Source organism: Terriglobales bacterium (assembly GCA_035937135.1).
Lineage (GTDB): Bacteria > Acidobacteriota > Terriglobia > Terriglobales > Acidobacteriaceae > DASYVL01.
The window spans coordinates 1-40482 of record DASYVL010000070.1 but is presented as its reverse complement, the minus strand read 5'-3'; the positions used below and the strand labels follow the sequence as shown (position 1 = coordinate 40482).

The 40482-nt window shown below is 65.4% G+C and carries 40 protein-coding genes and 1 tRNA gene; 20 read left to right on the top strand and 21 right to left on the bottom strand.

Annotation, left to right across the window (positions count from 1 at the left end; genetic code table 11):
* Positions 1-575 precede the first annotated feature (575 nt).
* Both VGQ94_04400 and VGQ94_04395 read right to left on the bottom strand, forming a co-directional pair.
* Positions 576-1265, bottom strand: a complete 690-nt coding sequence (locus VGQ94_04400; protein ID HEV2021746.1) for a hypothetical protein — start codon at positions 1263-1265, stop codon at positions 576-578.
* A gap of 192 nt (positions 1266-1457) precedes the next feature.
* A tRNA-Asn gene (locus tag VGQ94_04395) sits at positions 1458-1532 on the bottom strand.
* Between the two features lie 120 nt (positions 1533-1652).
* Between VGQ94_04395 and VGQ94_04390 the strand changes: the two genes are divergently transcribed.
* Both VGQ94_04390 and VGQ94_04385 read left to right on the top strand, forming a co-directional pair.
* Entirely contained in the window at positions 1653-3836 is a 2184-nt protein-coding gene (locus tag VGQ94_04390; GenBank protein ID HEV2021745.1) for a prolyl oligopeptidase family serine peptidase, read from the top strand.
* A 149-nt stretch (positions 3837-3985) separates the two neighbouring features.
* Entirely contained in the window at positions 3986-4813 is an 828-nt protein-coding gene (locus VGQ94_04385; GenBank protein ID HEV2021744.1) for an SAM-dependent chlorinase/fluorinase, read from the top strand.
* 35 nt (positions 4814-4848) lie between these two features.
* On the opposite strand, the gene VGQ94_04380 is transcribed toward VGQ94_04385, so the two are convergent.
* Complete coding sequence (locus VGQ94_04380; GenBank protein ID HEV2021743.1) at positions 4849-5082, bottom strand: hypothetical protein; 234 nt, start codon at positions 5080-5082, stop codon at positions 4849-4851.
* A 118-nt stretch (positions 5083-5200) separates the two neighbouring features.
* On the opposite strand from VGQ94_04380, the gene VGQ94_04375 reads away from it, so the two are divergent.
* On the top strand, positions 5201-5554 hold the full coding sequence (locus VGQ94_04375) for a tetratricopeptide repeat protein (protein ID HEV2021742.1): 354 nt from the start codon (positions 5201-5203) through the stop codon (positions 5552-5554).
* A gap of 43 nt (positions 5555-5597) precedes the next feature.
* Here VGQ94_04375 and VGQ94_04370 read toward each other — a convergent pair whose 3' ends face one another.
* From VGQ94_04370 to pilB, 5 genes are all read right to left on the bottom strand, one after another.
* Positions 5598-6962 (bottom strand): sigma-54 dependent transcriptional regulator, encoded by a 1365-nt coding sequence (locus VGQ94_04370; GenBank protein HEV2021741.1) that lies wholly within the window; start codon positions 6960-6962, stop codon positions 5598-5600.
* Complete coding sequence (locus VGQ94_04365; protein ID HEV2021740.1) at positions 6955-8616, bottom strand: ATP-binding protein; 1662 nt, start codon at positions 8614-8616, stop codon at positions 6955-6957. The genes VGQ94_04370 and VGQ94_04365 overlap by 8 nt, the downstream gene beginning before the upstream one ends.
* Before the next feature lie 78 nt (positions 8617-8694).
* Positions 8695-9915: a type II secretion system F family protein gene (locus VGQ94_04360; protein ID HEV2021739.1), complete on the bottom strand. Its 1221-nt coding sequence runs from the start codon at positions 9913-9915 to the stop codon at positions 8695-8697.
* Between the two features lie 39 nt (positions 9916-9954).
* Positions 9955-11061 (bottom strand): type IV pilus twitching motility protein PilT, encoded by a 1107-nt coding sequence (locus VGQ94_04355; protein ID HEV2021738.1) that lies wholly within the window; start codon positions 11059-11061, stop codon positions 9955-9957.
* Between the two features lie 33 nt (positions 11062-11094).
* Complete coding sequence (gene pilB / locus VGQ94_04350; GenBank protein ID HEV2021737.1) at positions 11095-12810, bottom strand: type IV-A pilus assembly ATPase PilB; 1716 nt, start codon at positions 12808-12810, stop codon at positions 11095-11097.
* A gap of 181 nt (positions 12811-12991) precedes the next feature.
* Between pilB and VGQ94_04345 the strand changes: the two genes are divergently transcribed.
* The 3 genes from VGQ94_04345 to VGQ94_04335 all read left to right on the top strand — a co-directional run bounded on the left by VGQ94_04345 (position 12992) and on the right by VGQ94_04335 (position 17438).
* Positions 12992-13723, top strand: a complete 732-nt coding sequence (locus tag VGQ94_04345; GenBank protein HEV2021736.1) for a base excision DNA repair protein — start codon at positions 12992-12994, stop codon at positions 13721-13723.
* A gap of 102 nt (positions 13724-13825) precedes the next feature.
* Complete coding sequence (locus VGQ94_04340) at positions 13826-16090, top strand: ATP-binding protein (protein HEV2021735.1); 2265 nt, start codon at positions 13826-13828, stop codon at positions 16088-16090.
* Positions 16083-17438: a sigma-54 dependent transcriptional regulator gene (locus VGQ94_04335; GenBank protein ID HEV2021734.1), complete on the top strand. Its 1356-nt coding sequence runs from the start codon at positions 16083-16085 to the stop codon at positions 17436-17438. Before VGQ94_04340 ends, VGQ94_04335 begins: the two co-directional genes overlap by 8 nt.
* An 11-nt stretch (positions 17439-17449) precedes the next feature.
* On the opposite strand, the gene era is transcribed toward VGQ94_04335, so the two are convergent.
* From era to VGQ94_04300, 7 genes are all read right to left on the bottom strand, one after another.
* Positions 17450-18358, bottom strand: a complete 909-nt coding sequence (gene era / locus VGQ94_04330) for a GTPase Era (protein ID HEV2021733.1) — start codon at positions 18356-18358, stop codon at positions 17450-17452.
* A gap of 129 nt (positions 18359-18487) precedes the next feature.
* The gene (locus VGQ94_04325) at positions 18488-19756 is read right to left on the bottom strand and encodes a hemolysin family protein (GenBank protein HEV2021732.1); all 1269 of its coding nucleotides are present in this window, start codon (positions 19754-19756) and stop codon (positions 18488-18490) included.
* Complete coding sequence (gene ybeY / locus VGQ94_04320) at positions 19753-20226, bottom strand: rRNA maturation RNase YbeY (protein ID HEV2021731.1); 474 nt, start codon at positions 20224-20226, stop codon at positions 19753-19755. Before ybeY ends, VGQ94_04325 begins: the two co-directional genes overlap by 4 nt.
* Before the next feature lie 34 nt (positions 20227-20260).
* The gene (locus tag VGQ94_04315) at positions 20261-21301 is read right to left on the bottom strand and encodes a PhoH family protein (GenBank protein HEV2021730.1); all 1041 of its coding nucleotides are present in this window, start codon (positions 21299-21301) and stop codon (positions 20261-20263) included.
* Positions 21302-21467: 166 nt separating this feature from the next.
* Entirely contained in the window at positions 21468-21824 is a 357-nt protein-coding gene (locus VGQ94_04310; GenBank protein HEV2021729.1) for a hypothetical protein, read from the bottom strand.
* A gap of 62 nt (positions 21825-21886) precedes the next feature.
* Entirely contained in the window at positions 21887-23101 is a 1215-nt protein-coding gene (locus tag VGQ94_04305) for an AAA family ATPase (GenBank protein ID HEV2021728.1), read from the bottom strand.
* Between the two features lie 216 nt (positions 23102-23317).
* Positions 23318-23497: a hypothetical protein gene (locus tag VGQ94_04300; GenBank protein HEV2021727.1), complete on the bottom strand. Its 180-nt coding sequence runs from the start codon at positions 23495-23497 to the stop codon at positions 23318-23320.
* Positions 23498-23634: 137 nt separating this feature from the next.
* On the opposite strand from VGQ94_04300, the gene rpsT reads away from it, so the two are divergent.
* Positions 23635-23904 carry a 30S ribosomal protein S20 gene (gene rpsT, locus VGQ94_04295; GenBank protein HEV2021726.1) on the top strand — a complete coding sequence of 90 codons (270 nt, stop codon included), beginning with the start codon at positions 23635-23637 and terminating at the stop codon, positions 23902-23904.
* Between the two features lie 96 nt (positions 23905-24000).
* On the opposite strand, the gene VGQ94_04290 is transcribed toward rpsT, so the two are convergent.
* The 3 genes from VGQ94_04290 to VGQ94_04280 all read right to left on the bottom strand — a co-directional run bounded on the left by VGQ94_04290 (position 24001) and on the right by VGQ94_04280 (position 25940).
* On the bottom strand, positions 24001-24510 hold the full coding sequence (locus tag VGQ94_04290; GenBank protein HEV2021725.1) for a DinB family protein: 510 nt from the start codon (positions 24508-24510) through the stop codon (positions 24001-24003).
* A 78-nt stretch (positions 24511-24588) separates the two neighbouring features.
* Positions 24589-25344, bottom strand: a complete 756-nt coding sequence (locus VGQ94_04285) for an ATP-binding cassette domain-containing protein (GenBank protein ID HEV2021724.1) — start codon at positions 25342-25344, stop codon at positions 24589-24591.
* Positions 25341-25940 carry a molybdenum cofactor guanylyltransferase gene (locus VGQ94_04280; protein ID HEV2021723.1) on the bottom strand — a complete coding sequence of 200 codons (600 nt, stop codon included), beginning with the start codon at positions 25938-25940 and terminating at the stop codon, positions 25341-25343. Before VGQ94_04280 ends, VGQ94_04285 begins: the two co-directional genes overlap by 4 nt.
* 180 nt (positions 25941-26120) lie before the next feature.
* Here VGQ94_04280 and VGQ94_04275 point away from each other — a divergent pair, with 180 nt between their 5' ends.
* Positions 26121-27185, top strand: coding sequence for a potassium channel protein (locus VGQ94_04275; GenBank protein ID HEV2021722.1), 1065 nt, complete (start codon positions 26121-26123; stop codon positions 27183-27185).
* A 21-nt stretch (positions 27186-27206) separates the two neighbouring features.
* On the opposite strand, the gene VGQ94_04270 is transcribed toward VGQ94_04275, so the two are convergent.
* Positions 27207-27563 (bottom strand): hypothetical protein, encoded by a 357-nt coding sequence (locus VGQ94_04270; GenBank protein ID HEV2021721.1) that lies wholly within the window; start codon positions 27561-27563, stop codon positions 27207-27209.
* Positions 27564-27710: 147 nt separating this feature from the next.
* On the opposite strand from VGQ94_04270, the gene VGQ94_04265 reads away from it, so the two are divergent.
* From VGQ94_04265 to VGQ94_04230, 8 genes are all read left to right on the top strand, one after another.
* Entirely contained in the window at positions 27711-28130 is a 420-nt protein-coding gene (locus tag VGQ94_04265) for a DUF393 domain-containing protein (protein ID HEV2021720.1), read from the top strand.
* Positions 28131-28229: 99 nt separating this feature from the next.
* Positions 28230-29285, top strand: a complete 1056-nt coding sequence (locus tag VGQ94_04260) for a BON domain-containing protein (GenBank protein HEV2021719.1) — start codon at positions 28230-28232, stop codon at positions 29283-29285.
* Positions 29286-29428: 143 nt separating this feature from the next.
* The gene (locus VGQ94_04255) at positions 29429-29872 is read left to right on the top strand and encodes a hypothetical protein (GenBank protein HEV2021718.1); all 444 of its coding nucleotides are present in this window, start codon (positions 29429-29431) and stop codon (positions 29870-29872) included.
* Positions 29873-30061: 189 nt separating this feature from the next.
* A complete protein-coding gene (locus VGQ94_04250; GenBank protein ID HEV2021717.1) occupies positions 30062-30994 on the top strand; it encodes a prepilin peptidase in 933 nt (310 codons plus the stop codon).
* Positions 30991-32331, top strand: a complete 1341-nt coding sequence (locus VGQ94_04245) for an ATP-binding protein (protein HEV2021716.1) — start codon at positions 30991-30993, stop codon at positions 32329-32331. The genes VGQ94_04250 and VGQ94_04245 overlap by 4 nt, the downstream gene beginning before the upstream one ends.
* Positions 32332-32377: 46 nt before the next feature.
* A complete protein-coding gene (locus VGQ94_04240) occupies positions 32378-32959 on the top strand; it encodes a hypothetical protein (protein HEV2021715.1) in 582 nt (193 codons plus the stop codon).
* Between the two features lie 57 nt (positions 32960-33016).
* Positions 33017-33535 carry a hypothetical protein gene (locus VGQ94_04235; protein ID HEV2021714.1) on the top strand — a complete coding sequence of 173 codons (519 nt, stop codon included), beginning with the start codon at positions 33017-33019 and terminating at the stop codon, positions 33533-33535.
* Between the two features lie 58 nt (positions 33536-33593).
* Positions 33594-34958, top strand: a complete 1365-nt coding sequence (locus tag VGQ94_04230) for a sigma-54 dependent transcriptional regulator (GenBank protein HEV2021713.1) — start codon at positions 33594-33596, stop codon at positions 34956-34958.
* Here the strand turns inward: VGQ94_04230 and VGQ94_04225 are convergent.
* Complete coding sequence (locus tag VGQ94_04225) at positions 34943-35464, bottom strand: DinB family protein (protein ID HEV2021712.1); 522 nt, start codon at positions 35462-35464, stop codon at positions 34943-34945. The genes VGQ94_04230 and VGQ94_04225 overlap by 16 nt on opposite strands.
* Before the next feature lie 93 nt (positions 35465-35557).
* Here VGQ94_04225 and VGQ94_04220 point away from each other — a divergent pair, with 93 nt between their 5' ends.
* Positions 35558-36187, top strand: coding sequence for a hypothetical protein (locus VGQ94_04220; GenBank protein ID HEV2021711.1), 630 nt, complete (start codon positions 35558-35560; stop codon positions 36185-36187).
* On the opposite strand, the gene VGQ94_04215 is transcribed toward VGQ94_04220, so the two are convergent.
* Positions 36156-36743, bottom strand: coding sequence for a tetratricopeptide repeat protein (locus VGQ94_04215; GenBank protein ID HEV2021710.1), 588 nt, complete (start codon positions 36741-36743; stop codon positions 36156-36158). The two genes, VGQ94_04220 and VGQ94_04215, sit on opposite strands and share 32 nt — an antisense overlap.
* A gap of 59 nt (positions 36744-36802) precedes the next feature.
* Between VGQ94_04215 and uvrC the strand changes: the two genes are divergently transcribed.
* From uvrC to VGQ94_04200, 3 genes are all read left to right on the top strand, one after another.
* Positions 36803-38752 (top strand): excinuclease ABC subunit UvrC, encoded by a 1950-nt coding sequence (gene uvrC / locus VGQ94_04210; protein HEV2021709.1) that lies wholly within the window; start codon positions 36803-36805, stop codon positions 38750-38752.
* Positions 38753-38768: 16 nt separating this feature from the next.
* Positions 38769-39647: a hypothetical protein gene (locus VGQ94_04205; GenBank protein HEV2021708.1), complete on the top strand. Its 879-nt coding sequence runs from the start codon at positions 38769-38771 to the stop codon at positions 39645-39647.
* Between the two features lie 73 nt (positions 39648-39720).
* On the top strand, positions 39721-40482 hold a 762-nt coding region (locus VGQ94_04200), incomplete at its 3' end, for a DUF3179 domain-containing (seleno)protein (protein HEV2021707.1).

Here is a 40482-nt window from a genome sequence, read left to right as displayed (position 1 = left end):
AAGCTCTCGTCGGTTCATGGCCGGAAACGATAGCGCAGATGAGGGGCCAGTGGCTAGTAGCACATGACAGTAAGCAGGCTCCACAGCGCAACCCTCATACTCGGGCTGCACATCTAATAGACTAAAATCCGCGAAGTGCGGGAAGGAGGATCCTGTGATAAGAGGACAGAATGCAGGAAGAGCTGTAAAGGTGTTGGCGACCGCGGTGGTGGCTGTGCTTCTGTTGTTTGTAGGAGTGCCGAGCGCGAGTGCGAAGAACGACTACAAAGGAGCATGCCGGCAACGCGTTGAGAGGGCGGAGTTCCAGCTCGATAAGGCCATTCGCCAGCACGGCGTCAACAGCCGACAGGTGGCGAGCAGGCGGAGCACGCTGCGCGCGGAGCGCGAGCGCTGCTGGAGCCGCGCTCATTCCTGGTGGGATGGCCGCTCACAGAGTTGGCATAACGACCGTGACTGGGAGAGCAACGATAACTCTCGCGATCACGACCATCACTAAACCCAGCCTCGTTGGCTGAGTTCTCCAACTCAAAGGTCCCCGTTCAAGCGCGGGGACCTTTTTAGTGCCGTGCGGCTGCTCAGGAGCCCGGAGGCGCAGGCTCGACGTCCACGACCTTGTCTTGCTCCAAGGTCACCACCAGCGGCTTGCCGCCGTTGGGAAAAGTCAGGACCCGGGTGGAACCCTGCCCGCCGCCGTGGAGATATCCGGTGCCCAGGGAGAACGTGACCTGCAGCTCGTTCATGCCCTTGTGAATCTGGTGCTGGTCGACAGCCTGCCAGACCTCCGCCGGCCAGTGCCGGTAGAGCTGGTGCGGGTCCTGGAGGTAGAGCATGTCGTCGATGAAGAGCGTGTAGTTCTCGCCGGTCATAGCGCCCACGGAGAAGGCGTAGGACTTCCCTTCCTTCTCGAAGACCACCATGATCTGGGGCTGGCCGGGAGCCAAGGGCGAGGACAAGCGGATGACGTCCTTCACCTCGAGGCGCTGGATGGGCCCCAGCAGCCCCGCCTCCTGCCGGAAGTCGCAGTGGAGGCGCGCCGGCTCGCAAGGAAAATAGGCGGAGCGGTAACCCGCCCGCACCCACACCGGGCGTCCCACCAGCTTCTGCGCCGACCTCAGGTCGTAGGCGTAGAGCTTATGGGGAACAACGTAGTAGTCCGGGTTCAGGGGCTGCTCGGGCGGTCTTTCCGCGGTCGCGCTCTTCTCGGTGTAGCGCTGGTAGAAAATGATGGCGACGCGGATGGCGGCGATGGCCAAGGCTATGGCCATCACGATCTGGATCCGTTGACGGGTCTCGGGCGTCAAGGGGTTCTACGAAACGGGAATCCAGCGAACCACGGAAAAAGAAATGGCTCCTCAGGTAGGACTCGAACTTGAGGCGTCTTGCGGGCGTCCGAGCCCGCAGCCGAAATCCTGAGCGGAGCGAAGGACCTCAGAAACCGACACCCCCCAGAAAAGAAATGGCTCCTCAGGTAGGACTCGAACCTACAACCCTCCGGTTAACAGCCGGATGCTCTGCCATTGAGCTACTGAGGAGTGTGGTCGCAGAAACGCACCCAAGCGGGCACGTCTCCTTCTTTTTATAACACGGTCCTGGGGCAGTTGTCAGGCGTCGGCCATTGCTATGGTACGCTTTTGGGTTCGCGAGGTGAGCTTATGCGAGGAGTGGCCCGGTTGCTCTGGATCCTGGGAGTGGTGGTGGGGATGGCGGCGGTTACGCTGGCACAGCAGAACAGCGGAAATGACGGTGGCGCGGGAACGTCCGCGACGTCGGCGGAGACGAACCCTGCCGGCCCACCGCCGGCCAAGGTCGGGGCGGTCGAGGACACGCTGAACGGGCACAAGATCGCCGACCCCTACCGCTGGCTGGAGAATCGGGACGATCCCGACGCCCAGGCCTGGGTGTCGAAAGAACTGGCGTACACGCGCAGCCTGCTCGACCCGCTGCCGGGACGCGACCAGATTCACGCGCGCCTGGAGCAGTTGCTGACCATCGGCACCATCAACACGCCGCAAATTGCCGGGCCGTACTACCTCTACACGCGGCGCGAGGGCCATCAGAACCAGCCGGTGCTGTACGTGCGCCGCGGCGTCCATGGAAAGGACCGGGCGCTGCTGGACGTGAACGCGATGGCGGCGGACGGCACGGTGGCGCTCGACTGGTGGTTTCCGTCGCGCGACGGCAAGTACGTGGCCTACGGGACGTCGCCCTCGGGCTCGGAGATCAGTACGCTGCACGTGCTGGAGACGGCGACCGGGAAGCTGCTGCCGGACGAGATCCCGCAGACGCGCGCCGCCAGCCTCGACTGGAAGCTGGACGGCTCCGGCTTCTACTACACCCGCTATCCCAAGAAGGGCGAGGTAGCGGCGGGCGAGGAAATGTACAACCGGCACGTCTTCTATCACGTGCTGGGGAGCAAGCCGGAGGGCGACCCGCTCATCTTCGGCAAGGGACGCGATCCGCAGGAGTGGCCGGGAGTCGGGCTTTCGAACGACGGCCGCTGGCTGATGGTCGCCGCCTACCAGGGCTGGACCAAGAGTGAGTTGTTCGTCCGCGAGGCGACGAGCGAGGGCGACTTCACGCCGCTGACCGAGGGCAAGAACTTCATCTACAACGCGGAGATCTATAACGGCGACATCTACATCATGACCAACGAGGACGCGCCGCGGTACCGCGTGTTCAAAGTGGCGGCGGCGAATCCCGCGCGCGCCAACTGGAAGGAGATCATTCCCCAGAGCGACGCGGTGCTGACCAGCACCAAGATCATCGGCGGGCAGCTGTTCGCGGAGTACGAAAAGAACGCCAGCTCGCAACTGAGACTCTTCACCACCGGCGGCAAGTTCCTGAAGGACGTCAACCTGCCCACCATCGGCACCATCATCGGCCTGGGCGGCGAGTGGAACAGCAAGGAAGCCTTCTACGGCTTCCAGTCCTACACCGTGCCTCCGACCATCTACCACTACCCGCTGGCCACGGGGGTGTCCTCGCAGTGGGCCAAGGTGGCGGCGCCCTCGGTGGACTCCGCCGCTTACCAGGTAAAGCAGATGTGGTTCCTCTCCAAGGACGGCACCAAGGTCCCGATGTTCGTGGTGGCCAAGCGCGGCCTGGTACTCAACGGTCAGAATCCGACGCTGCTGACCGGATACGGAGGATTCAACATCAGTTCTACTCCCGCCTTCCGCCGCGGCGTGTATCTGTGGCTGGAGCACGGCGGAGTGTTCGCGGAAGCCAACATGCGCGGAGGCAGCGAGTTCGGCGAGGACTGGCACCGCGCCGGCATGCTGGGCAACAAGCAGAACGTCTTCGACGACTTCATCGCCGCCGCCGAGTTCCTCATCTCGCAGAAGTACACGGACAAGGAGCACCTGGCCATCCAGGGAGGCTCGAATGGCGGGCTGCTGATGGGCGCGGCTTTCACCCAGCGGCCGGACCTGTTCCGCGCTGTGGTATGCCAGGTGCCGCTGCTCGACATGCTGCGCTACCAGAACTTCCAGATCGCCAAGCTGTGGATCCCGGAATACGGCTCGGCGGACGATGCCAAGCAGTTCGAGTGGCTCTACGCTTACTCGCCCTACCACCACGTGAAGGAGGGGCAGAGTTATCCCGCCATCCTGTTCATGACCGCGGACACGGACACGCGGGTGGATCCGATGCACGCCAAGAAGATGGCGGCGCTGATGCAGGCGCGGGCGGCGAACGGCAGCGATGCCAAGCGTCCCATCCTGCTGCGCATCGAGCCCAAGGCGGGACACGGCGCGGGCAAGCCCATCGCCAAGATCATAGGGGAGAACACCGACATCTATTCATTCCTGTTCTGGCAGTTGGGGGTGAAGCCGTAGGCGGCGCCGGAGCTCGGGCCTGCGCCGGGGTGGCTGGCAGGCGGCCCGCTTCGGCCATATCTGCTTGTTACGCTTGACTTTGCCGCACTACCGCGATATTTTTCCGATGCCTCCAGGAATGCGACCCGGCAGAGAGAAAGGCTTTCCCAATGCAGCGGCTGATCACCTTCACCACCGACTTCGGCGAGAGCGACCACTACGTGGGCGCGATGAAGGGGGTGATCCTGACCATCAACCCGGCGGCGCAGCTCGTGGACATCTGCAACTCAGTGCACTCCTACGACGTGCTGGACGGGGCCCTGACCATCGCCCAGGCCTATCGCTACTTCCCGACGGACACCGTCCACCTGGTGATTGTGGACCCGGGGGTAGGGAGTTCCAGGCGGCCGCTGCTGGTCACGGCTGAGAAACATGTCTTTCTGGCGCCGGACAACGGCGTGCTGTCGCTGGTGTATGAGCAGGAGGAGCGGCTCTCGGTGCGACACATCACCGCCGACCATTACTTCCTGCAGCCCACGAGCAACACCTTCCAGGGCCGCGACCTGTTCGCCGCGGTGGCGGGATGGCTGAGCAAGGGGGTCGAGGTCTCGAAGTTCGGCGAGGAGATCGACGACTTTGTGCGCTTTGCCGCGCCCAAGCCCAAACCCATCAATGACAATCTGATGAAGGGCGTGGTGCTCAAGGTAGACAAGTTCGGCAACCTCATCACCAACTTCACGCCCAGAGACCTTCCCCGGCTGTTCGACCCGCCGACGCCGCCGGCGTTCAAGGTGCTGATCGGCAAGAGCGAGGTCACGCGCCTGCGCACGGCCTACGCCGACGGCGCCGCCGGCGAGGTGTTCGCCATCCTGGGCAGCATGGGATTCTTGGAGATCGCCACGCACCGCGGCCAAGCGTCGCGTGTGCTGGGCGTCGACAAGGGCTCGGACGTGGGCGTGCTCTTCGAGGAAGCCGCGCCTGCGGAAGCGGCGGGATAACCTGCGCGGGCGTGTCGCCCGCATCCACACAACACTTATGGGTTCTTGGGCTTGGGGCGGGCGTAGCGGTCCATCTCCGAGGTCCACTTGAGGAAGCGCGCGAGTTGAGTCCGCTCGCGCCACATGAATCCCCAGAACTCCAGGAAGCCGATCTTGTTCATCTTGAGGCCGGCATAGGTCTCAATGCGCCATTTGAGGTAGGGGCTGCGCCACGGAGCCAGGCGGTGTCCGCGGGTCGAGTTCCACAGGAAGCGGAGGATGTAGTTCATCAGTATTTGTAATTGGTGATTGGTGATTGGTGATTTCTAAATGCCGAAGCGGCGCTGCCTTCGCCTGGCAAATCACAAATTACAAGTCCAACATCACAAATCCAATATACTCGAAGCCATGAGTGACGCGGGCAATCGTCAGGCGGCGGAAGACCACTACTACAGCGCGCTCGACCTCTACGCCGAAGGCCGCCACCAGGAGGCCATCGAGCAGTACAAGAAGGCCATCGAGCTCGACCCCTCCTTCACCGACGCCATGCACGGGCTGGCCCGCGCCTATCAGGACCTGAACCGCCTGGACGAAGCCATCGAGGTTGCCCAGAAGATCTCCACCCTCGACCCCAACGACACCCTGGCCCACACCAGCCTCTCCATCCTGTACCAGAAGAAAGGGATGGTCCCGGAGGCGGAGGAAGAGGCGAACAAGGCGCGCATCCTGGGGTGGAAGCAGCAGCTAAAGCAGAAGGAGTAACAGGTTTGCTGTTAATGGGTTACGGTCAACGGTTCACCCTTCTCTAGATTTCGTACTTCTTCACCAGATGCCGGAATGAGCGGTAGGAGAGCTTGAGCAGCTCGGCGGCGCGGGTCTGGACGCCCTCGGACTGGCGCAGCGCCGACTCGAGCAGCGAGCGCTCGATGGAGGCCACGTAGCCCTCCATATCGAGGCCGTCGGCGGGAATGGCGGCGGGCGCCGGCCCTCCAGCCGTCCGCGCCTTCGACCGCTCGACCGGCAGCTCCACGTGCAACTGGTCGGAGGTCTCGAGGGCCACGGCGCGCTCCACCGTGTTCTCCAGTTGGCGGACGTTTCCCGGCCAGTCGTAGTCGCGCAGCGCTTCGAGCGACTGCGGCGTGACGCGCACGATGCTCTTCCCCGCCGCGGGCGCGTACTTCTTGAGGAAGTGGAGGACCAGCAGGGGAATGTCCTCGCGGCGCTCGCGCAGCGGCGGGACCACGATGGGAATGACGCTCAGCCGGTAGTAGAGGTCCTCGCGAAAGCCGCCGGAGGCGACCAGTTCGTCCAGGTCCTTGTTGGTGGCGGAGATGACGCGCACGTCCACCGAAATCTCCTGGGTTCCTCCCACCGGGCGCAGGCTGCGCTCCTGGAGCACCCGCAGCAGCTTGACCTGCATGGCGGGCGTGGTCTCGCTGATCTCGTCGAGGAAGAGGGTGCCGCCGTTGGCCGCCTCGAACAGGCCGCTCTTGTTCTGGCCGGCGCCGGTGAAAGCGCCCTTCACGTAACCGAAGAGCTCGCTCTCCAGCAGGGTCTCGGGGAAGGCGCCGCAGTTGACGGAGACGAAGGGCTCGGCGGCGCGGGGCGAGCAGGCGTGAACGGCGCGGGCCACCAGCTCCTTGCCCGTCCCGCTCTCGCCCTTGATGACGATGGTCGAGCCGGTGGAGGCGACGGTGCGGATGGTCTCCTTCAGCTTCTGCATGGGCGGACTGGTGCCGATGAAGTTCTCCAGCGTGTTGCGGCTGGCGGCGTCGCGCCGGAAGGCGAAGTTCTGTTGCCGCAGGGTGATCTTCTCCGCGGCCAGGCCGATGGCGGCCTTCACGTCCTCGAGCAGGGCGGGGCCTTTGCGAATGAAGTGGAAGGCGCCGGCATTGAGCGCCTGGATGGGGGTTTCTGAATCGTCGAGGGCGGTGATGAGCAGCACCAGAGAGTCCGGGGAGATGAGCCGGGCGTGGCGCAGCACCTCCAAGCCGTCGACGGAGGGCATGCGGACGTCGGTGACGATGATGTCGTAGAGGGCGCCGTCGATCTTGCGCTTGGCAGCGGCGCCGGAATTGACCGTCTCCACCCGGTGCCCCCCCTTGCGCAGGGCCAGGTCGAGCATCTCGCAGATGGAGCGCTCGTCGTCGCAGAGCAGGATATTAGCCATGGCCCGCCTTGGCCACGGCGGCTGCGGCGGGCTCAGCCTCCGCCGGCGGTGCGGCTCGCTTCAGTTCCAGGGTGAACTCTGCGCCCTCGCCCGGCGCCGAGCGCGCCCAGATCCTGCCGTCGTGGGCCTGCACGATCTGGTACACGATGGCCAGCCCCAGCCCGGTCCCGCCGTCGAACTGGGTCTGGAAGGGCTCGAAGATCTTGTCCATCTGCTCCGAAGCCAGCCCGTGCCCGGTATCGGCGAAGCTGATCTGCCAGTTGTCGCCGTCGCCGCGCAGCGAGACGGTGAGCCGCCCGCCTTCGGGCATGGCTTGCAGCGCGTTCTCGCAGATGTTCCAGAACACTTGCTTCATCCGGTCGCCATCCACCAGCGAGAAGGCCGGGCCCGGCTCCAGCCGGCGCACCACCTCGACCGGCGCCTTGCGGGGCCGGTTCTCCAGCAGGGTGAGGGTGTCTTCGAGCAGCGGCAGCAGGTCCAGGCACGTGAACTCCAGCCTCTTCTCGCGCGAATAGGTGAGGAAGTCGGAGATGATGGTGTTGAGCCGCTGCGACTCGCGAGTGACGATCTCCACCATGGTGCGCTGCTCGTCGTTGAGGGTGGAGATCTCGGAGAGCAGCTTGACCGAGCCGGCGATGGAGGAGAGCGGGTTGCGGATCTCGTGGGCGATGCCCGCCGCCATGCGGCCGACCGCGGAAAGCCGGTCGCGCATGCGCACCTCGCGCTCCAGCCTCCGGATCTCGGTCAGGTCGGAGAAGGCGTAGACGTAGCCCAGGATGCCGCGCTCGGGGACGGTCAGCGGCGAGGCGGTGATGCTGAAGGTCTTCTCCTTGCCCGAGGGAGTGAGGGAGCGGACCTCGCCCTGGATGGAAGAGGAGGAGACGTCGGGCAGGCGATCGAGAAAGAGCTTGGAGACCGGCTGCCCCAGCGCCTGGCGGCCGCGACGCTCGAGCAGCGCCTGCCCGGGCGCGTTCAACAGCGTGACCCGTCCTTCCAGGTCGGTGGTAATGACGCCGCCGCGCATGGAGTTGATGATGTTCTCGTGCAGGGCCTCCAGCTTCTCCAGGGCGCCGCTCTTATCCTGGAGCTGCACATCCACCTGACGCAGCTTGGTGGTCAGACTGCTGGAAAGGTAGGCCACGGCCATGAAGGCGAAGAGGTTGATGAAGATGATGGCCTGCAACGACTTGGGGTCCGGCCGGGTGGTGGCGTAGGAGTGGATGACGTCGAAGTAGGCCAGCTCCAGGGTGGCGCCGAACAGGATGAAGGAGAGCGCCGCCACCAGGTAGGCCCAGGCGCGGGAGAGCACGATGCTGGCGATAATGATGACCAGCGGATAGAGGAAGTTGAAGGGAGTGTCGCTGCCGCCGGCAAGATAGACGATGGCGGTGACGAAAACCAGGTCGGCCAGGATCTGCAGCCGCGACTGAATGAGGTAGTCGTCCCAGATAGAGAGCAGCAGGGCGTAGAAGACCGAGATCGTGTACCAGAGCACGATCACGCTGACGAAGCCGAACTCGCTGATGTTGTTGGTCGTAAGCCGGATGATGGCCAGGCCGATGCCCAGGAGGAAGGTGATGACGATGATGCGCACCTTCACCAGCCAGGTGAGCCAGGTACGCTCGTTGAACTGAGATCCGATTCGTGCGTTCATGGGCTCGGCTCTGCGCGGCAGGATCCGGCGAGACACCCCGCCTGGGGACGCTGCGCTCCGGAGGTTGCGGCTCCGCGCCTACCCTGCCAGTTTGCCGATCATGGCGAACAGCGGCATATACAGGGAGATGACGATGCCACCGACGGCCACGCCCAGGAAGCCGATCATAATGGGCTCCAGCAGGGTCAGCATGTCCTTGGTGGCGGTGTCCACCTCTTCTTCGTAGAAGTCCGCGATCTTCGACAGCATGGCGTCCATGGCGCCGGTGGCCTCACCCACGCCGATCATCTGGGTCACCATGTTGGGGAACACGCCGCTTTCCTTCAGCGGGTCCACGATGGTGCGGCCTTCCTCGATGGCTTTGCGCACCTTCATCAGCGCCTCTTCCAGGACGGCGTTGCCCGAGGTGCGGGCGGTGATGGATAGGCCCTCCAGGATGGGCACGCCCGAGGTGATCAGGGTGCCCAGCGTCCGGGTGAAGCGCGCCACCGCGATCTTGCGCAGCAACATACCCATCACCGGGATGTTCAGCAGCATCTTGTCAAAGAGGTAGCGGCCCCTGCGCGTCTTGAGGACCTGTCTGAATCCCCAAACGAAGGCTATGGTGCCCGGGATCCACACAAACCAAAGCTTGAAGACGAAGAATCCCAGCGCATTACTGGTGCCCATGACGATGCGGGTGGGCAGCGGCAGGTCCACGCCCAAGCCGGCGAACAGGTTGGCGAAGATGGGAACCACGAAGATCATCAGCCCTCCCACCACGACGAGGGCGATGGAGATGACCGAGACCGGGTAGATGAGCGCCGACTTCACCGCGCCTCTCAGCCTCACGGCCTTTTCCACGTATCCGGCCAGGCGCTGCAGGATGACGTCCAAAATACCGCCGGTCTCGCCCGCCTCGATCATGTTGGTGGTGAGTTCGTCGAAGATCTTGGGATAGCCCTTCATGGCGTTGGCCAGAGTGGCGCCGCCTTCCACCGTGGTCCGCACGCCGGTCAGGCACTTCTGGAAGGTGGGGTTCTCCTGATTGGCGGCCATGATCTCCAGGCACTGTACCAGGGGAAGTCCGGCGTCGATCATCACCGAGAACTGGCGGAAGAAGATGGCGAGGTCCTTGGTGGCGACCTTGCCGGAGCCGAAGGTGGGCATCACGAACTCTTTGCCCTTCTCCTTGATGGCGCCGGGCTGGATGCGCTCCCGCCGCAAGGCAGCGGCCAGCACCTGCTTGTTCTCCGCCGTGCGCTCGCCGGCCACCTTCTTGCCCGCTGCGTCTGTTCCCTTGAATGTAAAGACTGGCATCTGGACCTCCTTGGCCGGCTTCCCGGCCGTTGATTCCCTTTACCTGCGTACCGGCGCAGGGACTCCCTTGTTCAGCCCCGCGCCGCGACTGATCATCTCGTTGAGTTCATCCGGCATGGACGAGCGCTGGACCGCTACCTCCAACGTGATCTGCTTCTGGAAGTACAGCGAGGCCAGCGACTGGTTGAACGTCTGCATGCCGAATTTGTCCTGGCCCGCCTGCATGGCGGAATACACCTGGTGGATCTTGTCCTCGCGGATGAGGTTGCGGACCGCGGCGTTGGGCACCAGGATCTCCATGGCCATGCACCGGCCCTGCCCTCCGGGCTTGGCCAGCAGCGCCTGGCAGCAAATCCCTTCCAGCACTAAGGAAAGCTGGGCGCGGATCTGCGATTGCTGGTGGGAGGGGAAGACGTCGATGACGCGGTTGATGGTAGAGGCCGCGGAGTTGGTGTGCAGCGTGCCGAAGGTCAAGTGGCCGGTCTCGGCGATGCGCAGGGCCGCCTCGATGGTCTCCAGGTCGCGCATCTCGCCGATGAGCACCACGTCGGGGTCTTCGCGCAACGCTGCGCGCAGCGCGTCCGTGAACGACTTGGTATCGGAATGCACCTCGCGCTGGTTCACCAGGCAGTTCTTGTTCTGGTGCACGAACTCGATGGGGTCTTCGATGGTGATGATGTGTTCGTGGCGCTCGGTGTTGATCTTGTCGATCATGGCCGCCAGCGTGGTCGATTTACCCGAGCCCGTCGGCCCGGTCACCAGGATGAGACCGCGCGGCTTCTCGCACAGCTTGGAAATCACCTGCGGCAGATTGAGCTGGTTGAAAGACTTGATCTCAAACGGGATGACGCGGAAGACGGCGCCGGTGGCGCCGCGCTGGTTGAAGCAGTTGCCGCGGAAGCGCGCCAGGCCCTTCAGGCCAAAGGAGAAGTCCAGTTCCAGGTTCTCCTCGAAGCGGTGCTTCTGGGCGTCGGTCAGGACGCTGTAGGCCAGTTGCTTGGTCTCTGCCGGGGTCAGCGGCGGCATGTCCAGCGGCGTGAGGTGGCCGTGCACCCGGACCTGTGGCGGCGAGTTGGTGGTGATGTGCAGGTCGCTGCCGTTCATCTCCAGCATCTTCTTCAGTAGGTCACTGAGCGTCGTCGCCATATCGGAATCCGCCTTCCCCTTCCAGGATAGAGATCAGTGCACGGTTTCGCGCGCCACTTCTTCCAGCGTGGTGGCGCCGTCCATCACCTTGATGAGGCCGCTGCGCCGCAGCGTGATCATGCCGCGCTCGATGGCCTTCTTCTTCAGCTCCAGCGACGAGGCGCCCACCAGGATCAGCTCGCGTATCTCGTCGTCCACTTCCATCACTTCGTAGAGTCCGCAGCGCCCCTTGTAGCCGCTGTTGTTGCACACGCCGCAGCCCTTGCCTTTGTGGATCTTGATGGTCTTGGCCTCTTCGGGCGAGAAGCCGTTCTCGATCAGGGTTTGCACCGGGACGTCCACTTCCTCGCTGCAATCCTTGCAGATCCGCCGGATGAGCCGCTGGGCCACGATCATGTGCACCGAGGTGGCCACCAGGAAAGGCTCAATGCCCATGTTCATCAGGCGGCTGATGGTCTCGGGCGCGCCGTTGGTGTGCAGGGTGGAGAGCACCAGGTGTCCGGTGAGCGCGGCTTTGATGGCGATCTCCGCCGTCTCGAAGTCGCGGATCTCTCCCACCAGGATGATGTTGGGGTCCTGCCGCAGGAAGGAGCGCAGCGCCGCCGCGAAGTTCAGCCCGATGGACTCCTTCATCTGCACCTGGTTCACCCCGGAGAGCTGGAACTCCACCGGATCCTCCGCGGTCATGATGTTGGTGTCGGGCTGGTTCAGGCGCGCGATGGAGGAATAGAGGGTGTTGGTCTTGCCCGAGCCCGTGGGCCCGGTGACCAGCACCATGCCGAAGGGCTTGAGGATGGCGCGCTCGAACTTGGTGAGCGACTCCTGTTCGAAGCCCAGCTTGGTCATGTCCAGGCGCAGGTTCTCCTTGTCCAGCAGCCGCAGCACGATCTTCTCGCCCCACAGTGTGGGCAGGACGCTGACCCGGTAGTCGAGTTGCTTCTTCTTGCCGCCGAGGTTCATCTTGAGCATGATGCGGCCGTCCTGCGGCAGGCGCTTCTCGCTGATGTCCAGCTTGGCCATGATCTTGATGCGCGAGGTGATGGCGTCCTTGAGCTTGTACGGCGGGTTCATGATGGACGAGAGCATGCCGTCAATGCGGAAGCGCACCCGGTACTCTTTTTCGTAGGGCTCGATGTGGATGTCGCTGGCCCCACGCTTCACCGCGTCGGTGAGAATCAGGTTCACCAGCTTGACGATGGGCGCTTCGTCGGCAGATTTTTCCAACTCGCTCAGCGCCATCTGCTCTTCTTCGGCCTGCAGCTCGACGTCGGCATCGCCCATCTCGGCCACCGACTGCATGACCTTCTCCATGTCCTCTTGCTGGGTGGAACCGTAGGCCTTGTCGATGCCTTCCATGATGGCGCTCTCCGAGGCCACCACGGGCTCGATGTTGAAGCCGGTCATGAACTTGATGTCGTCCATGGCGAAGACGTTGGTGGGATCCACCATGGCGATGGTCAGCGACGCGCCCACCCGGCTGAGCGGCAGGATCTGGTAGCGCTTGGCGGTCTCCTGCGGGATCAGCTTCACCACCGAGGGGTCCACTTCGAAGTAGGAGAGGTTGATGGCGGGCACGCCGTACTGGCGTGACAGGAAGTTGGTCACGTCGTCGTCGGACATGTAGCCCAGCTTGACCAGCACCGAGCCCAGCCGGGCGTTGGTCTCCTTCTGGGTTTTCAGCGCCGCTTCCAACTGTTCTTGCGTGATGACCTTCTCTTTGACCAGAAGGTCACCCAGCCGCTGAGACATACGTCCGACTCCCTGTCCGAGTAATGATTATGAATCTGAAACTATACTCCCCCGGAAGCGCTTAAACACACCCCCCGGGGGGCATAGGCTGCCGCTGGCAGTGGTTTTCGCGAATCGTATGACGTGTGACAGAAATTGTCAATCGGGAGGGACTAGAATCGTCAACGCCGGACTGCGAAAAATGAGCGCCAATCCCACTCTCCGCGGCTTCTACCGCGCCCTGCGGCGCGCCTGGGGACCGCAGAACTGGTGGCCCGCGCAGAGCCGATTCGAGGTCATCGTTGGCGCCCTTCTCACCCAGAACACGGCTTGGGGAAACGTGGAGCAGGCGCTTGCCAACCTGCGCCACGCCCGCCGGTTGAGCGTGGCGGGAATCCGCCGCATTCCATTAGCCCGCTTGCAGCGGCTGATCCGCCCCGCTGGCTACTTCCGCCAGAAGGCACGGCGGTTGAAGCTCTTCGTTGCCTGGCTGGACGCGAACTACGACGGCAGCCTGGAACGGATGTTCGCCCGCCCCACGGCCGAACTGCGCGCCGAGCTTCTGGCTCTCAATGGCATCGGCCCGGAGACCGCCGACTCCATCCTGCTCTACGCCGGCGGGCATCCGGTCTTCGTAGTGGACGCCTACACCCGCCGCATCCTCGATCGCCACCAGGTTCTTTCCTTCCACGCTCCCTACGACGAAGTCCGCCGGAGCTTCGAGCGCGCCCTGCGGCGAGTTCCCGAGCCGCACCAACTGGGCGAGCAGCCGCGGCACCCGGCCTCCCGCATGAGTTCTGCAACATTCTCCCCCGTAGCGCGCCGCTACAACCAGATGCACGCCCTGCTGGTCGCCGTCGGACACCAATATTGCCGCAAGGCGGAGGCCCGCTGCGAGCACTGCCCGCTCGCGCCCTTCCTGCCCGGCGGCTGAGCTGCGCTCCGAGAGCCACTGGCAGGGACTATAATGTGACTTCTCTCCCGGCGAATCCCTGCAATCGGCTCTATGCCTGGCGCGTCCGGGGGGAAGAGCCGCGTGTTGCCCGAACTCCCAAGCCGCGAACCCGGCGAGAAGCGCCACCGCAAGTGGCCGCTGGTGCTGCTGGCCATCGGCATCTTCCTGCTGTTCACCTTCCTCTTCTGGCAGCAGGCCTTCGACCCTATCTTCCGGCCAGACACGTCGCAGCAGACGCTGCTGCTGGCGGCGCTCTCCGCCCTGATCTTCCTGTTGCTGGTGGCGCTGAGCGTGGTGCTGCTGCGTCATCTGCTGAAGCTCTACGCCGAACGCCGCCTGGGTGTGCTGGGCTCGAAGTTCCGCACCCGCATGGTGGTGGGCGCGCTCATCCTCTCGTTCACTCCCGTGCTCTTCCTCTTCATGTTCGCCTACGGGCTGATGAACCGCTCCATCGACAAATGGTTCTCGGGCCCGGTGGAGGAGATGGGCCAGAACTCCGGCGAAGTGGCCGCCATGCTCTCCACCTACGCCCGGGAGAACGCGCGCGCGGAGGCAGTCGCCATCGCCGCGTCTCCCGAGATCCGGCGCGCCTTCGAAAGCAGCAACTTTTCTGCCGTGATGAGCGAATTCCGCCGCCACGAGCCCACGCTGCAGGGTGGCTTCGCCCTGGCGCTGGTGCGCGAGGGCAAGGAAGAGGACGCGGTGGCCGCCTTCCGCTCGCCCGAGCCCTGGGCGGTGCTGCACTCCCAGATCTTCTCCAGCATGGGAGTGAGCCGCGGCGGAGCGGAGCGCTTCCAGATCAATGGCAAGGAGTACATGCTGGCCAGCGCTCCGGTGGGAGCGGACGGGCGCATCGTGGTGGCGGTGCCGCTGCCCGCGACCTTTTCCGCCAAGCTCAAGGAACTCGAGGACAGCCAGCGCAAGTATCTGGAGTTGAGCCGCCAGCGCAAGCTGGTGCGGGCCACCTACATGGGCCTGCTGCTGCTTTTGACCGTGCTGGTGCTGTTCGCGTCCACCTGGCTGGCCATTTTCCTCTCCAAGCTGGTCACCCGCCCGGTGGCTGCGCTGGCCGAAGCCACCCACGAACTCTCCCGCGGGCGCCTGGACTACCGCGTGGCGCTGCCGGCGGCGGATGAGCTGGGCGACCTGATCCAGTCCTTCAATCGCATGGCCGCGGACCTGGAAGCCAGTGGGCTCCAGGTGGAGGCCTCCAGCCGTGAAGCGGCCGCCGCCAACGTCGAGCTGGAACAGCGTCGGCAGCACATGGAGACGATCCTGGAGAGCATCCCCACGGGCGTGCTCTCGCTCGACGCGGAGCGGCGGCTCACCCGCACCAATCCCGCCTTCCACCGCATTTTCGGCGCGCCGGAGATCCGCCGCGGCAGCGCCACCCGCGCCTTCGCCACCGGCTCCTCCCTGCGCGACCTGTTCGCCGACGAGGTGGCTCAGGACCTGGACTATCTGCTGCGCAAGGCCGACCGCATGGGCTCGGCCACCAGTCAGATGGAGATTGCGCTGCCGCGCGCTCGCCTCAACGTGGTGGTCACCGTGGCCTCGCTGGAGCACGACGGGCAGCGCCTGGGCTACGTGCTGGTGTTCGAGGACCTCTCCGACCTGCTGCGGGCGCAGAAGCAGGCGGCATGGCGCGAGGTGGCCCGCCGCGTGGCCCACGAGATCAAGAATCCGCTCACCCCCATCGCCATCTCCGCGGAGCGAATCCGCCGCCACCTGGAGCGCGGCACGCCGCCCGACGCGGCCTCGGTCGAGCTCTTGCTGAGCTGCGCGGAAACCATCGCCGGCGCGGTGGAAACCGTGCGCACCCTGGTGGACGAGTTCTCCACCATGGCGCGCTTCCCGGCCAGCCAGCCGCAGCCCGCCAACGTCAACACCATCGTCGAAGGAGCGCTGGCCATGTTCAACGGGCGCCTGGAGAACATACGGGTGGAGACGAACCTGGCCTCCGACCTGCCGGCGGTGATGGCCGACCCGGAGTCCATGAAGCGCGCGCTGGCTAATCTGGTGGACAACGCCGCCGAAGCCATGCAGGACTCGCTGGTCCGCGAGGTGCACATCTCCACCGCGTTGCTGGGACCGCGGGAGGCGGTCGAGATCGTGGTCGCCGATACCGGGCACGGCGTGACGCGCGAGCTGAAAGAAAAGCTCTTCCTGCCCTACTTCTCCACCAAGGAGCGCGGCACCGGACTGGGCCTGGCCATCGTCAGCCGCATCATCGAGGACCACCACGGCTCCATCCGTGTGGAGGAAAACTCGCCCATCGGCACGCGCTTCATCGTAGAGCTGCCGCTGGCGGCCGAGCCGGGAGGGGCGCCCAACCCGCATGCATAGCATCCTCATCGTGGACGACGAGCCGGGCATCCGCCAGTCGCTGAAAGGCGCGCTGGAGGACGAGGGCTACAAGGCTTCGACCGCCGAGAGCGGCGAGGCCTGCCTGGAGCTGCTCAAGAAGCGCGCCTTCGACGTAATCCTGCTCGACATCTGGCTTCCCGGAATGGATGGCCTGGAGGCGCTGGAGAAGATCAAGCAATCCGAAGACGCACCCGAGGTCATCATGATCTCCGGGCACGGCACCATCGAGACCGCGGTGCGCGCCACCAAGCTGGGCGCCTTCGACTTCCTGGAAAAACCGCTCTCGCTGGAGAAGATGCTCATCCTGGTGAAGAACGCGGTCGAAGCGCGAAAGCTGGAGAGCGAGAACCGCGACCTGAAGAAGCAGGTGCAATCGAAGAGCGTAATCGCCGGCGACAGCATCCCCATGAAGGCGCTGCGCCAGCAGATCGGGGTGATGGCGCCCACCAACGGCCGCGTGCTCATCTACGGCGAATCGGGCACGGGCAAGGAGCTGGTGGCCCTCGCCATCCACGCCCAGAGCTTGCGCAAGGATGCGCTGTTCGTCGAGGTGAACTGCGCCGCCATCCCCGAGGACCGCATCGAGAGCGAGCTCTTCGGGCACCGCAAGGGCGCCTTCCCCGGCGCCGACGAGGACAAGGAAGGCAGGTTCCACAAGGCGGACGGCGGCACGCTTTTTCTCGATGAAGTCGGCGACATGAGCCTGAAGACGCAGTCCAAAGTGCTGCGCACGCTCGAAGAGCAGCGCTTCACTCCCGTGGGCGGCGAGGAGCCCGTCACGGTGGACGCGCGTGTCATCGCCTCCACCAACAAAGACCTGGAAGAGGAGATCTCAAAGGGGAACTTCCGCGAGGACCTGTTCTATCGCCTCAACGTGATCCCCTTCTACGTGCCGCCGCTGCGCGAGCGCACCGAGGACATCCCGCAGCTGGCGCGCTACTTCCTGAAGGAGTTTGCCGCCACCTACAGCCGCCGCTCGCGTGAGATCACCGACGACGCCATCGAAACCCTGATGCGCTACGCCTGGCCGGGCAACGTGCGCGAGCTGCGCAACGTCATCGAGCGTATCGTCATTATGAATCCCACGGTCAGCAAGCTCGACCGCAAGCACCTGCCGCCGCTGGTCTATCGCGACGGCAGCCGCCGCACCCTGGGAGGCGACTTCTCCACCCTGCACCAGGCCCGCGCCGCCTACGAGCGCGATTTCATCCTGAAGAAGCTCGATGAGAACCACGGCAATGTCACCCGCACCGCCGAGGTGCTGGGCCTGGAACGCTCGCACTTGTACCGGAAGATGAAGACGCTGGGGATCGCGGTGAAAGAATAGCCGGCTGCCGGCTAGGTCTGGTGGCGCCAGTCCAGACCCTCCACAAACTCGCGCGACTCGCGCCAGTTGGGCTCGACCTTGACGAACATTTCCAGGAAGACCTTGGTGCCGAGCAGCTTCTCGATCTCGAGCCGGGCTGAGGTGCCGATCCTCTTCATCATCTCGCCGCCCTTGCCGATGAGGATCTTCTTCTGCCCGTCGCGCTCGCAGTAGAGAACGGCGGCGATCTTGGTCAACTTCGGCGACTCTTCCCAGCTCTCCACCTGCACCGTGCTGGCATACGGCACCTCCTGCCCGGTGGCGATGAGGATCTTTTCGCGGATGATCTCCGCCGCCAGAAAGCGCTCGGGCTGGTCGGTGATCTGGTCTTTGGGGAAATAGCGCGGACCCTCGGGCAGGGCGTGGATGACCTTGTCGACCAGCAGGTCGAGCCCGTCGCGCTTGAGCGCCGAGATGGGGATGATCTCCTGAAACTCATGCTTCCGGCTGTATCCCTCGATGAGCGGGAGCAGCCGGCCCTTGTCCACGCGGTCGATCTTGTTGAGCAGCAGGAAGGCGGGGCCGCCGGCCCGCTGGACCAGGTCGAGGACGAATTCATCGCCGCCGCCGAACCTTTCGGTGACGTCGGTGATGAGCAGCAGCAGGTCACGGCCTTCGAGAGCGTCGTGGACCTCGCGCATCATTTTCTTGTTGAGGGACGACTGCGGCTTATGCACGCCGGGCGTGTCCAGGAAGACCACCTGCCCCGCGGGCCGGCCCTTACGCGCCGGAACATTCACAATCCCCTGGATGCGGTTGCGGGTGGTCTGAGGTTTGTGGGTGACGATGGCGACCTTCTGGCCCACCAGCGCGTTCAGTAGGGTGGATTTGCCGGCGTTGGGCCGGCCGATGATGGAGACGAATCCGGAGCGGAAAGACACTCAACAGAGTGTCTAGCTTTCTCCGCTCCTTTTCAAGTTGCGGCCCCGAGCTCCTTCTCCTTCGCTGCGCTCAGGGTCAGGATTTCGGCAGCGGGCTCAGACGCCCGCTAAACGCCTCAACATCGCTGATCAGGCGCTCGCGGCCTTGGGAGGCGCGGAGCTCCGCCGGCTGATGCGCAGGCGTTCCACCCGCCGGGAACTGGCTTCCAGGACCTCGAAGCGCAAGCCGTCGTCTTCCACAACCTCGCCCGGGGCGGGGATGCGTCCCAGCAGCTCGCTCACCAGCCCGGCCACGGTCGCGGCGTCCCTGCCCTCGGGACGAACGCCAAAGAGTTCCGCGAGGCGGTCCACGTCCATGCGCCCGGGGACGACGTAGGAGCTTTCGGACTCGCGCACGATGTCAGCCTTGGCTTCGTGCTCGTCGCGAATCTCGCCCACAATCTCCTCCATCAGGTCTTCGAGGGTGACCACGCCGGCGACGTTCCCGTACTCATCCACCACGACGGCCATGTGCTGGTTCTCCTTCTGGAGTTCTCGCATGAGCGTGCGCACCCGCTGGCTCTCGGGGACGAAGTGCACGGGCTTCATCATCTTCCCCACGGTCTGGGCGCGGGCCTCGGTGTCCGCCACCTGCAGCACGTCGTGAGCGAAGACGATGCCCTTCACATGGTCGATAGAACCTTCGTACACGGGCATGCGGGAGTAGGGCTTGGCGCGCAGCAGCTCGGTGAACTGCTCGACGCTAGTATCGGCGGGGACGGCGACGATCTCCGGTCGCGGCGTCATCACCTCGTGCACCGTCTTCTCGCCGAACTCGACCACCGACTGGATGAGCTGCTTATCACCCTCCTGCAGGATGCCTTCGTCCTGGCCCGCCTCGATGAGAGCATCTACGGCATCGCCGGGCTGGGGCTCCTCCGGGGGATGCTCTTCGGCCAGCGCCGCCACCGAAAGACAGAAACTCAGCACCAGGGTCACGGGCAAGGATAGGTACACCAGCAAGCGCAGCAGCGGCGCCAGCGGGGCCAGCCAGTCGCCCCGGGTGCGCGTGAACAGGACGAAGGGCAACAAGCGGTTGAAGAGGATGATCACGAAGATGATGGCGACGCTCGCCTGCGCAATCTCGGGAAAGTCCCACAGGCCGTCGCGGAAGACGACGAAACCGAAGAGCAGCGCGATGGCCGCGGTGAAAAGCTGGGCCAGCACTGCCATGGAGAGCTGGATGCGCGAGCGGCTGGCGCCCACGCGGGGCTCAACCAGCTTCTCGAAGGCCTCGATGTTCTCCTGGAATTCGCGGGAGAGGAACTTTCCCATCTCCGTGTACACGCGGTCCACATAGGAGACCAGCGCGAGTAGCACGATGAGCCCCGATCCCACGAGGATGATCGCCCAAGTCATGATTCTTTCCCCGCTGCCGGGGAGCTCCGCTGAATCAGTGACGCCGGCAGGCCCAGCCTGCGCCGCAGCTTCTCTTCCCGACGCGACATCTGGCCGCGGTCGCGCTCATGGTCGAGTCCGGCCAGGTGCAACAGGCCATGCAGGATCAGGATCTTCACCTCCGCCGCTGCGGAGTGCCCGAAGCGCCGCGCGTTCCCGGCGGCAACCTCCGCCGAGATGGCGATGTCGCCGGCCATCCCGTTGCCACGGGTCGGAAAAGAGAGCACGTCCGTGGGCTGGTCGGCGCGGCGGTAGCGGCGATTCAGGCGGCGCAGCTCGGCGCTCCCCGTCACCAGGATGCTCACCCGGCCGCGCAGGCCGGCGGCGCGCTGCGCCCGTCCCGCGAACCGGCTCAGCGCCGCTGCGCTGACGCCCCGCAATTTTTTCTCAAGAATCACCACAAGGTCTTCCAAAACGAATGGGAGGGCCATAAATCCAGCCCTCCCATCATTATTCTACTCGCCTTCAATCCACGGGGCGATTGCGGAGTTCCTTGCCCGTCTTTCCACCGGCCGGGGACGCTCCGTACCTGGTGTCGGGCGCCTTACCTTCCGCCGCCAGGTCGCTCTGCTTGCGCTCGTCGTAGGCGCGGATGATGCGCTGCACCAGATGGTGGCGCACCACGTCGCCTTCGGTGAAATAGACGAAGGCCAGTCCCTCGACCTTGCCCAGGATGTCCATGGCCTCCAGTAAGCCGCTGCGCCGCGCCCCCGGCAGGTCGATCTGGGTGACGTCTCCGGTGATGACCGCCTTGGAGTTGAATCCCAGGCGGGTGACGAACATCTTCATCTGCTCCGAGGTGGTGTTCTGCGCCTCGTCGAGAATGACGAAGGAATCGTTGAGCGTGCGCCCGCGCATGAAGGCGATGGGAGCGATCTCGATGATGTTCTTCTCCAGGAAGCGCTCCACCTTGTCCGCGTCCAGCAGGTCGTAGAGGGCGTCGTAGAGTGGGCGCAGGTAGGGATCGATCTTCTCCTGCAGGGTGCCGGGCAAAAAGCCCAGGCGCTCGCCCGCTTCTACGGCCGGGCGCGCCAGGATGATGCGATGCACCTTCTTGGACAGTAGCGCCGAGATGGCCATGGCCACCGCCAGGTAGGTCTTCCCCGTGCCGCCCGGCCCGATGCCGAACACCATGTCGCTATTCTCGATGGCTTCGAGATACCGGCGCTGGTTGGGGCTCTTGGGCTGCACCGGGCGCTTGCCCAACGACCGCTGCCGCCCCGATTCGGCCAGACTGCGCAACGTAACGCTCGCGTCGGCCGCTACCAGCCGCAGCATGGAGCCCAGATCGCCGTTGTTGAAGCCGAAGCCGGCATGCTGCAGGTGCTGGTAATCGGCGAACACCTGTTCGGCGCGCGCCACGCTCTCCGCCGCGCCCTGGATCTCCAACCGGTCGGACTTCAGGTCGATGGAGACGTGCAGGCCATCCTCAAGCGTGTGCAGGTTTTCGTCGTGGGTGCCGAACAGGGTCTCGATGTGGGGAGCGATGGGGATGTGCTTCTTCATGAAATCTCTGGGACGAGCCTCCGGGGCAGGGGCGGTTTCTGATTTGGCAAGGAATCGGGGCAGGCTGCGAGGCTAAAGACCGGCGCGGAAAAAACGCCCATTGGGGCTAAGCGTACGCCGCTCGCTATGGGGAGTCAACCAGGGCCGCTATAGACGATGAGTGGGTTCAATGGGGTGGGCCGAATGCGACCCATGTAAAAAAGACGCTCCCGGCAACAAGAATCGCGACGACGACGAAAGCCTGGAACGGTGAAATCACCGGCGTGACGCCAGACGGCGCAACCGTGCGAAGGCCCGGCCCTCGCCTGAAAATGCTCCGCAGAATCGCCGCGACCCCAAGGGCCGTGCACAACCAGAGCTTGAACGGGGCTGGCCATGTGCGCTGCAAGAAGAAGTGTCCAGCCCAGACCGCGATGAGCATGAGGATGGCGAGGAAGCGCACAAACCATCCGTAAAGCACCATCGCTGGAAAACGCTCCATGCGTGGTTCGACTGTGGGTTGCGAATCGCTCATGGCGCGCATTGCCGCCTACTGTTTCTCATTATAGGAACGCGGTGCACGTTGCCTCAATTTCTCCTGCCCCCTCACTTTGCCGCCGAAGCGGGCACCGCCCGCTCGCGCGCCCACTCGCGCAGCCGCTCGATGTCCTCGGCGCGGGTAGTGGAAAGGGGCACGGTCGCGCCCAGCGCCTCCAGCACCATCGCCGTGGTCACCGGCTTCTTGTCGGAGAAGCTGGCGTACATGGCGGACTGCACCGCCGCCTCGATCTCCGCGCCCGAATAGCCTTCGCTCGCCGCCACCAGCTTTTCCAGGTCGAATGCCTTAGGGTCCAGCTTGCGGCGCTTGAGGTGCAGTTCGAAGATGATGCGGCGCTCGGCGGGGTTGGGCAGGTCCACGAAGAAAATCTCGTCGAAGCGGCCTTTGCGGATCAGCTCCGGAGGCAGCACGTTGACGTTGTTGGAGGTGGCGGCGACGAACATCGGCACCTTGCGGTCCTGCATCCAGCCCAGGAAGGAGCCCAGCAGGCGGGCGGAGACGCCGGCGTCCGACGAGGCCGAATCGGGGCCGCTGCCGGCGAAAACCTTCTCCAGTTCGTCGATCCAGAGCACGGCGGGCGCCAGTTGTTCGGCCACGCGGAAGATTTTGCGGATGCGCTTCTCGGTCTCGCCGATGTACTTGTCGTAGACGGCGGCGGTATCGAACTTCACCAGCGGCAGCTTCCACTCGCCGGCGATGGCACGCGCGCACAGGCTCTTGCCGCAGCCCTGCACGCCCATAAGGATGACCCCGCGGGGCGGGTCGAGCCCGTAGGCGCGAGCCGAGTCCTCCCAGGCGCCCTGGCGCTGCCGGAGCCACTTCTTCAGGTTCTCCAGGCCGCCGATGGAGCCCATGGAGTCCGAGACTTCGATGAACTCCAGCATGCCGGAGCGGCGCAGCGTCTCCTTCTTGGCTTCGAGGACATCGGTGACCACCTCGGAGCAGAGCGCGTAGCGGGCAACAATGGCCTGGGAGATGGCGCGCTCGGCCTCGTCCTCGGTGAGCCCGCGCAGGTTGTTGGCGGCGGCTTCGAGGCCGGCTGCGTCGAGGGTGCGCTTCAGTTTGCGGGTCTTGGCCAGGCGCGCGTAGGTCTCGTCCACGATCTGCCGCAGGCGCGCCGCGTCGGGCAGCGGCAGGTCCACGTACTCGACCTCTTTCTCCAGTTCGGGCGGCATGGGCAGCGACGGCCCGGTCAGCACCAGCGCCCGCCGGCTGCGCGCGAAGTGCTGCGAGACTTCCCGCACTCGCCGCACCACGATCACGTCGTCCAAGTGGCGGTGAAAGTCCTTGAGCAGGAAGACGGCCTCGATGGTCAGAGTCTCGATGTGCGCCAGGACGTTGGCCGGCTGCTGCGTGTTCAGGATGGGGCCGGCGGAGTCCCGGGGATTGAGGTTGGGGTCGAGCAGGTTGGGGTCGGCGGAACTGGCCTGAGGGCCAGCACTCCACTCGTGCTGGCGCGGGTCGGCGGCCTCGGGCGCCTACGGGATGCCGCTGCGCTGTAGCCCGTCAGCGATGCTCCACTCGAAGAGCGTCAGGTTCAGCTCGGCGCAGGCCTGGCGCACCAGGGCCAGACAGCGGCCCTCCTCCACCGTCTCCATGAGCACGATGGGCGTGTTGGAGTTGATGAGGAGCTTCAGGCGCTCGAGGCTCGTGGGCATGGCGTTCCTTGGCTGCTGGCCTTCGCTGCTGGCCTTGGCTGCTGGATTATCGTGGTTTGACCGGCCCTGAGAGGTTGCCGTAGAATACTAGTTTCCGCGGAACAAAAAAAATCCCTTTAGGAAGGCAGTTTTTTCGAATGGCAAATCATTTTTCCGCGCTTAAGCGCGCCCGTCAGACCGTGAAGCGCACCGCCCAGAACCGCGTCCACACTTCGCGCTTCCGCACCATCATGCGGCACTTCCGGGAGGCCCTGGCTGCCGGCGACAAGAAGGCCGCCGAGGCCCAGTTCCGGGAGACGGTCTCGGCCATCGACCAGGCCATCCGCAAAGGGACCATCCACCGCAATGCCGCCGCCCGCTACAAGTCCCGCCTGAGCGCCCGGCTGCACGCCCTGCCGGCCAAGTAACAATCTGTCATCCTGAGCGAGCCGCGAGCGAACGCGAGCGGCGAGTCGAAGGACCCCTACGTTCTCCCCAGACCCTTCCCCCTCGCGGCGCGAACGCTACATCGTCCCCTCATCCGCCGACGGCCCATAGATGGAGGGTACGGGCAGATTGTTCAGCCGCAAATAGACTCCCAGTTGCGCGCGGTGATGGATGGCGTGGTTCATCACGAAGCTGCGCAGCACAGCGATGCGCGGCATGGAGACCACCTGCTTGCCGTTGTGGAGCAGCGCCCAGGGTTTTAGCAGGTGCGCGTCGGCGGCCCCGGCGATGGCCTTGCGCGCTGCAACCACGTTCTGGTCGAAGGTCTCGAGCAACTCCTTACGCGACTTCACCTGCGGGACCGGCGCCATGGGCACGCCGCCCGGCGCAAGGTCGAAGGAATCGTTGTCCACGGTGATCACCGCCCAGGTCAGGACGTTGGCCAGGTGCGTGGCCAGCCCGCCCATGGTCATGGACTTCTCGTGCGGCTTCCATCCCAGCTTCTCCTCCGGGACGCGCTCCAGCGTCTTGCGGATTCCTACTACTTCCTGATCAAACTCGGGCAAAAGCGCTTCACTGAATGCCATGTTTCCCTCCAGATTTCGCTATTGGATTCCCCTCCGGCTGCCGGAGACGCAATATGTTAGGCGAATGAAAGGCGAATGTCAAGCCACCCTGAGCTCGTCCAACTCCAGGAACTGGCGGATGACGGGGTCCTGGCTGCGCTCCATCTCCTCGGGCTTGCCGAAGAAGATGCGCTTGGCCTCATGCAGGAAGACGACGCGGTCGGCGAGCTTCTTGGCCAGACGCATGTCGTGGGTGACGACGATGCTGGTGAGCTTGAGTTGGAATTTGAGCTTCTTGATGAGGTCGCCCAGGAGCTGCGCCATCAGGGGGTCCACCATGGTGGTGGGCTCGTCGTAGAGGACGGCTTCGGGTTGCGAGGCCAGGGCGCGGGCGATGGCCACCGAGCGCTTCATGCCGGTGGAGAGGTCGGAGGGGAGCAGGTCGCGGTACTGCTGGACGCCCACCATCTCCAGCAAGCCGTCCACGATCTGGTAGGTCTGCACTTCGCTGAGGCCGCCCTGCTCGCGCAGGGGAAAGGCCACGTTTTCGCCCACGGTGAGCGAGTCGAAGAGTGCGCCATTCTGGAAGACCATGGTGACTTTCTTGCGGATGCGCTGCAACTCCTGCTCGTCGTAGTCGGTGATGTCCTCGCCGGCGACAAGAATCCGCCCCGAGTCCGGCTTGAGGAACCCCATGATGTGGTGCAGGGAGACCGACTTCCCCACCCCGCTGCGCCCCAGGATGCAAACGGTCTCGCCGGGCAGGGCGTCGAAGCTGACGCGGTCGAGCACGCGGTGCTCGCCGAAGGCCTTGGAGACCTCACGAAACTCGATGAAGGGTTGCGGCGTACTCATTGCTCTCCTCGGCTGCGCCCGTGGGCGCGCTCCACATCCTCAGGGGTGTTCAGATTCTCGAAGATTGCGGGCGCGAAGGCAAGTTTCTCCAGTTCTGCGGCCTCCAGGATGCGGGTCTCGACCTCGGCGAAGAGCACGTCAATCTTGTTCCGGCCTTCCCGGAGCGCCCGTTCCGCGGTCTCGCGGAAGGCGCGGCGATAGACCGCCGCCAAAGGATGAAAGCCATCCGCGGTCCGAGGGAGGGTGACCACGGCGCCGCTCTCCTGCGCCTGCTCCAACAGGTACTTCAGAAAGCGCGACTCCAGGAAGGGCGTATCCACCGCCAGGATCAGGTTGAACTCGGTGGGGGTGGTCCACAGCGCCGCATGAATGCCGCCCAGCGGCCCCTGGCCGGGATAGACGTCCTCGACCACGCGGCCGTAAAGCTCCAAGTCCGCCCGCGGTCCCACGATGATGGCCTCGGCGGCAACCGAGGAGGCCAGCTTCAGGGCGCGCTCCAGCAGCGTTCGCCCGCCCAGCTCCAGCATGGCCTTCTCCCGGCCCATGCGGGTGCTTTTCCCGCCGGCCAGCACGAATGCGGTGACGTCTTCCTTCATTCATTGAGACCTGCGACCGATGATACACGCCGCCCGGAACCGGGTGGACGCGCGCGATTCGGCCGCGGATTCGCCCTGCACCCCTTCCACCAATCGGCGGGCGCTCACTGCACCACAAATGGGGCTATGCTAGAATCGCGTCACTTTCCCGCCCCCCCCGAGAGATAATCAAGAGCGCGCATGAACCTCCGGCGAAGGCTGTACGTGGCCGCTGTAGTGCTGCTGGTTGTTGTCTCGGCCAGCGTGGCCGGATACCGCCTGCTGGGCGGCCTCTCGGTCACCTTCCTGCAGGCGCTGTACATGGCCATCATCACCCTGGCGGGCGTGGGCTACAGCGAGATCGTGGACACCTCGCACAACCCTGAGCTGCGGATATTCAACATATTCGTGGTGCTGGTGGGCGTGACCCTCATGGTGTACGTGTTCTCCGCGGTCACCGCCTTCCTGGTGGAGGGCGAACTCACCAACTTCTTTTGGAGACGCAAGATGCAAAAGCGGATCAGCAACCTGACAAATCACCACATCATCTGCGGCCTGGGAACGACCGGCCGGCACGCGGTGGAAGAACTGCACAAGACCGGCACGCCCTACGTGGTGATCGAGAGCCACGAGGACAACATCAACAAGTTCCGCGAGCACGCCGGCGAGGACTACAAGGAGATGCTCTACGTGATCGGGGACGCGACCGACGAGGAGATCCTCGAGCAGGCGGGCGTGGACCGCGCCAAGGGGATGATCGCCGGCCTGGCGGCGGACAAAGACAACCTGGTGATCACCGTCATGGTCCGCCAGTCGAATCCCGCCATCCGCATCGTGGCCCGCTGCACCGACCAGAAGTTCTCCGAGCGCATGCTTAAGGCGGGCGCCAACTCCACCGTCTCGCCCAACCGCATCGGGGGCCTGCGGCTGGCCAGCGAGCTAGTGCGCCCGCACGTGGTCAGCTTCCTCGACCTCATGCTCAAGGAGCAGTCGCGCACCCTGCGCATCGAGGACATCGAGATTGGCGCGACTTCGCCCTGGACGGGAAGCGCGCTGCAGGCTTTGAACATGCGCAGCAAATACAACCTACTGGTGCTGGCGGTGAAGACCGCCGAGGGCAAGGAGTCGCGCTTCCGGGCCAACCCGCCCGACGACTTCAAGCTGGAGCTGGGCTCGGTGGTGGTGGTGATGGGCGACGTCAACGATATCCGCCGCGCCCGCCACGACGCCGCGCACGACAAGACCACCGCCGTGGTCGCGGTCTGAATCAGGAAGCCGCTGGATTGTTCAGTGGATATCCAGCCCGACGATGCGCCCGGCCGCGTCCACTTCCAGGTTGGCGGGGGCGTTGAAGACGGAGTCGCCGCTGGAGCCGGGGATGGCCAGGAACACTCGCGGGCTCACGTAGTTCACCGTGGGCTGCTTTTTCAGGAAGGCCAGGGCCTGGTCGCTGCGGTACTTCTTGGGCAGCACAAAGCTCACATCCGCCAGGTCGCCGTTCTCGGAAACGGAGACCGCCACCTCCAGCGGCACGCGTGTCTGCACGTTGACCTCTTCCTTGCTGACGTTGGGTTTCAGTAGGACGTAGTACTGGCAGCGGCCTTCATCGACGTCGAAGTCGCTGCGTTCCACGCGGATAGACATTTCGGCGGCTCGGGTTCTTTCTCCGGCGACAGATGGTTTATCACAGTCGCCGGGAAAAATGAATCGGCGGCACCGGGCTGAGCATTAGAATCCTGGGAAGTATTCCCCTTCCCGGAAAGGAGTTCCCCCGGAGCTCTGGGCGGCGCCATGGACGTAGCGGCCAAACTCACGGTGTATGACGACGGCAACTGCCCCTTCTGCCAGTGGGCGCAGGCCTGGGTGGAGCGGCGGGACCGCGAACATCGCCTGGAGTTCCGCGACTTCAACCGCCCCGAGGTCGCCGCCGGGACCCCTTTCGCGCCCGCTGAGCTCGGCCGCCGCATGCACGTGTGCACCCCGGACGGCGACTGGCGCATCGGCTTCTTCGGCTGGATCGCGGTGCTCTCGGCCCTGCCGCGCTGGCGCTGGCTGGCTGGCCTGATGCGCGTGCCCCCCTGCCGCTGGGCCGGCCCTATGGTCTATCAGTTCATCGCCGACCACCGCTACCAGATCCCACGATTCCTGCTGCGCTGGATGGGCGCGCCTCCTCCCTGCGACGTGAATTGCGCCCTCCCGCCCAGAGATTAACGGTCGCAGATTCGTCCTTAAAGTGCTTTTCCCAGGCAATCCCCCTCCCGCAACCGTGCATCTAAGGGTTTGTATCTCCCGGATTCGCAAGGAGAAGTCATGAGAATGTCGCACTTATGGAAACGGCCCTGGCTCCTGCCGGCGCTGGCGCTTACATTGGCGCTGGCGGCCGTCGGCTGCTCAAGCGCCAAGACCGACGCGCAACTGGCCGGTGAGGTGCAGAACAAGATCAATGGGGATCTCCCCGCCCAGCGAATCGTGGTCAGTGTCGCGGGTGGCACGGTCACGCTCTCGGGGACTGTCAACCGGGATGACGAGCGCCTGAAGGCCTCCAGCGACGCCGCTGAGATCGAGGGCGTGAAGACGGTCATCAACAACCTGCAAGTCGCGCCGGCTGCGGCCTCGATCCCGGAGGCTCCGCCTCCCGCGCCGCCGCAGTCACGGCCGGCTGTGACCCGAAGCTCGCCCTCCCACTCGAAGGTGCGCCCGACGGAAATGGCCAGCAACGACTCGCCGAGCAGTCCCGCTCCGGCGGTCATTCCGCCCTTCACTCCGCCCCCGCCACCCGACCCGATACCGGCGGCGCCGGAGCACGTCACCATTCCCGCGGGCACGACGGTTTCCGTTCGCATGGTGGACGGCCTCGACTCGGAGGTCAATCAAGTGGGTGACACCTTCCGGGCCAGCCTGGAGTCGCCCATCATGGTCGAAGACCGGGTGGTAGCGCCGGCCGGGACCGAGGTGCAAGGCCGAGTGACCGATGTGAAGAGCGCCGGCCACTTCAAGGGACGCTCGGAGCTGACGATGCAGCTGGTCCGTCTCCAAATGAACGGCAAGTCCTATACGCTCGCGACCAGCGTCTGGAACGCTAAGGGCAGCTCGCGCGGCACGCGCACCGCAGCCACCATCGGCGGCGGCTCGGCGCTGGGCGCCATCATCGGCGCCATCGCCGGCGGCGGCAAGGGAGCGGCCATCGGCGCAGCGGCGGGCGCAGGCGCCGGCACCGGCGTGCAAGGCATCACCAAGGGCAAGCCAATCAAGGTCCAGCCCGAGGATGTACTCCAATTCCGCCTGGCCAACGACGTGACCGTCGTGCCCTCGGCCTCGGGGGCGGCCACGCGCGATCCAGATCGGCCTCGCCTGGAACGGCGCTAGGTACCCTGCGGAGGCCGGTGGCGCACGCCGCCGGCCTCCGCTTCTTTTCCCAGCCGAATCCCACTCGCCCCTCACCACTCACCACGCTCGAATCTGGGCTATGCTCTTCGCCCGTGCCCCGGATCACCGCACTTCTACACACCATGAACGACGCCCGGCGCATCGGGCGCGCGCTCGACTCCCTGCGCGCCTGCGACGAGTTGCTGGTAATCGACCATGGCTCCAGCGATGCGACCCAGAAAATCGCCCGCAAACATGGCGCGCGAGTGGAAGGCGCTTCCTCCCAGAGCGACGACGCTTCCGGCGCCGGCCATGCAGTCCACGACTGGGTGCTCTGCCTGCTGCCTGGGGAGGCGCTCAGCGAGTCCCTGGAAGCGTCGCTGCTGGAATGGAAGCAGGAAGACCCGGACGCCGCCGCCTATGCCCTCGCCCTCCGCCAGGAAACCGTGAACGGCTGGCAGCACTGCGGACCCGAGGTACGCCTGGTGAACCGCCGCAAGATGAGCTGGAGCGGCGCGTTGCCACCCCACACCGCCGACGCCATCTCCCTCTGCGGCGACCTGCTGCGGTTCAGGGATCCGTCCTAAGGCTATGTCATCCTGAGCGAGCCGCGAGTGAATACGAGCCGGCGAGTCGAAGGACCCCTATGACGTTAAGAACCGCGCCGGGGCAGGGGTCCTTCGCCTTCGCTCGGCATCCGCCTCGCTCCGCTCAGGATGACAAGCGAAGCCGTATAATCTCCTCATTCCTCCGGAAATCGAGGGCATCGCAAGCCCGTGACCGACCTGCCGCCTTTCTTCTACGCGACCGCCATCTTCCTCTTTGGCTTGGCCTTTGGAAGCTTTCTGAACGTGTGCATCCACCGGCTGCCGCTGGGGCTCTCGGTGGTGCGCCCGCGCTCGGCGTGCCCGCAGTGCCACGCGCCCATCGGCGCGCGAGACAACATCCCGGTTGTGAGCTGGCTGGTGCTGGGCGGCCGCTGCCGCAACTGCAAGGCACCCATCTCGCCGCGCTACGTCTTCGTCGAGTTGCTCACCGGGCTCCTCTTCCTGGCCTGCTGGCTGACCTTCGGCCCTACGTTTTGGACGCTGAAGTTCTGTGTCTTCTCCTTCCTGCTGCTGGGGCTGATCTTTACCGACGCCGAGACCAAGCTCCTGCCCGACGCGCTCACCCTGCCCGGCCTGGTCCTGGGCGTCCTCTTCAGCCTGCTGGCTCCGGTGGACGGGCTGGCGGCCCGCCTCATGCCCTGGCTGGGGGTGCACAGCCATGACCTCCCCTGGCGGCTGCTGTCGCTGGGCGACGCGCTCCTGGGCGCGGCCGTCGGCGCCTCGTTCATCTACGGCGCCGGGGCAATCTACCTGCGCGCCCGCGGCATCGAGGGCATGGGCTTCGGCGACGTCAAGCTGATGGCCCTAGTGGGCGCCTTCCTGGGCGTCAAGCTGACTGTCTTTACGCTGTTCTCGGCGTCGCTGGTCGGCTCGCTCGCCGGACTCAGCACCATCCTGATGGTGTGGATCAAGCGGACGCAGCGCCGCATGGAGCGCAACCATGAGTCCCTGCCCACGGCGCGCCGCCGCGCCTGGAAGTCCGCCAGCATGGTCTATCGTCACTACGAGATGCCCTTTGGCGTCTTCCTGGGGACGATGGCCATGGTCGCCGTCTTCTTCGGCGACGCCCTCATCCGCTGGTATGTGGAGACCTACTTGTGAAGCTGCTCACCAACCCGCTGTTCATCCGCATGGGGATCGTCCTGGTGGGAGGGGTGGTGGCGTTTGTGGTGGGGGTGTGGCTGATGCGGCGCCTGCGCCAGAGGATCACCGAGGAGCAGGTGGGGGAAACGGCTCCCCGCGCCTCCGCCGACGGTGGCTTCACTCTGGCCGCCTATCAGGGTGTGATCCAGCGGCTCAAGGAGCAAGAGAAAGAACTGGACCGCCTGCATAAGGTGGAGCGTGAGCGCGCCCAGGTCTCGGAGAACGTCAGCGCCGCCGTGCTCTCCAACCTGCCCAGCGGCGTGCTGCTGTTCAATCCCGCGGGCCTGGTGCAGCAGGCGAACAATGCAGCCAAGTCCATCCTGGGATACGCCTCGCCGTTGGGACTGCATGCCCGGGACCTTTTCCGAGGAGTAAGCAGCGTGCGCATGGCGCCCGGGGAGCCGGATTCTTCCGTGGAGGCGCTGACCGGAGCCGTGGAGCAGGCGCTGCGCAAGGGATCTGCCTTCCGCCGACTGGAAGCCGACTACCAGACGCCCGCGGGAGAGCGCCGCGTCCTGGGCATCACGCTCTCTCCGGTGCGCACCGCCACCGGCGACACCCTGGGCGCCGCCTGCCTGGTCAGCGACCTGACGGAGATCACCACGCTCACCCGCCAGGTGCGCCTGCGGGAGAACCAGGCGGCGCTGGGCGAGATGTCCGCCGGGATTGCGCACGAGTTCAAGAACTCCCTGGCCACCATCTCCGGCTACGCCCAGATGCTGGCTACGGAAAGGAACGCGGAAACCTCGCAGCAGTTCGCGCGCAAGATCGCCGCCGAGACCGCGAGCCTGACCCGCATCGTCACTGATTTCCTGAACTTCGCGCGGCCGCAGGGCTTCCAGGCCGAGACGCTCGAGCTGCGCCCGTTGCTCGAGGATTGCGCCCGCGAGTGCGGCGTCACCCTGCGCTTTACGGCCTTTCCCGCGGCCCTAGAGCTGACCGGGGACCCCACCGCGCTGCGCCAGGCCTTCGCCAACCTGCTGCGCAACAGCGCCGAGGCCGCACGGGATGGCAAGCCCGCCGAGGTCTCGGTCTCGGCCGAGAGCGCGGGCGACTCCCTGCGCCTGGTCCTGCGCGACAACGGTGGCGGCATCCCTCAGGAAGACCTCGCCAAGATCTTCATCCCCTTTTTCACCACCAAGTCCCAGGGCACGGGCTTGGGACTGGCGCTGGTCCACCGCATCCTGACCGAGCACGGAGGCACGATTTCGGTGGCCAGTGACGCGGCCGGGAGCACGTTTACCCTCTCGTTTCCCGTATCCAAAGCAGCGCAAACCGCATCCAAATTGGGGTAAGATATTGGGTGGAATTGTGTCCCCAGACTTTGGGGGAGGAACAGCTGTGAAATACACATTGCAAGGAACCATCGTTCTGCTGGCCCTGGCGGGATTGCTGACCGCCACCGCCGCCGCACAGTCGCTGGGCGACTACGCCCGGCAGCAGCGCGCCAAGAAAGCGCCCGCCCCGGCGGACGTCAAGGAATACACCAACGATAACCTGCCCACCTCGGGCGCGCTTAGCACGGCAGGCGCCAGTTCGGCCACGACCGCGGATTCGGCTTCGTCCGCGACCTCGACCAGCGCCGCCAAGGCCAAAGGCGACGCGGATTCAGGAAAGGACAAGACCAAGCTGGAGGGCGCGTGGCGGGCCAAGTTCGCCGAGCAGAAGAACGTGATTGCCACATTGCAGCGGGAGCTCGATGTGGCGGAGCGGGAGAATAACAGCCGCCAGGCGCAAACCCAGTCGAACTCCCAGGACCTGGGGTCTCGCCTGCGCAACCCGGTGCTGTGGGCCTCTGAGAACAAGAAGTACCAGGACGAGCTCGAAGGAAAGAAAAAGGGATTGGAAGAGGCCAGGCAGAAGCTAGAGGACATGAAAGACGATCTCCACAAGGCCGGCCTTCCCAACACCTGGGCAGACTAGAAGCTGAGGCAGGCCCGGCTGAGAGGCCTGCAGTGAGGTTCCATGCGTAGAGGTCTGATGATTCTCGCAAATGTTGCCGCGCTGCTGGCGCTTGCGGCGCTCTCTGCCAACGCTCAATCGCTCGCCGACGCCGCCCGGCGGAATCGCATGAACAAGCCGGCCCCGACCGCCTCCCAGAAGGTCTATACCAATGACAATCTTCCCACCAGCGGCGCCCTGAGCACCACCACCCCGACGGCCGCCGAGCAGCCTTCCATCGCCGCCCGGGAGAAGCCCGCGGCACCGGCGAAGGACGCCAAGGCTGCGGCCCAGGCCAAGGCAGAGCTCGACCGGCTGGAGGCCGAGTGGCGCGGGCGCTTCAAGAAGCAGCGCGCCGCCATCACCCTGCTGGAGCGCGAGATTACCGGGCTCGACCGGGAGCTCAAGCTCCGCCCGGCCGCGGTCGCCTGCTCCTACGGAACCCTCTGCGCCGACAAAGCCGCCAACGAACAGCAGCTCCAGCAGGAAAAGCAGAAGCTGGAAGACATGAAGGACGAGTTGCGCAAGGCCGAGCTCCCCGACTCCTGGGCCGAATGAGTTCCTGATCTGAGACCGTCAGCCCCCGGCGGCCCCATCGCCCCCGGGGGCTTTTCTTATGGAAACCATCCTGCTGGTCGAGGACAAAGCCGAGCTGAGGGAGATGCTGGCGACGGCGCTCGGGCGCATGGAGTACGAGGTCACCCCTGCCGCCAGCCTGGCCGAGGCCCTCACCGCGCTGCGCCGCCAGTGCTTCTCCGCCGTGCTCACCGACCTGAGGCTTCCCCAGGGCACGGGAATGGACGTGCTGCGCGCCGCGCTCGAAGCCGACGCCGCGACGCCCGTGGTCCTGATGACCGCCTACGGCGGCGTTGCCGAGGCCGTGGCCGCCATGCGCGACGGCGCCTATGACTTCATCCAGAAGCCCATCGACCTCGACCACCTGCGCCACCTGTTGGGCCGCGCCATCGAGCGCCAGCAGCTCTGGCGCGAGAACCTGGTGCTCAAGGAGGACTACGCCCGCCGCTTCGGTTTCCCCCGCATCGTGGGCGAGCACCCCGCCATGCAGGCGGCGGCGCGCGAGATGCAGCGCGTCGCCCCAACCGACACCACCGTGCTACTGCTGGGCGAGAGCGGCACCGGCAAGGAACTGTTCGCGCGCGCGTTGCATCAGCTAAGCTCGCGCGCCGGCAAGCCCTTCGTCGCCCTGAACTGCGCCGCCATCCCGGAAACTCTGATGGAAAACGAATTGTTCGGACACGAGCGCGGCGCCTTCACCGGCGCCGACGTCCGCCGCCCCGGCAAGTTCGAGCTGGCTCACGGTGGAACGCTGTTTCTCGACGAGATCGGTGAGCTGCCCGCGAGCGCGCAGTCCAAGCTGTTGCGGGTGCTGGAAGAGCGGGTGGTCGAGCGTCTGGGGGGCTCGGGCGGGATCCAAGTCAACGTGCGCGTGGTGGCCGCCAGCAATCGCGACCTGGAAGGTGCGGCCGAGCGCAACGAGTTTCGCCGCGACCTCTACTACCGCCTGGCCGTATGTCCCATCCGCATCCCGGCGCTGCGTGAGCGCGGCGATGACGTCCTGGTCATGGCCGAGCATTTTCTGGATCGCTTCCGCCGTGAGCTGCGCAAGCCCCGACTGAAGCTTGCGCCCGCCGCCCTCTCCGCCTTGCGCGCGCACGCCTGGCCGGGCAACGTGCGCGAATTGCAGAACGTGCTCGAGCGCGCCTCCATCCTGAACGATGGCGAATTGACCGCAGCCGACCTCGGCCTGGCTGCCAACGTCCGCTCCGCTCAGGTCGGAGAGAGCCTCCCTGCGGGCGATTCCCTGCCCGAGGTTTCAGCCCGCGCCGTGGCTTCGGTGGAGCGCGCCAAGATCGAGGCAACCCTGCGCGAATGCAAATGGAACAAGTCCGCCGCCGCCCAGCGCCTCGGCGTCTCCTACAAAACCCTGCTCAACAAGATCCACGCTTACGGGCTGGACTGACCGGACGAGGAACCCCGCAGCCGCTCGATCTGCTTCATGTGGTGCCGGGTGTGCACCCAATGGAAGCGGCGCCACTGCGGGATGGTGAGCGGCCCCAGCACGACGTGGTCGGCGATCTTCACCTCCGCCCCGAAGCGCTGCTCGCACTCGGCCAGCCCCTGGTCCATGGCCGCCAGGTTGTCGTGGATGGTCTGGAGCGCAACTTCGCCGCTCAGGCCCTTGGGCTGGGAAAACTCGGGCGCAGGCCGGCCCGTGGGAAAGTATCCCCAGCCAGTGACCACCAAGGCTGCCAGCCGCTGCTTGAGCATGGGCGCGGAGCCCAGGGGCTTGCCGCCCTCCATGCACTTTCGCATCAGGCGCGCGGTTCCGCCGAAGGTGATGGAGAGATGCTCGAGGATCCCGGCCGCCGACCACTTCCCCTCGGGATGCTGGACGAGTTGCTCGGCGCTCATGCCGCCGGTGGCGGCCTCGATGGCGTCCTTCACGCGCTGCAGTGTGGAATCCATCCCACGCTCCCTGGCTTCGATTAGAATGTGCTCCCGCCGCAAGTTTGAAGCTCGTGCCCAGCGGCGGCAAAGCGAGATTATACGGCGGTCATCATGAAGAAGGTCCTGCTGGGGATGCTGGCGTTGGGACTGCTTGCGGGATGCTCCTCGGAACCCCCGAAGACCTCGGAGCCCGCGAAGCCGGCGCCGGCCAAGCCTGCCGACGAGTACCTGACCGGCCGCGTGGCTTTCCAGAAGCTGTTCGTGACGGCACGTGCCTGGGCCGCTGACACCCAGCCCTTCCGCCTGGAGTCGCAGTACACCAAGGGCGCGCCGGTGGCCGAGGGCAACGCGGGCATCTGGCGCGCGACCTTCGCCTCGACGCAGCGCCGCGCCGCCAAGAGCTACCTGTGGTCGGGCGTGGCCTCCGAGGAGGACGCCCGCGAGCGCGGCATCTCCCCCGGACTCGAGGACACCTTCAATCCCTCGAACCCCTCCACCCGTCCCTTCGACTTCGCCTTCCTCAAGATCGACAGCGACCAGGCATTCCAGGTCGCGCAGGAACACGGCGGCAAAGAGTTGATGAAGAAGACGCCGGACCAGCCCGTGCTCTTCGTCCTCGACTGGGACTCGCGCAAGAACCAACTGCTCTGGCACGTGGTGTACGGCGACTCGCGCGGCGACGCCAAGCTGACCGTGGCCGTCGACGCCTCTACGGGTGGTTTTCTGCGGGTGGAGAAGTAGCGCGCGAAGCCTGCTTGGGAGCTTCCTTCTTCGGCTTCAGGCGCGCCAGCGCCTTGCGTGACTCCGCCGCGAAGGGTCCCTGGGGCAGGACCTTCAGATACTCCTGGTAACGCTGCCGCGCCTCGTCCAGCTCTCCAGTCTTTTCCAGCACCACCGCCAGGCGAAAGGTGGCGATGGCGTCGTTGGGCTTGTACTCCAGCGCCTCGCGATAGCGGCTCTCCGCGGCGCGGTAGCTCTTGCGCCGCATGAGGTAGTCGCCGACCTCCACGTTGTGCTCGGCGCGGTGGGGATCGTAGGGGCGCATCTCCTGCACGTCGCTGTCGGCGGATTCTTCCCCTTCGTTCATCTCCGAAGGCATCTGGCCGCTCGAATCATGGATGTCGATCTGGGTGTCGCGGCTGGAGCTTTCGTTCTGGTCCTGGACGGGCTCGGAGCGCGGCGGAGGCGGGTTCTTGGGCGGCGGAGTGCCGGACTTCTGCTCCGCGGTGGGCGCGCCCTGTCCCCAGGCCAGCGCGCACAGGAAAACAACCAACAAGAGCAAAGCGCGGCGCAACATGCTGCTTCCATTGTACCGCGCCCCGGGGGACGCATCCCACGCTGTAGAATTTTCCCAGCATGGACCTCCACCAGAAGATCCGGACCCTGCCCGCCAGCCCCGGCGTATATCTCTACAAGAACGCCGAGGGCGAGGTGCTGTACGTGGGCAAGGCCAACAGCCTGCGGGCGCGAGTGCGCTCTTACTTCGCCGAGGGCGCGGCGGAGGACGCAAAAACCGGCTCGCTCCTGCGCGAGGCCGTCGACCTCGATTACATCGTCGTGGACAACGAGAAGGAGGCCCTGGCCCTCGAGAACAACCTCATCAAGCAGAAGCAGCCGCGCTTCAACATCCTGCTGCGCGACGACAAGACCTATCCCTACATCAAGCTCACCCTGGGCGAGCGCTTCCCGCGGGTGTACGTCACCCGGCGTCTCAAGCAGGACGGCAGCGCCTACTACGGCCCTTACTTCCCCGCCAACCTCGCCCACCGCGTCGCTGACCTCATCCACCGCCATTTCCTGGTGCCCTCCTGCACCGTGGACCTCACGCACTTCCATCCCCGGCCGTGTTTGCAGTACCACATCCGGCGCTGCCTGGGACCGTGCGTCCAGGGCCTGACCACCGACGAGATCTACCAGGAGGCGGTGCGCGACCTGAAGCTCTTCCTGGAAGGACGGCCGACGGACCTGGCGCATTCCCTCAAGGCGCGCATGGAGCAGGCCTCCGCCGCCGAGGAGTACGAGCGCGCCGCCAAGTACCGCGACCTCATCTCCACCCTCACCCAGTTGAGCGAGAAGCAGCGCATGGCCGCCGTCGCCGGCGACGACGCCGACCTCTTCGGCTACCACTTCGAGGAGCAGCGGCTGGCGGTCAACTTGTTTCACATGCGCGGCGGCCGCATCCTCGACCGCCGTGAGTTCTTCTGGGAAGACCTGCCCGAGGTTTTCTCCGCGCCTTCCGCGGATTCCTCTGCGCTCTCTGCGGAATCCTCTGCGCCCTCTGTGAATCCTTCCTTTGCGCCCTCTGCGGCTAAAGACCCTGACCGCAGAGCTCGCCGAGAACCGACGCAGAGTTCGCAGAGCTTCGACCCCGCCGTCTTCTTCTCCGCCCTGCTGAAGCAGGTCTACATCGGCCAGCCCTACGTCCCGCGCAACATCTACCTGCCGGTGGATTTCGACGACCGCGCCGCGTTGGAGGAGCTGCTGGCGGAGAGCCGCGACGGCCGGGTTGAGATCCACGTCCCGCAGCGCGGCGAGAAGCGCTCGCTGCTGGACCTGGCCGCGCGCAACGCCAAGCAGTCGTACGACCAGCGCTTCCGCGTCCTCCAGCCCGCGACGCGCGCCATCCAGCAGGCGCTGCAGGACGCGCTCACCCTGCCCGAGCTGCCCCACCGCATCGAGTGCTTCGACATCTCCCACATCCAAGGGGCGGAAACGGTGGCCTCCATGGTGGTCTGGGAAGACGGTAAGATGAAGAAGTCCGACTACCGCAAGTTCCTCATCAAGAGCGTGGAAGGCGTGGACGACTTCGCGGCCATGCGCGAAGTGGTCGCCCGGCGCTACAAGCGCCTGCAAGCAGAACAGAAAAACGACAAGCAGAAGATGCCCTCGCTCATCCTTGTTGATGGCGGCCTGGGACAGCTTCACGCCGCCGCCCAGGCGCTCGAGTCGTTGCAGATCGTCCACCAGCCGCTGGCGGCGATCGCCAAGCGCGAGGAGATCATCTACGTCCACGGCCAGGAGGACGAGCCGCTGGCGCTCGACCGCCACTCGCCGGTGCTGCACCTGATCCAGCGCATCCGCGACGAGAGCCACCGCTTCGCCGTCACCTTCCACCGCAAGCGCCGCCAGATGCGCGACCGCGCCTCCGAGCTGCTGGAGATCCCCGGCATCGGCGAAACCACTCGCCGCCGCCTGCTCGAGCACTTCGGCAGCGTTCAAGCGGTCAAGGCCGCCGGCGCCGCCGCCCTCGCCGCCGTCGTCACCCGGCCGCAGGCCGAAGCCATCCTCGGCCACTTCCGGAGGTAAGGGGAGAACGAAACCAATGCGCCGGTTCGTGCTTCTGATGATCGCCATCACCCTGGCGCCGTCCGTGTGCGCGCAAATCGCCTCCTCCAGGTCGGCCCTCCGGCCCGCGCGCGCGCTCTGGGTCTGGAAGCCTGCCTTGTTCGAGGATCCCGGCGAGTTGGAGGCCCTGCTTGCCTTCACCGCCAAGAAACGAACCAGCACGATTTTCTTCTCGGCGGCAACCCAACGGCTGCAACACGAGCCCGAGCTCTACCGCCGCCTCATCCGCCGCGCTCACGCCCAGGGAATCACTGTGCAGGCCCTGAACGGCGAGCCGGACTGGCTCTTCCCCGACCGCCGCTCCGGCGCTGTCGCTTTCCTGGAGGCGGTGCGGCACTATGACGGAGAAAGCCGCCCGACCGAGCGCTTCGACGCCATCCACCTGGATGTCGAGCCCCAGTCGCTGCCGGAGTGGAAGGCCGTACGACACGAAGACCTGGCCGCGCGCTACCTCGCGTTCGTTGATTGGATCCGCGATCAGGCGCGCCCGCTGGCGCTCCCGCTGGTAGTGGACGTGCCGGTCTCGTTCAACCGGATTACAGCCGGTCCCCGGTCCATGAGCGAAGCGGTCCTCGACCGGGCCGACCAGATCGTGGTGATGACATACAAGGACACCGCTCAGAAGGTCGTGGACGCCAACCGGGCAAAGATGGAGTCCGCGGACGCTGCCGGGAAAAAGCTCTGGATCGGCATCAGCGCCGATCCCTCCCACCTGCCCGCGAACTCTGCCAGCGGGCCTGCGGAGTCAGACCTGGAAGCAATCGCCGCTTCCGTTGAGGCGGCATTCCAACGGCACCCGAGCTTCCTCGGCGTCGCCATCCACGACTACGCCCGCTACCGACGGCTGGTTCCTTAGGTCCGCCCTCCGCGGATGGCCTTCGTGTCCCGGAGCCTGCCCCGAGCGGGGCCGAGGGGTGTCCTTCGTGGTCATGCTTTTGACTTGCTCCGCGCCTCCGTGCCTCCGTGGTTCAAGCCGAGCTTGCATGACGGCCAGAGAACCGGGAGAATCACAGAAGCCCATGAAACGCGCCCTCTTCGCGCTGCTGGTCGTGGCAAGTCTCGCCGTGGTGCTCATCCCGGCGTGGATCATCCGGCCATTCCGCGGCCAGTCGCCGGAGGCCCTGACGCTGGCGCTCACGCTGCGCACCTGGGCGCCGCTGGTAACCGTCGTGACCGGCCTCGCCGCCCTGATCCTGGCGTTCGGGCTCTTGCGTGGCTCGCGCTGGCCGCGGAAGGCGCTGGTCACCGTGGGAGTGCTGCTGGTGGTCGCCTCCGCCGCGCTGGCGCGCTTCAATTACTTCGAGCGCGTCTTCTTCCGGCCCATCACCACCCCGCAGTTCGAGAGCGCGGCGCAGGTCAAGCTCGATTCCGACGAGATGGTGCTGGCGGTGCGCAGCGGCGCCCAGGCCCGCGCCTATCCCATCCGCGCCATGGCCTACCACCACCTGGTCAACGACACGCTGGGAGGCGTGCCGCTGGTCGCCACTTATTGAACGCTGTGCCACACCGGTCTGGTGTGGAAACGGACGGTCGGGGGAAGGACGCTCAGCTTTCACCTGGCCGGCATCAACAACCAGAACTTCCTCATGCGCGACGCGGAGACCGGCACCTGGTGGCAGCAGGTCTCGGGCAAGGCCCTGTTCGGACCGCTCGCCGGCCAGCAGCTCGAATTCATGCGCAGCGACGAGCTG

Coding starts and splice junctions, on each gene's coding strand:
- VGQ94_04400 (HEV2021746.1), bottom strand. CDS start 1,265: ATGGCCATAGCCTTGGCCATCGCCGCCATCCGCGTCGCCATCATTTTC.
- VGQ94_04390 (HEV2021745.1), top strand. CDS start 1,653: ATGCGAGGAGTGGCCCGGTTGCTCTGGATCCTGGGAGTGGTGGTGGGG.
- VGQ94_04385 (HEV2021744.1), top strand. CDS start 3,986: ATGCAGCGGCTGATCACCTTCACCACCGACTTCGGCGAGAGCGACCAC.
- VGQ94_04380 (HEV2021743.1), bottom strand. CDS start 5,082: ATGAACTACATCCTCCGCTTCCTGTGGAACTCGACCCGCGGACACCGC.
- VGQ94_04375 (HEV2021742.1), top strand. CDS start 5,201: ATGAGTGACGCGGGCAATCGTCAGGCGGCGGAAGACCACTACTACAGC.
- VGQ94_04370 (HEV2021741.1), bottom strand. CDS start 6,962: ATGGCTAATATCCTGCTCTGCGACGACGAGCGCTCCATCTGCGAGATG.
- VGQ94_04365 (HEV2021740.1), bottom strand. CDS start 8,616: ATGAACGCACGAATCGGATCTCAGTTCAACGAGCGTACCTGGCTCACC.
- VGQ94_04360 (HEV2021739.1), bottom strand. CDS start 9,915: ATGCCAGTCTTTACATTCAAGGGAACAGACGCAGCGGGCAAGAAGGTG.
- VGQ94_04355 (HEV2021738.1), bottom strand. CDS start 11,061: ATGGCGACGACGCTCAGTGACCTACTGAAGAAGATGCTGGAGATGAAC.
- pilB (HEV2021737.1), bottom strand. CDS start 12,810: ATGTCTCAGCGGCTGGGTGACCTTCTGGTCAAAGAGAAGGTCATCACG.
- VGQ94_04345 (HEV2021736.1), top strand. CDS start 12,992: ATGAGCGCCAATCCCACTCTCCGCGGCTTCTACCGCGCCCTGCGGCGC.
- VGQ94_04335 (HEV2021734.1), top strand. CDS start 16,083: ATGCATAGCATCCTCATCGTGGACGACGAGCCGGGCATCCGCCAGTCG.
- VGQ94_04325 (HEV2021732.1), bottom strand. CDS start 19,756: ATGACTTGGGCGATCATCCTCGTGGGATCGGGGCTCATCGTGCTACTC.
- ybeY (HEV2021731.1), bottom strand. CDS start 20,226: ATGGCCCTCCCATTCGTTTTGGAAGACCTTGTGGTGATTCTTGAGAAA.
- VGQ94_04315 (HEV2021730.1), bottom strand. CDS start 21,301: ATGAAGAAGCACATCCCCATCGCTCCCCACATCGAGACCCTGTTCGGC.
- VGQ94_04310 (HEV2021729.1), bottom strand. CDS start 21,824: ATGCGCGCCATGAGCGATTCGCAACCCACAGTCGAACCACGCATGGAG.
- VGQ94_04300 (HEV2021727.1), bottom strand. CDS start 23,497: ATGCCCACGAGCCTCGAGCGCCTGAAGCTCCTCATCAACTCCAACACG.
- rpsT (HEV2021726.1), top strand. CDS start 23,635: ATGGCAAATCATTTTTCCGCGCTTAAGCGCGCCCGTCAGACCGTGAAG.
- VGQ94_04290 (HEV2021725.1), bottom strand. CDS start 24,510: ATGGCATTCAGTGAAGCGCTTTTGCCCGAGTTTGATCAGGAAGTAGTA.
- VGQ94_04285 (HEV2021724.1), bottom strand. CDS start 25,344: ATGAGTACGCCGCAACCCTTCATCGAGTTTCGTGAGGTCTCCAAGGCC.
- VGQ94_04280 (HEV2021723.1), bottom strand. CDS start 25,940: ATGAAGGAAGACGTCACCGCATTCGTGCTGGCCGGCGGGAAAAGCACC.
- VGQ94_04275 (HEV2021722.1), top strand. CDS start 26,121: ATGAACCTCCGGCGAAGGCTGTACGTGGCCGCTGTAGTGCTGCTGGTT.
- VGQ94_04270 (HEV2021721.1), bottom strand. CDS start 27,563: ATGTCTATCCGCGTGGAACGCAGCGACTTCGACGTCGATGAAGGCCGC.
- VGQ94_04265 (HEV2021720.1), top strand. CDS start 27,711: ATGGACGTAGCGGCCAAACTCACGGTGTATGACGACGGCAACTGCCCC.
- VGQ94_04260 (HEV2021719.1), top strand. CDS start 28,230: ATGAGAATGTCGCACTTATGGAAACGGCCCTGGCTCCTGCCGGCGCTG.
- VGQ94_04255 (HEV2021718.1), top strand. CDS start 29,429: ATGAACGACGCCCGGCGCATCGGGCGCGCGCTCGACTCCCTGCGCGCC.
- VGQ94_04235 (HEV2021714.1), top strand. CDS start 33,017: ATGATTCTCGCAAATGTTGCCGCGCTGCTGGCGCTTGCGGCGCTCTCT.
- VGQ94_04230 (HEV2021713.1), top strand. CDS start 33,594: ATGGAAACCATCCTGCTGGTCGAGGACAAAGCCGAGCTGAGGGAGATG.
- VGQ94_04225 (HEV2021712.1), bottom strand. CDS start 35,464: ATGGATTCCACACTGCAGCGCGTGAAGGACGCCATCGAGGCCGCCACC.
- VGQ94_04220 (HEV2021711.1), top strand. CDS start 35,558: ATGAAGAAGGTCCTGCTGGGGATGCTGGCGTTGGGACTGCTTGCGGGA.
- VGQ94_04215 (HEV2021710.1), bottom strand. CDS start 36,743: ATGTTGCGCCGCGCTTTGCTCTTGTTGGTTGTTTTCCTGTGCGCGCTG.
- uvrC (HEV2021709.1), top strand. CDS start 36,803: ATGGACCTCCACCAGAAGATCCGGACCCTGCCCGCCAGCCCCGGCGTA.
- VGQ94_04205 (HEV2021708.1), top strand. CDS start 38,769: ATGCGCCGGTTCGTGCTTCTGATGATCGCCATCACCCTGGCGCCGTCC.